52 protein-coding genes, 3 tRNA genes and 1 other annotated feature are annotated in these 52,829 nt (G+C 55.8%); of the genes, 50 read left to right on the forward strand and 5 right to left on the reverse strand.

What is annotated here, in order from left to right; all coding sequences use genetic code 11:
- Positions 1 to 129: DUF1659 domain-containing protein (locus ACTQY1_RS09485; RefSeq protein ID WP_441374129.1), on the reverse strand; the 129-nt coding region annotated here is incomplete at its 3' end.
- 511 nt (positions 130 to 640) lie between these two features.
- Positions 641 to 1,192: a peptidoglycan recognition protein family protein gene (locus ACTQY1_RS09490; protein ID WP_154487230.1), complete on the reverse strand. Its 552-nt coding sequence runs from the start codon at positions 1,190 to 1,192 to the stop codon at positions 641 to 643.
- A gap of 655 nt (positions 1,193 to 1,847) precedes the next feature.
- Here ACTQY1_RS09490 and ACTQY1_RS09495 point away from each other — a divergent pair.
- The 8 genes from ACTQY1_RS09495 to ACTQY1_RS09530 all read left to right on the forward strand — a co-directional run bounded on the left by ACTQY1_RS09495 (position 1,848) and on the right by ACTQY1_RS09530 (position 11,373).
- Entirely contained in the window at positions 1,848 to 2,084 is a 237-nt protein-coding gene (locus ACTQY1_RS09495; RefSeq protein ID WP_195839580.1) for a helix-turn-helix domain-containing protein, read from the forward strand.
- Between the two features lie 105 nt (positions 2,085 to 2,189).
- Positions 2,190 to 2,702 (forward strand): hypothetical protein, encoded by a 513-nt coding sequence (locus ACTQY1_RS09500; protein WP_154487226.1) that lies wholly within the window; start codon positions 2,190 to 2,192, stop codon positions 2,700 to 2,702.
- A gap of 166 nt (positions 2,703 to 2,868) precedes the next feature.
- Positions 2,869 to 3,822 (forward strand): ATP-binding protein, encoded by a 954-nt coding sequence (locus ACTQY1_RS09505; RefSeq protein WP_441368591.1) that lies wholly within the window; start codon positions 2,869 to 2,871, stop codon positions 3,820 to 3,822.
- 14 nt (positions 3,823 to 3,836) lie between these two features.
- Positions 3,837 to 4,370, forward strand: a complete 534-nt coding sequence (locus tag ACTQY1_RS09510; protein ID WP_441368592.1) for a sigma-70 family RNA polymerase sigma factor — start codon at positions 3,837 to 3,839, stop codon at positions 4,368 to 4,370.
- Positions 4,371 to 4,549: 179 nt separating this feature from the next.
- On the forward strand, positions 4,550 to 6,157 hold the full coding sequence (locus ACTQY1_RS09515; RefSeq protein WP_441374126.1) for a type I restriction-modification system subunit M: 1,608 nt from the start codon (positions 4,550 to 4,552) through the stop codon (positions 6,155 to 6,157).
- Positions 6,158 to 6,169: 12 nt separating this feature from the next.
- The gene (locus tag ACTQY1_RS09520; protein WP_441368614.1) at positions 6,170 to 7,390 is read left to right on the forward strand and encodes a restriction endonuclease subunit S; all 1,221 of its coding nucleotides are present in this window, start codon (positions 6,170 to 6,172) and stop codon (positions 7,388 to 7,390) included.
- Positions 7,391 to 7,402: 12 nt separating this feature from the next.
- On the forward strand, positions 7,403 to 10,474 hold the full coding sequence (locus ACTQY1_RS09525) for a type I restriction endonuclease subunit R (protein WP_441368615.1): 3,072 nt from the start codon (positions 7,403 to 7,405) through the stop codon (positions 10,472 to 10,474).
- 185 nt (positions 10,475 to 10,659) lie between these two features.
- Positions 10,660 to 11,373, forward strand: coding sequence for a hypothetical protein (locus ACTQY1_RS09530; RefSeq protein ID WP_441368616.1), 714 nt, complete (start codon positions 10,660 to 10,662; stop codon positions 11,371 to 11,373).
- A 485-nt stretch (positions 11,374 to 11,858) separates the two neighbouring features.
- Here the strand turns inward: ACTQY1_RS09530 and ACTQY1_RS09535 are convergent, their stop codons facing one another.
- Positions 11,859 to 12,263, reverse strand: coding sequence for a hypothetical protein (locus ACTQY1_RS09535; protein ID WP_441368617.1), 405 nt, complete (start codon positions 12,261 to 12,263; stop codon positions 11,859 to 11,861).
- Positions 12,264 to 12,887: 624 nt separating this feature from the next.
- Here ACTQY1_RS09535 and ACTQY1_RS09540 point away from each other — a divergent pair.
- The 4 genes from ACTQY1_RS09540 to ACTQY1_RS09555 all read left to right on the forward strand — a co-directional run bounded on the left by ACTQY1_RS09540 (position 12,888) and on the right by ACTQY1_RS09555 (position 17,935).
- Positions 12,888 to 13,331: a hypothetical protein gene (locus ACTQY1_RS09540; RefSeq protein ID WP_022488013.1), complete on the forward strand. Its 444-nt coding sequence runs from the start codon at positions 12,888 to 12,890 to the stop codon at positions 13,329 to 13,331.
- Positions 13,332 to 13,678: 347 nt separating this feature from the next.
- Positions 13,679 to 14,266: a hypothetical protein gene (locus ACTQY1_RS09545; protein WP_441368618.1), complete on the forward strand. Its 588-nt coding sequence runs from the start codon at positions 13,679 to 13,681 to the stop codon at positions 14,264 to 14,266.
- A 278-nt stretch (positions 14,267 to 14,544) separates the two neighbouring features.
- Positions 14,545 to 16,302, forward strand: coding sequence for an ABC transporter ATP-binding protein (locus ACTQY1_RS09550; protein ID WP_441368619.1), 1,758 nt, complete (start codon positions 14,545 to 14,547; stop codon positions 16,300 to 16,302).
- Positions 16,295 to 17,935, forward strand: coding sequence for an ABC transporter ATP-binding protein (locus ACTQY1_RS09555; protein WP_441368620.1), 1,641 nt, complete (start codon positions 16,295 to 16,297; stop codon positions 17,933 to 17,935). Before ACTQY1_RS09550 ends, ACTQY1_RS09555 begins: the two co-directional genes overlap by 8 nt.
- Positions 17,936 to 18,011: 76 nt before the next feature.
- On the opposite strand, the gene ACTQY1_RS09560 is transcribed toward ACTQY1_RS09555, so the two are convergent.
- On the reverse strand, positions 18,012 to 19,028 hold the full coding sequence (locus ACTQY1_RS09560; protein ID WP_022487560.1) for a hypothetical protein: 1,017 nt from the start codon (positions 19,026 to 19,028) through the stop codon (positions 18,012 to 18,014).
- Positions 19,029 to 19,120: 92 nt separating this feature from the next.
- Positions 19,121 to 19,315 (forward strand) — a binding site (T-box leader).
- 36 nt (positions 19,316 to 19,351) lie between these two features.
- Between ACTQY1_RS09560 and pheS the strand changes: the two genes are divergently transcribed.
- The 37 genes from pheS (at position 19,352) to ACTQY1_RS09745 (ending at position 50,662) form a co-directional block, all read left to right on the forward strand.
- Positions 19,352 to 20,374 (forward strand): phenylalanine--tRNA ligase subunit alpha, encoded by a 1,023-nt coding sequence (gene pheS / locus ACTQY1_RS09565; protein ID WP_303225959.1) that lies wholly within the window; start codon positions 19,352 to 19,354, stop codon positions 20,372 to 20,374.
- Between the two features lie 17 nt (positions 20,375 to 20,391).
- Positions 20,392 to 22,830: a phenylalanine--tRNA ligase subunit beta gene (gene pheT, locus ACTQY1_RS09570; protein WP_441368621.1), complete on the forward strand. Its 2,439-nt coding sequence runs from the start codon at positions 20,392 to 20,394 to the stop codon at positions 22,828 to 22,830.
- Positions 22,831 to 22,935: 105 nt separating this feature from the next.
- Positions 22,936 to 23,012 (forward strand) — tRNA-Asp (locus tag ACTQY1_RS09575).
- A gap of 2 nt (positions 23,013 to 23,014) precedes the next feature.
- A tRNA-Gly gene (locus ACTQY1_RS09580) sits at positions 23,015 to 23,089 on the forward strand.
- Position 23,090: 1 nt separating this feature from the next.
- A tRNA-Trp gene (locus ACTQY1_RS09585) sits at positions 23,091 to 23,164 on the forward strand.
- 112 nt (positions 23,165 to 23,276) lie between these two features.
- On the forward strand, positions 23,277 to 23,576 hold the full coding sequence (locus tag ACTQY1_RS09590; RefSeq protein ID WP_022487557.1) for an HIRAN domain-containing protein: 300 nt from the start codon (positions 23,277 to 23,279) through the stop codon (positions 23,574 to 23,576).
- 186 nt (positions 23,577 to 23,762) lie between these two features.
- Positions 23,763 to 23,999, forward strand: coding sequence for a hypothetical protein (locus tag ACTQY1_RS09595; RefSeq protein ID WP_288174585.1), 237 nt, complete (start codon positions 23,763 to 23,765; stop codon positions 23,997 to 23,999).
- Positions 24,000 to 24,349: 350 nt separating this feature from the next.
- Entirely contained in the window at positions 24,350 to 24,562 is a 213-nt protein-coding gene (locus tag ACTQY1_RS09600) for a DUF7675 family protein (protein WP_022487555.1), read from the forward strand.
- A gap of 278 nt (positions 24,563 to 24,840) precedes the next feature.
- Positions 24,841 to 25,071 carry a hypothetical protein gene (locus ACTQY1_RS09605; RefSeq protein WP_022487554.1) on the forward strand — a complete coding sequence of 77 codons (231 nt, stop codon included), beginning with the start codon at positions 24,841 to 24,843 and terminating at the stop codon, positions 25,069 to 25,071.
- A 66-nt stretch (positions 25,072 to 25,137) separates the two neighbouring features.
- Complete coding sequence (locus tag ACTQY1_RS09610; protein ID WP_279128334.1) at positions 25,138 to 25,380, forward strand: hypothetical protein; 243 nt, start codon at positions 25,138 to 25,140, stop codon at positions 25,378 to 25,380.
- A gap of 181 nt (positions 25,381 to 25,561) precedes the next feature.
- Positions 25,562 to 25,768 (forward strand): hypothetical protein, encoded by a 207-nt coding sequence (locus ACTQY1_RS09615; protein ID WP_441368622.1) that lies wholly within the window; start codon positions 25,562 to 25,564, stop codon positions 25,766 to 25,768.
- Positions 25,752 to 25,955: a CPCC family cysteine-rich protein gene (locus ACTQY1_RS09620; protein WP_279128333.1), complete on the forward strand. Its 204-nt coding sequence runs from the start codon at positions 25,752 to 25,754 to the stop codon at positions 25,953 to 25,955. The genes ACTQY1_RS09615 and ACTQY1_RS09620 overlap by 17 nt, the downstream gene beginning before the upstream one ends.
- 148 nt (positions 25,956 to 26,103) lie before the next feature.
- Positions 26,104 to 26,400 (forward strand): hypothetical protein, encoded by a 297-nt coding sequence (locus tag ACTQY1_RS09625; protein ID WP_441368623.1) that lies wholly within the window; start codon positions 26,104 to 26,106, stop codon positions 26,398 to 26,400.
- Entirely contained in the window at positions 26,397 to 26,744 is a 348-nt protein-coding gene (locus ACTQY1_RS09630; RefSeq protein WP_022487553.1) for a phage protein F, read from the forward strand. Before ACTQY1_RS09625 ends, ACTQY1_RS09630 begins: the two co-directional genes overlap by 4 nt.
- 2 nt (positions 26,745 to 26,746) lie before the next feature.
- On the forward strand, positions 26,747 to 27,136 hold the full coding sequence (locus ACTQY1_RS09635; RefSeq protein ID WP_288174582.1) for a hypothetical protein: 390 nt from the start codon (positions 26,747 to 26,749) through the stop codon (positions 27,134 to 27,136).
- Entirely contained in the window at positions 27,133 to 27,369 is a 237-nt protein-coding gene (locus tag ACTQY1_RS09640) for a hypothetical protein (RefSeq protein ID WP_288174581.1), read from the forward strand. The genes ACTQY1_RS09635 and ACTQY1_RS09640 overlap by 4 nt, the downstream gene beginning before the upstream one ends.
- Before the next feature lie 95 nt (positions 27,370 to 27,464).
- Positions 27,465 to 27,680: a hypothetical protein gene (locus ACTQY1_RS09645; protein WP_288174580.1), complete on the forward strand. Its 216-nt coding sequence runs from the start codon at positions 27,465 to 27,467 to the stop codon at positions 27,678 to 27,680.
- Positions 27,681 to 28,108: 428 nt separating this feature from the next.
- Positions 28,109 to 28,258: a hypothetical protein gene (locus tag ACTQY1_RS09650; protein ID WP_441368624.1), complete on the forward strand. Its 150-nt coding sequence runs from the start codon at positions 28,109 to 28,111 to the stop codon at positions 28,256 to 28,258.
- 259 nt (positions 28,259 to 28,517) lie between these two features.
- Positions 28,518 to 28,790 carry a DUF1294 domain-containing protein gene (locus ACTQY1_RS09655; protein WP_441368625.1) on the forward strand — a complete coding sequence of 91 codons (273 nt, stop codon included), beginning with the start codon at positions 28,518 to 28,520 and terminating at the stop codon, positions 28,788 to 28,790.
- 83 nt (positions 28,791 to 28,873) lie between these two features.
- The gene (locus tag ACTQY1_RS09660) at positions 28,874 to 29,308 is read left to right on the forward strand and encodes a CtsR family transcriptional regulator (RefSeq protein ID WP_022487610.1); all 435 of its coding nucleotides are present in this window, start codon (positions 28,874 to 28,876) and stop codon (positions 29,306 to 29,308) included.
- Positions 29,309 to 30,682 (forward strand): DNA repair protein RadA, encoded by a 1,374-nt coding sequence (radA, locus tag ACTQY1_RS09665; RefSeq protein ID WP_441368626.1) that lies wholly within the window; start codon positions 29,309 to 29,311, stop codon positions 30,680 to 30,682. It begins immediately after the preceding gene.
- A 140-nt stretch (positions 30,683 to 30,822) separates the two neighbouring features.
- Complete coding sequence (alaS, locus tag ACTQY1_RS09670; RefSeq protein ID WP_308664527.1) at positions 30,823 to 33,450, forward strand: alanine--tRNA ligase; 2,628 nt, start codon at positions 30,823 to 30,825, stop codon at positions 33,448 to 33,450.
- A 46-nt stretch (positions 33,451 to 33,496) separates the two neighbouring features.
- Positions 33,497 to 34,027 carry a TetR/AcrR family transcriptional regulator C-terminal domain-containing protein gene (locus ACTQY1_RS09675; RefSeq protein WP_441368627.1) on the forward strand — a complete coding sequence of 177 codons (531 nt, stop codon included), beginning with the start codon at positions 33,497 to 33,499 and terminating at the stop codon, positions 34,025 to 34,027.
- Positions 34,028 to 34,083: 56 nt separating this feature from the next.
- Complete coding sequence (locus ACTQY1_RS09680) at positions 34,084 to 34,344, forward strand: IreB family regulatory phosphoprotein (protein WP_022487614.1); 261 nt, start codon at positions 34,084 to 34,086, stop codon at positions 34,342 to 34,344.
- Positions 34,344 to 34,763, forward strand: coding sequence for a Holliday junction resolvase RuvX (gene ruvX / locus ACTQY1_RS09685; protein ID WP_022487615.1), 420 nt, complete (start codon positions 34,344 to 34,346; stop codon positions 34,761 to 34,763). The genes ACTQY1_RS09680 and ruvX overlap by 1 nt, the downstream gene beginning before the upstream one ends.
- 2 nt (positions 34,764 to 34,765) lie before the next feature.
- On the forward strand, positions 34,766 to 35,080 hold the full coding sequence (locus tag ACTQY1_RS09690; RefSeq protein WP_022487616.1) for a DUF1292 domain-containing protein: 315 nt from the start codon (positions 34,766 to 34,768) through the stop codon (positions 35,078 to 35,080).
- Positions 35,081 to 35,095: 15 nt separating this feature from the next.
- The gene (gene mltG / locus ACTQY1_RS09695) at positions 35,096 to 36,124 is read left to right on the forward strand and encodes an endolytic transglycosylase MltG (protein WP_288311034.1); all 1,029 of its coding nucleotides are present in this window, start codon (positions 35,096 to 35,098) and stop codon (positions 36,122 to 36,124) included.
- Complete coding sequence (locus ACTQY1_RS09700) at positions 36,121 to 37,341, forward strand: peptidase U32 family protein (RefSeq protein ID WP_441368628.1); 1,221 nt, start codon at positions 36,121 to 36,123, stop codon at positions 37,339 to 37,341. Before mltG ends, ACTQY1_RS09700 begins: the two co-directional genes overlap by 4 nt.
- Before the next feature lie 113 nt (positions 37,342 to 37,454).
- Positions 37,455 to 38,504 carry a M24 family metallopeptidase gene (locus ACTQY1_RS09705; RefSeq protein ID WP_441368629.1) on the forward strand — a complete coding sequence of 350 codons (1,050 nt, stop codon included), beginning with the start codon at positions 37,455 to 37,457 and terminating at the stop codon, positions 38,502 to 38,504.
- Positions 38,505 to 38,543: 39 nt separating this feature from the next.
- A complete protein-coding gene (efp, locus tag ACTQY1_RS09710; protein ID WP_022487620.1) occupies positions 38,544 to 39,101 on the forward strand; it encodes an elongation factor P in 558 nt (185 codons plus the stop codon).
- 93 nt (positions 39,102 to 39,194) lie between these two features.
- Entirely contained in the window at positions 39,195 to 39,803 is a 609-nt protein-coding gene (locus ACTQY1_RS09715) for a histidine phosphatase family protein (protein ID WP_288311032.1), read from the forward strand.
- Between the two features lie 106 nt (positions 39,804 to 39,909).
- Positions 39,910 to 40,758 carry a DUF2156 domain-containing protein gene (locus ACTQY1_RS09720; protein ID WP_441368730.1) on the forward strand — a complete coding sequence of 283 codons (849 nt, stop codon included), beginning with the start codon at positions 39,910 to 39,912 and terminating at the stop codon, positions 40,756 to 40,758.
- Positions 40,759 to 40,770: 12 nt separating this feature from the next.
- Positions 40,771 to 41,952 carry a GNAT family N-acetyltransferase gene (locus ACTQY1_RS09725; protein ID WP_279127636.1) on the forward strand — a complete coding sequence of 394 codons (1,182 nt, stop codon included), beginning with the start codon at positions 40,771 to 40,773 and terminating at the stop codon, positions 41,950 to 41,952.
- Positions 41,953 to 41,963: 11 nt separating this feature from the next.
- Positions 41,964 to 45,740 (forward strand): phosphoribosylformylglycinamidine synthase, encoded by a 3,777-nt coding sequence (locus ACTQY1_RS09730; RefSeq protein WP_441374127.1) that lies wholly within the window; start codon positions 41,964 to 41,966, stop codon positions 45,738 to 45,740.
- A gap of 86 nt (positions 45,741 to 45,826) precedes the next feature.
- Positions 45,827 to 48,754 carry an insulinase family protein gene (locus ACTQY1_RS09735; RefSeq protein WP_022487625.1) on the forward strand — a complete coding sequence of 976 codons (2,928 nt, stop codon included), beginning with the start codon at positions 45,827 to 45,829 and terminating at the stop codon, positions 48,752 to 48,754.
- Positions 48,755 to 49,188: 434 nt separating this feature from the next.
- On the forward strand, positions 49,189 to 50,229 hold the full coding sequence (locus ACTQY1_RS09740; RefSeq protein ID WP_022488106.1) for a 3-deoxy-7-phosphoheptulonate synthase: 1,041 nt from the start codon (positions 49,189 to 49,191) through the stop codon (positions 50,227 to 50,229).
- A 19-nt stretch (positions 50,230 to 50,248) separates the two neighbouring features.
- On the forward strand, positions 50,249 to 50,662 hold the full coding sequence (locus ACTQY1_RS09745; RefSeq protein ID WP_022488105.1) for an amino acid-binding ACT domain protein: 414 nt from the start codon (positions 50,249 to 50,251) through the stop codon (positions 50,660 to 50,662).
- Positions 50,663 to 51,080: 418 nt separating this feature from the next.
- Here the strand turns inward: ACTQY1_RS09745 and ACTQY1_RS09750 are convergent, their stop codons facing one another.
- Positions 51,081 to 51,491 (reverse strand): peptide deformylase, encoded by a 411-nt coding sequence (locus ACTQY1_RS09750; protein WP_441368631.1) that lies wholly within the window; start codon positions 51,489 to 51,491, stop codon positions 51,081 to 51,083.
- A gap of 516 nt (positions 51,492 to 52,007) precedes the next feature.
- Here ACTQY1_RS09750 and ACTQY1_RS09755 point away from each other — a divergent pair.
- Positions 52,008 to 52,412: a hypothetical protein gene (locus tag ACTQY1_RS09755; RefSeq protein WP_441374128.1), complete on the forward strand. Its 405-nt coding sequence runs from the start codon at positions 52,008 to 52,010 to the stop codon at positions 52,410 to 52,412.
- Positions 52,413 to 52,829 lie beyond the last annotated feature (417 nt).

The raw sequence follows: 52,829 nt of genomic DNA on the forward strand, positions 1-52,829 counted from the left end.
GGTGGCATCGGTGGACAGCTTTTCGTAGCTGATGTTCTTGAATTTGGGCTGGTCATTTTTGTCCACCCCGTTGCTGATTTCCAGCTGCAGGGTCACTGCGGTGAGGTTCTTTTGGATTGCCATTTTCATTCCTCCTTTGGATTGTCAGAATCGGGTTGCATCACAGGGTGTAAGGGGGCGGGAGTGAAAAAGGGGCAGGGCCGCTTTTCTGTCCCACGCAGAAGGAGACCATCTGCCGGGGGCAGATGCTTTTGAAGGGAAACGCAGCCCTTGGGGGCTGCTAACCCACCACCATTGCGCAAGCGCAACGGTCCCCCGCCCTTGTAAAGGGCGGATATACGCTTGGGGCTTTGCCCCATTGCTTGATATAGGTGTGCGGCCTGATGGTCCATTGCTTTACGTGGGTGCCAGGGCGTAAGCCCGCGTACCCACTATCCGCCCTTTACAAGGGCGGGGGACCAGCCGACAGGCTGGTGGTGGGTTAGCAGCGTTAGCTGCGTTTTCTTTCAAAGGAACCTGGGCACGGGTTCCTTCCATAACAATTCACGATGAACGACAAATGATGAACCTGCAGATGCGCCAGCATCTGGCCTCCTACTGAGACGTGACAACAGCCGCTGCCCGCGGACCGGAAAAAGACTCACGGCTTTTTCCGCTTCACCCACTGATAATACAGTCCTTTGCCCCTGAGCACCGCCCCGCCGCTGCGCCATACTCCGTCATAGTCTTTCAGCTTCCACAGATCCCACCGTTCAAAAGCGGGCGTCCCGGCCATGCTTGGCCCGTAACCGTCCAGGTCGGCAGCCTCTGCATGGGTCATGATCTGGGCAGGCTCCAGAGGGAGTTTCCAGACATCTGACAGGGTGGCCAGCAGGATGGAAGTGCTTTCCACCTGCAGGGGAGTGGGGGGATAATCCCCCAGGTCGAAGGTGCCGTCTGCGTAGAGCATGGCATCTTTGGCACAGCACAGGGCAATGCCCAGGGCACCGGTATTCCGGTTCCAGGTATGGGGGAGGATCCGGGTCCAGTCCCGGGTACTGGTTACCAGGCTCCCGTCCCCCCGGACCAGAAGGTGATAGTCCGGGAACAGCTGGTCATAGGTTCCAGCCGTCCAGTGCAGGTAAATTTTCCGGATGTGCCCACGGGCCCTGCGGGCCAGTTCCAGAACCTCCTGCCGTTTGATTGCTTCCATGTCACCGCCTCCTTACACTGGTTAAGAGACGGCAGGGAGGATTTTTTCGGAGGAAATTGGGAAAAGAGGCAGGGACGCTTTTCCGTCTCACGCAGAAGGAGACCATCTGCCGCGGGCAGATGCTTTTGAAGGGAAACGCAGCCCCTGGGGGCTGCTAACCCACCACCATTGCGCAAGCGCAACGGTCCCCCGCCCTTGAAAAGGGCGGATAGTGACACTAGGGCACAGCTCGCGTGTCACAAAAGCAATGGGGCGGAGCCCCGGGCGATGATTCCACCCCGACGAGGAGGATAGTGGGCACGCGGGTTTACGTCATGGCACCCACCGTAAAGCCATGGGGCGGAGCTCCGAGCGTATATCCGCCCTTTTCAAGGGCGGGGGACCGGCCGACAGGCTGGTGGTGGGTTAGCAGCGTCAGCTGCGTCCTTATTCAAAGGAACCCGGGTACGGGTTCCTTCCATAACGACTCACGATGAACGACAAACGATGAACCTGCAAACGCGTCCCATCTGGCCTCCATCGGCCCCCGGCCGGCGGAGCCGTGCCGCCCGGTTCTCCTTTACAGGACACTTGTGTCCTTTGTGTTTACAGAAAATATTTACATTGTATAATAGTATACATAAGTAAAAACTTATCAAAGAAGGAGATGATGCCCATGGCGCAATGCCGCTTACTGTTCACCTGGATGGAAAACAATGATCTGACCATGAAAGAATTTTCCCATATCAGCGGGATTTCCATCCGTACCCTGAGCCGGATGAAAAAAATCGGGAAGGAGCGGAACCCCAACTATGTGCCCTCCCTCAGGACCCTGGAGGTAATCAGCCAGGTGACCGATCTGCGGATCGAAGAGATCCTTACCTTCCAGCCAGAAGACCAGGAGACCGATTGAACAGGCAGGAACCAGTCCTGATGGCTGTCCTCCGCCAGGGGCCCTATGGGATGCCTGGCATTTCATATAGACAGAATTTTTCGAAAGAAAAGGAGATGGGAAAATATGGCTGAACGCCGTATGATCAAACGCCAGATTGTCATGAGTGACATATTCCTGGCCATGAACAACGCTATCCAGCTGCTGTATTATCAGCTGATGCTGGAAGCCGACGACGATGGATTCATTTCCAACCCACTGACCCTGGTGCGGATGGTGGATTCCCGGAAAGAATATCTGGAGGTGCTGGAAGAAAAAGGCTACCTGATCCGGTTCGCTTCCGGGGTGGTACTGGTGAAACACTGGTTCCAGCACAACTACATCCGCCCTGATCGGCACCACGAAAGCGTCCTTCCCGAAAAGAGGTTGGTTACACTGACAAAGGAGAAAATCTATATTCTCAACAGCGAGTGTAATCTTCCGGCTGCCCCTTGCCCTGCGGTTGGCAGGACGGAGGACGGACCGTTGCCCCGACGTCCGGCTGTCAGCAGCCTGTCAGAAGGCTGGCCCCTGGCAGACCGGGAAAGAGAGGAGGAATCCTTCGCCCGGCCCCATTGCAGCTGGGTGGAAGAGGTGTGAGAGGGTGAAAAAACAGCTGGCGGCCATTTGGTATACCAGCTGTCCACCGAATAAGACTAAGAAGAATAGAGTAAAATAACAAGAAAAAGTATGAAAAAGAAAAGTCAAAGCCGGACTTTGACCTTTCAATCCTCTGTCCGTGGACATGGAAGAAAGGAGCCTTATCATGGAAAAACACACAGACCCCGTCAAAGCCAAACCCGCCGAAGGAAAAATCATCTCCGTGCAGAATCTGGTAGGACCGGAAATCCGGCTGCCCGAATCCAAGTACCTCTATTCAGAAATCCACATCCAGCGTGCCCTGAAGGCCCAGGAACTGTGCCGGCAGTGCAGAGGAAAAAAATGTATTCAGCCCACTCCCGGCTACATGCCTTTGGTGGTCTATTACGCCGGTACCGTCCGGGAAGCCATGCATCCCTGTCCCTATGAAAACATCCAGAAGCGGGAATGGCGGAAACAGCATCTGCTGGATCAGGCCGGTCTGCCGGAAATGTTCCGTTCCAGCACCTTTGCAGAATATCAGGTGGACGAGGGGAACCGGAAAGCAGTTGAAACCATCCGGAAAATGGCCGCAGATCCCCAGGAAAACCGGGGCTTTTATCTCCATGGGCCTTCCGGGGTGGGGAAGACCATGCTGGCGGCCCTGTACGCCAAAGAAAAGATCCTCCAGGGAAAAGCTGTCCGGTTCATGACCACCGCCGGCCTTTTGAACCAGCTGCGGCGGAACATTACCGGGGACTGGAACCAGCGGATGGACCGGTACCAGGAAGTCCCCTGCCTGATCCTGGACGATCTGGGCACCGCCAAAGTCACCGAATGGGGGCTGGAGCAGCTGTTCCTCTTGATCGATGCCCGGTATACCGCCAGGCGGCAGACAATTTTTACCAGCAATTTCTCCCTGCCGGAACTCCAGGCCAAACTCCTGGACGCAAAAGGCCGGATTGGAAAAGAAGAAAGCCGGACCATCAACCGTCTCATCAGCCGGATCGCCGGCATGACCCTGGACCTGGAAGCCAAAGGCAGGGACCGGCGGTGGAACCTGGAACGGTGGATTCCCCAGGAAACGGAAAAACGGAAAAAAACGGAACAGTGGGATCTGGACACCAGCCTTTTTGCCTGAAGAAAGGAGCCCTCATGGAAAACGAAGAACTGGCAGCTCTGCTGCCCCAAGCCAAACAGGGGGATCCTAAAGCCCAAATGGCCATCGTTACAGCCTTTCGCCCTTTGGTAAAGAAACTGGCCGGCCAGGAAAAGAACCTGTCTCTGCGGCCGGATCTGGCAAGTACCCTGGTGCTGGGAATCCTGGAAGCCATCGTGAAATATCCGGGAGAAGACGCCAGAAGATTCCCTGGATTTGTGAAAACTCATCTTACCTTTCTGCTGTCCCATTACATCCGGAAAGAGGCGCGCTGGAACAAAATCCAGGAAAAAGTCCAGGTGATGGAAGGAGGCGAATCCAGCTACCAGGAAGATTTTCTTCGGGGAATCCGGAAGGAAGAAATCCTCCGAGCCTTCCGACAGCTCACCCCCAAGGAACGGCTCCTGGTCCGCCAAGCGGCCATCCAGCAAATACCCTGGAAAAAGCTCCAGGAAATCCATCAGTGCCCCCTGTCCACCCTTTACGGCTGGTACCGGAAGGCACTGGAGAAGATGAAGAGGGGAGAGTGAAGAGGGCTCTTGTAAGACGTCAGATGCGGCCCCAAGGGCCAGTCTGACGTTTTTTTGTCTGCCTTTTTGGACAGGGGGTGGGGTATAATAAATTTAACGAAAAAGAGGCTCTGATTCTGTGATACAATAAAAATATCACAAGCAAGCACGCCAAATTATCCTAAAGGAGATTCACAACGATGAGCACTGACGAAAAAAGCCTGGAACAGGTTCTGTGGGATTCTGCCAACGTGATGCGCCAGACCATGGGGGCAGCCTCTTACATGAACTATGCTCTGGGCCTTATTTTTTATAAACATTTGTCCGATAAGACTCTGGAAGCAGCAGCGAATGTGCTGGTGGATGCCGGTGAAGTGGACCCGGAACAGGTGGCCACGGAAGAACAGCGCCAGGCTGTTTATAAGCAATATTACGATGATGAAGACGCCCATGAGGATCTCTTGAGTTCCATGGATATGGACTATAAAATCAAGCCGGATTTCACCTTTGCCGCCCAGATGGACGCCATCCGGAAGCAGACCTTCCAGCTGGAAAACCTGAACCAGGCTTTCCGGGATATTGAACAGTCCAATCCGGACCTGTTGGGCCATCTGTTCGACGATGTGGACCTGTATTCCACCAAGCTGGGATCCACCCCCCAAAAGCGGAATGACATGATCGCCCAGGTGATGACGGCCCTGGCTCCCTTGAACCTGGACAGCCACAGCGGGGATGTGCTGGGGGATGCTTATGAATATCTGATCGGCACTTTTGCCTCCGATATGGGCCAGAAGGCGGGAGAATTCTATACCCCCCAATCGGTTTCCCAGCTGCTGACCCACATTGTGACCTGGGGCCAGGAAGCCAAAAAGGGCTTCAGCGCCTACGATCCGGCCATGGGGTCCGGGTCCCTGCTGCTGAATGTGCGGCACTATATCCAGGATGTGGATTCCATTGCCTATTACGGCCAGGAAATCAAAACCTCCACCTACAACTTGGCCCGGATGAACATGATCATCCACGGGATCGCTGCCACCAACCAGCATCTGCGGAATGCGGACACCCTGGACCGGGATTGGCCCAGTGATGAAGTGACGAATTTTGACGGGGTCATGATGAACCCGCCCTATTCCCAGCACTGGAGTGCGGACAAGGGGTTCGAAAGTGACCCCCGGTTTTCCGATTACGGGGTGCTGGCTCCCAAATCCAAGGCCGACTATGCCTTTTTGCTCCACGGCCTGTACCATCTGAAATCCACCGGCACCATGGGCATTGTCCTGCCTCACGGGGTGCTGTTCCGGGGAGCGGCCGAAGGGAAAATCCGGCAGAAACTGCTGGAAAAAGGGAATATCTATGCCGTAATCGGGCTCCCGGCCGGGATCTTCTATTCCACCGGCATCCCCACCATCATCATGGTGCTGAAAAAAGCCCGTCCCGGCCGGGATGTGCTGTTCATCGACGGCAGCCAGGAATTTGAAAAAGGCAAAGCCAAGAACACCCTGACCCAGGCCAACATCCAGAAGCTGTTCCAGGCTTATGTGGACCGGAAGGACGTGGACAAATTCGCCCATGTGGCCTCCTTTGAAGAAATCCAGGAAAACGACTTCAACCTGAACATCCCCCGGTATGTGGATACCTCCGAACCGGAACCGGAAATCAATCTGGGAGAAGTGAACCGGGAAATGGCGGATACCAACCACCAGATCCAGGCTGCAGAAAAAGAACTGGCGGATATGATGGAAGAGCTGACCACCGACGACCCGAAAAAGGCCAAAGACCTCCAGGACCTGCTTCACCTGTTTCAGTAAGGAGATGGGATGATGAAAAAAGAAATGAAGAAGGTTCCGGCGGTACGGTTCAAGGGGTTTACGGGCGATTGGGAACAGCGGAAGTTTAGCGAGTTTACAAAAAATGTTGCGGTAAAGAACAAATCTGATTTACCTTTAGAAGTCTATGCAGTTACAAATGACAAAGGTTTTATAGCCCAGAAAGAAGCGCATGGTGAGTTTGGATACATGAATAATGTTGACCGGACTGTTTATAATATTGTTCCTCCAAATTCATTTGCATATAACCCAGCCAGAATCAATGTTGGATCAATCGGATATTATTCTGGAACAAAAAATGTAATTGTCAGCTCTCTTTATGAAGTCTTTCAGACAGAGGATTCTATTGATGACCAATTTTTATGGCATTGGATTAAATCAGATTATTTTCCAAAATGGGTTGAAAAGTTGCAAGAGGGGAGTGTGCGACTTTACTTCTATTACGATAAACTTCAGCAAGTAAAAATGATGTTGCCTTCTCTGGAAGAGCAGAAAAAAATTGGATGTTGTTTAGAGAAGTTGGATAAATTTCTCACCCTCCACCAGCAGAAACTGGACCAGCTGAAAAAGTTGAAAGCCTATTTCCTCCAGAACCTGTTCCCTGCCAAAGGGGAGAAGGTCCCGAAAATCCGGTTCAAGGGGTTTACGGGGGAATGGGAGAGAAAAAAATTAAAAGACTGTTTCTCAGATTTTATTGTTCCGATGAGAGATAAACCAAAGACATTTAAAGGAAATATTCCATGGACAAGAATTGAAGATATAGAGGGAAAATATTTAAATGGTTCCTTATCTGGCAGAAATGTTTCAGAAGAAACTATAAAAGAAATGAACCTAAAAATAATTCCCAAAAATTCATTGATAGTTTCAACAAGTGCTACTTTTGGTGTTGTAGCAATAGTTACTCGAAATCTAGTTACAAATCAAACATTTATTGGGCTTGTCCCAAATGAAAAAGATGAAATTAAATACTGGTATAGTTTCTTCCATTCTGATATGGCCAGAAATTATATGAGACTTCAGTCTGCGGGATCAACAATTTTTTATATATCCCGGGACAGTTTTGAAAGAATGCCGATTTTAAAGCCGTCAAAGCAAGAAATGATTAAAATTGGTAATTTCTTTGATAATCTTGACAACCTTCTCACTTGTCACCAACAAAAAATCACCCAGCTCCAGGCAGTGAAAAAATTCCTGCTGCAAAATCTGTTTGTGTAAGGGGGAAACCGTATGACTTCCTATGAATCGGAAGAAAGCATGGAGCAGCACCTGCTCCGGCAGCTGACGGAACAGCAGTCCCAGTGGACCCTCCGGGAGGACCTCCACACCATCCAGGACCTGTGGGACAATTTCCGGCGGATCCTGGTGAACAACAACAAGGAGCTGTTTGACGCCCATCCCCTCACCGACGGAGAATTCCTCCAGGTGCAGAACCAGCTCCGTTTCCCCACCTTTTACGACGGGGCCAAATGGATGCTGGGCGAAAACGGAGTGGCCCGGGTGGACATCCAGCGGGAAGACGCCAGCCTGGGCACCATCCATCCGGTGGTGTTCAAACGGGTGGACGTGGCCGGGGGTTCTTCGGTGTACGAAGCGGTGCACCAGATTCAGTTCCCCCGGAGGGAGGCTCTGGATCGGAACCGCCGGGGAGATGTGACCCTCCTCATCAACGGGCTGCCCATGATCCACATCGAGCTGAAGAACCGGGCCCATCCCTATATGGAAGCCTTCAACCAGATCAAGAAATACCTGAAAGAAGGGGTGTTCCGGGATTTTTTTTCTACCCTCCAGATGTTCGTGGTATCCAACGGGACGGATACCCGGTACATTGCGGCCGCTGCGGAAAGCAGCCTGAATCCCCAGTTCCTGTCCCTGTGGCTGGATGACAAGAACCAGCCTCAGACCGACTACCTGTCCTTTGCCCGGGAGGTATTATCCATTCCCGCGGCCCATCGGATGGTGTCCCAGTATACGGTGCTGGACAGCGAACGGAAGGCCATCATCCTGCTCCGGCCCTACCAGATCCACGCCATCGAAGCGGTGAAAAATGCCGTGAATCCCTATACGGATGGGGGCACCCAGTCCGGTTTCATCTGGCACACCACCGGGAGCGGCAAGACCCTCACTTCCTACAAAACGGCCCATTACCTGACCCAGATCCCCAGTGTGGACAAGGTGATCTTCGTGGTGGACCGGAAGGACCTGGACAACCAGACCACCGGGGCTTTCCAGGCCTATGCCCAGTATGACACCATCGATGTGAACGAAACGGACAACACCGGGGACCTGGTCAGGAAGCTCCAGGCCAAAGGCGGGGACGTGATCGTTACCACCATCCAGAAGCTCCAGATTGTTATGAAGCGGTACCCGGAAGGGTGTGACAAATACGAAAAGCTCCACAAGCTCCGGCTGGTGTTCGTGGTAGATGAATGTCACCGGGCGGTATCCCCGGCAGCCCAGGCTCAGCTGGACCAGTATTTCACCCGGCCCCTGTGGTACGGGTTCACCGGCACCCCGATTTTTGAACAGGATGCCAAGAACAGCGCCGGGAACCTGCCCAAGACCACCCAGGAACAGTACGGCAAGTGCCTCCACCGGTACACCATCAAAGAAGCCCTCCACGACGGGGCTGTGCTGGGGTTCCAGGTGGAATACCACAACACCTTCGACATGGAAGAACTGGCCCGGGAGAACCATGTAACCGGCTGGGAAGAAGACCAGGACGGGTTCAGCTTGGAAAAGGCCCTGCTCCGGGAGAAAATCCTGGATGCCGCCTACGAGGACGAAGGGCACATGCGCCAGGTGGTGGATTTCATCATCAACCGTTCCAGCGGCAAGTTGGGACTGGACCGGGGGAAGGGGAACAGCTTCACCGCCATTCTCACCACCAGTTCCATCCAGCAGGCCCAGAGGTATTACCAGCTGTTCCAGAAGGTGAAGGCCGGAGAAGTGCCGGGGCTGGAGGTAAGCAGCTCCATCAAACGGAAACTGGCGGATTTCCCCAAAGTGGCCATCACCTATTCCGTCACGGAAAATGAGGACAACAGCACGGTGAATCAGGACCGGATGAAGGAATCCCTGCAGGATTACAACGAGATGTTCGGTACCCAGTTCGGCCTGGACCAGCTGAACGCCTACAACGCCAATGTCAACGATCGTCTGGCCCGGAAGAAGGCCCAGTACCAGGTGCGGGACGCCCAGCTGGACCTGGTGATCGTGGTGGACCGGCTGCTTACCGGGTTCGATGCTCCTTGTCTGTCCACCCTGTTCATCGACCGGAAGCCCATGCGGTCCTACGGGATCATCCAGGCCTTTTCCCGGACCAACCGGCTGTTTGACAGCCAGAAACGGTTCGGGCAGATCGTCACCTTCCAGGTGCCGGCCCATTTCAAACGGGCGGTGGATGAGGCCATGACCCTGTATTCCGCCGGGGGCGGCAGCTTTGTCCAGGCACCCACCTGGGAAGAAGCGGAAATGAAATTCCGGGAAGCTCTGGGGAAACTCCGCCAGGCAGCTGCCAGCCCGGAAGCGGTGGATGGGCTGACGAAAAAGCAGAAAATCGCCTTTTTGAAGGCCTTCCGGGATTTTGACGATGCCTATGGGGATATCCAGGTGTATTCTGAATTCCAGGACCGGGACCTGGAACGGGATTATCAGATCTGTGAAGAAATCATCGAAGGGTACAGCGGCAAGTTCAACAATGTAAAAGAAGAACTGAAGAAGGATCAGGATGATGATGGGGACGAAGAGACCAACATCGTTGTCAACTACCAACTGCGCTGCTGGCATCGGGACCAGATCGATGAAGACTACATCCTGAAACTGATGGAGGCCACCCGGCCTGATGAATCGGCCCTGATGATTGCGGACAGTGCCAAAAACCAGAAGATTTTCCAGGAAATCGCCGAAGAAATCGAACGGTTCCGGAAAACCAATCCGGCCAGAGCCCAGATCCTGGAAGAAATCTGGCAGGAATACCGGGACAATCCGGCAGCCTTTGTGAACCAAAGCTTCGTGGATGTAATGAATGATAGGGTGCGGGCCAAAGCAAAGGCCATCATCGACAGCTTCGCCCAGGAATGGTGCGTGGATCCGGAAGCCCTGGAATTCTTCATGGAAACCTACGATGCAGGAAAAGATCCCCACGACAAACAGGTGAACCAGGACGCCTTGAAGAAAAACAGCCATATAAAAGAATACCGGAAGACTCATCCGGATATCGGGTTGAAGTACTGGGGACATTTGTTGAACGCAATCAGGACGATGTACGTGGAGAAGCTGCAGAAGCTGATTGAGCAGTAAAGGCGGGATAAAAGTCCGGCTTTCATCGAAGCCCCGGTGAAACGGGTCGGCCGTATGGTCAGCGCCCTATTGCGTGGGGCGGGAGACGTTTGGCGTAAAGAAAACGGACCTTCTGGAGAGAGGGTCCGTTTTTTTAGAAGGAGAGTCGATATTTATGTTAGTAGTTTACTTTGGGAGGAATTGATATGGCATTTTTCAAAACTTTTGCTGCTGTTCTGCTTTCCTGTTCTTTTCTCCTGCCAGCGGCTCTTGCGGCAGCACCTTCTTACCTGTCTCAGCGTCAGGCCGCAGAAAGAGCCAGGGAAACTTTTTTGATGAAGGGGACGGATGGAGGTTCTTATCGAATTTATGTAGTAGGAGAAAATGAGGAGTTTTTAGGGGGAAAATATTTTTGGACTAAAAATGAGCAGGAACAAAATTATAAAGGGAATTATTCTTTGTATATGGCACGCCTGGGAAGCAAGGAGATGGCACTGCGGCAGCCTGTGGAATTGCATCATAACCGGCCGATCATCGTGAATCCAGTTGATCCCAGTCGGAATGGGTTTTATGTAGCAAAAGGAATCAGGAGACAGCCGGATATTTTGGTCCTGACTCAGAGAGAATCAGGAGGGGGAGGCTTTGGAGCAGAGACATATTTCATACGGAACGGACAGCTCCAGCAGCTTTGGTATCTGCGGCCCAATGGTCAAATAGGAAAAAAAGTGTTCATAGGTTTCAAGAAACTTCATTATCAGAATGATGGCACCTTTGCAGTGCCTACCTGGACCAACCGGAAACCGGGAGGCCATTTTATCATTGTATATCGGCTGAATGTTTCCAGGATGCTGTTGGAACAGATCAGGGTAGAGAAGGTTTTACCCACCAGAGGAAATACACATTTAAGAACAGATGTGTAAGAAGAGGGCTCAACTGACTTCACAGGGGAAAAGCGGCCCGCCGCTTTTCCGTCTCACGCCGATGGAGACCATCTGCCGGGGGCAGATGGTCATGAGCTGACAGTCACTAGTCTCTAGTCTCTAGCGGAAGGTGGGAACCCGCCGGGCGGGTTCCTGGGAACGTATAAAAACCGCAGGCCGGGAAGGGCGGGCCTGCGGCCCGCCCCTACGGCGTTGGGGTCGAATGTTGGATAGAACGGTCACAGGAACGGATTTTTTGACAACCCCGTTTCTCTGATTTTCTGTTGCATCTCTGACCTCAACGTGGTAGGGGCTGCCCGCAGGGGAGTCCGTCCCGGCCTGCGGGTTTCACGTTCAAAGGCAGATGCGTCAGCATCTGGTATCCGAAACGATGAACGATCAACGACCAACGATGAACCAAAAGGCCGCCGGAAAATCCGGCGGCCTTATCATTGGGAAGGAAAACGCCCAAGGCGTTTTCCAACCTACAGCAATCCATGCAACTTTCCCAGTTTCTGGATCTGATCCAGGGAGTAATGGGTGATCCGGGAAATGGTTTCCATGGGAATCTTTTCCTTCAGCATGGCAACAATGTTGGATTCCCGTTCTTCCTGACGGCCTTCCTGTTTTCCTTCCAGGCGCCCTTTCTCAAGACCTTTCACCAGGCCTTGTTCCATTCCCTTTTCCAGGTTTTTTCTAGCAATGGCGTGTCCGATACCGCACATGGTCTCCGCCTCCTTTTTCATTTCAACGGTCATGGGAATATTGTATTCCCGCTCCAGGATATCTTTCTTCACATCCGGGTCCATTTCTGTGGACAGAAGGACGCTGAGCAGGTGGATAATATCCTCCTGCCTGCTGTCCGGCTGTCCCAGGCAGATCATCATCATGGACACCATATCATAAATTCATTTTATCATATTTTGGGCGACAGGGAACCAGTGCAGAGGGAGGAGTGCAGAGTGCAGAGTGAAGGACGGCTGGGCCGGACGACCCATTGCGATGCCATAGCGGCCTCACAATCGGAGAACCCCGTTGTTCACGGCCGCTCATCAGCGACTGCGTAGGGGATCGCCGGAGGCAAGCCCATCCCGGCCGCCGGTTTTACACAATATGAAGGGGGCTGTCGCATGCGCAGCAGCCCCCTTTTTTTTATGTTGAAAAATCAGATAATTTTGTTATACTTAAAAAGGCTGGAGGAATCCGGAAAAGAGCGAAAAGCCCCCCAGGCCACGGAAGGGCGGGCCTGGGGCCCGCCCCTACGGCGTTGGGGTCGGGATGTTGTTTGTACGGTCAGTTGGACGGGGATATCGGAGAACCCCGTTGTTCACGGCCGTCCGACAGCGACGGCGTAGGGGCTTGCCAGAGGCGAGCCCGTCCCGGCCGCCGGTTTTAATGTTCAAAGGCAGATGCGTGAGCATCTGGCATCCGAAACGATGAACGACATTCTGTCCCCAAAATTTCCCACCTCTTTTGGTATACTGGAACCAGGAAAAGAAAAGGAGGTAGGGATCATGAGCTTTGTTCTTGCGGAGGATATGGATTTTGGTACGGTGGAGACGGCGGTTTATGGGTACGTGAATTTCTGCCAGGGACCGGATTTTTATGAGTTCCGGATGAGTCCGGAGGCGGCACGGCCTTTTATGGAAAAAATCGACAAGGCCCTGGCGGGGCTCGATGGGGTGCTGAAAAAGCTGGACCCTCAGGCGCAGCCGTTGGATCAGGTCATTTACCAGGAGGGGGACGAGGACAACCAGGGGACTATTGTGTTCACCGCCTGTCTCCTGGGGCCGGTGGCCATTGACGGGGAATGGAAGAGTGAAGGGGATGCTCTGAAGTTCATCGATGAAATGGATCCGGAAGGGAAGCGGCATGTGGCCTGCGACCTGGTGGCCGACCAGTGTGATTTCGGCAATATCGTTACTCTGCAGCTGAAGAGGTTGGATGGGAGGGAGTAGGATGAAAAGCGGCAAATCCGCTTTTCAGTCTCAGGCTCAGCGTCTTTCGTCTCACGCCAAAGGAGACCATCTGCCTCTGGCAGATGCTTCTGAAGGGAAACGCAGCCCTAAAGGGCTGCTAACCCACCACCAGCCTTGCGGCTGGTCCCCCGCCCTTGAAAAGGGCGGATATACACTCGGGCTGGCGCCCATTGTTATCGTCCGCCCGACAGCGACGGCGTAGGAGCTTGCCGGAGGCGAGCCCATCCCGGCCGCCGGTTTTTACGTTCAAAAGCAGATGCGTCAGCATCTGGTATCCACAACGATGAACGATAAACGATGAACCACATTTCAGGAGGTGTTTAACCATGGTGCTGAAAAAACGACGGATCACCCGGGGGCTTTTGGCCGGGTGTTTGCTGCTTTCTCTGGCGGTTGGGGGAACGGCCCTGGCCCGGGAACCGGAGATCATGTCCAATCTGGGAGCCATTACCATCAGCTGTTCCATCTACCCAAGCCAGGCCGGGGTGGCGGGGGTGCGTACCGGCATTTCCCAGAGCCAGGTGGAGGAGGTGCTGGGGGCGCCCCAGTCGGTGAAATACGGCCGGGGGACCATGGAATATTCCTATCCTTCCCGTACGCTGCTTTTGGTGCATTTCAGCCCGGAAATGCCCTATCTGCTCATGGACATCAAAACCACCAACCGGGAAGATGCCACAGTGGACGGGGTCCGGCCAGGGATGGCGGAAACGGTGCTGAACGATGTGTACGGCCAGGCGGACGCCGTCTGGACCAAAAAGTATGAATCTCCCAAGATTCCGGAAGAGGACAACCAGAAGAACCACGACCGGCTGGACGAAACCATCTATGAATACCATGCCAACAAAACCACCACCCTGGCCTTCAAGGTAAGGCAGGGCGTGATCCGGGAGATCCACGTGCATCAGGCGGAGTAGAAAGGGGTGCGAAAACAGCCCCCATTTACGTGCCCCTGGTGCCCCCGGATTACCACTTTGACCCGGAGGTACTGGAAGCAGCCCTGGAACGGCTCCAGGAGATCTATAAGAAGATGCCGGTGAGGAAGAGATAGTGCAGAGTGAAGAGTAAAGAGTAAAGAGTGAAGAGTTGAAAACGCCTGAGGGTTTTCCTTCCTTTTCAAAAAGTTTATCTTTCCCCGCCTTCCAGTGCTGTATACTATAAAGATACAACGACAGCACTGGGGGGCGGTTTTTTTATGTTTGAAGGCAGAATCCGGGAGGTGGAGCGGCCGGATCGGATCCTTTCCTATTTTGGACAGGAAAAGGCCGTCCTGCTGGTGGTGACGGTCACCGGCATCCTGTACAACCTGGGCATGGGGGCGGGGCCCTATTTTGAAGGCCAGCTGGCCCAGTGCCTCTACGACATTTTCCAGGGCAAAGCCACTGCCGGGGACATGATCCGTCTGGCAGCTTTGTATGTGGGGGTGATCTTCCTGGTCCAGTTGTCCCGGGCCGGGAAGCGTTACAGTGTGCGGCTGTTTTCCAACCGGGTGAGCCGGACCATGCGCCATACCCTGTACCACAGCCTGGTGCGCCTGGAAGCCCGGCAGCTCCAGCAGGAAAACCTGGGGAACCTGATGACCAAGGCCATGGGGGACGTGGATGCCTGTGCGGAAGGGATGCGGAAATTCACCACGGAAGTGTTCGACACCGGGGTGGTGATGGTGGTGTACCTGAGCCTGCTGCTTGCCTACGACTGGCGGCTGACCCTGCTGGCCTGCAGCTTTACCCCGGCGGCCTACTGGATCGCCAACCGGCTGAAAAAACAGGTGGCCCAGGCCAACGGTGTCTACAAGGCCACGGAAGCCCGGCTGAACACCCTGACCCTGGACCGGGTGAGCCATGCCCTGACCTACCGGATCTACGGTCAGGAACAGAACCGGGATGCCGCCTACGAAAACCAGCTGACCGCCTACGAAAAGGCCAGCGCCCGGGCCAACATCTTTGAAGGGGCCCTGGGGCCTTTGTACGATGCCATTGCCATGGCAGGCACCGGGATGATCTTCTGGTTCGGGGCGAAAAATGTCCAGGGCACCGGGTGGGAGCTGTGGAACATTGCCAGTTTCACCACCTTTTTGGCCTGCTTTACCAAACTGGCGGTAAAGACCAGCCATGCGGCCAAACTGTTCAATGCGGTCCAGAAGGCCCAGGTTTCCTGGCAGCGGATCAAGCCCCTGCTCCAGCAGGCGGCTCCGGAAGGGGAAGAACAGCCATTGGGACCGGTGGAACCGGCGGATCTGGAAGTCCGGGACCTGGCCTGCCATTATCCGGGCCAGGAGGAAGGCCTTTCCGGGATTTCTTTTGCCGCTCATCCCGGGGACATTATCGGCATTACGGGACCGGTGGCCTGCGGAAAGAGCCTTCTGGGGAAGGTGTTCCTGGATGAAGTGCCCTGGACCGGGACCCTGCTGTGCCATGGGGAAGATTTCCATACCCTAGACCGGGAACGGCGCCGGAGCCTTGTTTCCTATCTGGGCCACGATCCGGAGCTCCTCAGCACTTCCATTGGGGAGAACATTGCCCTGGGAGACCCGGTGGATGTGGAAAAATACCTGGCCATGACCAATCTGGCAGAAGAGGTGGCGGCCATGCCCCAGGGAGTGGATACTCCGGTGGGCAGCGAAGGCACCCGGCTTTCCGGCGGGCAGCAGGCCCGGATCGCCCTGGCCCGGACCCTGGCCCATGCCCGGTCGGTGCTGGTGCTGGACGATCCTTTTGCGGCAGTGGACCGGAAAGGGGAAACAAAGATCCTGGAGAACATCCGCCGGGCTTTCCCGGACCGGGTGATCCTTTTGATTTCCCATCGGCTCACCCATTTCCCGGAATTTACCGGGGTCCTGTTCCTGGAAGGGGGACGGGGGGTCTTCGGGACCCATGCAAAGCTCATGGAGCAGGAGCTCGGCTATGCCCGGCTGGTAAAGCTTCATCAGGAAGGGGTGGATCTGGATGAATAGGAAGAATCCTGTTTGGGAAAGTGTCAAGGGAACCCTCCGGGCCCATCCCCGGTCCGGAGCCCTGGTGGCGGTGCTGGTGGTCCTTTCTGTGTTCACCTCCCTTTTGCCGCCCCTGGTGCTGGAACGGGCGGTGAACAGCCTGACGGAAGGACGGGGGATTCCCTGGCAGCTGGGCCTTTTGTACATCGGTCTTACGGTGCTGTCGGACTGCTGCGAAACCGCCCAGAACGGGGCCATTACCCTGTTCGGACAGAAGGTGACCCACGGTCTCCGGTCCACCCTGTGCGCCAAACTGGACCGGCTGCCGGCCCGGTACTTCACCGGCCATCCCAGCGGCCAGACCACGTCCATTTTTGTCAACGACGGGGACACCATCGATGCCCTGTATTCTGACGGGATCGTGGGGATGCTGGCGGATGCCTGCAAGCTGCTGGGGATTCTGTGGATCCTGTGGAGCCGGAGCCAGGGGCTGTTCTGGATCCTATGCCTGCTGCTGCCTCTGCTGTTTGGGCTCACCCGGCACTTCCAGAAAGGGACCCTGGCCGCCCAGCGGGAAAACCGCCGGGCCATCGGACGGGTGAACAGCCATGTGCCGGAAACCATCCGGAACATCCGGACCATCCATTCCCTGGGGAAGGAACAGTATATGGAAGACCGGTACGATACCCTGATCACCGACAGCTTCCGGGCCATCAACCGGGCCAATGTGTTCGACGGGATCTATTCTCCCATTATCCTGGTGACCCAGGCGGCAGTGGTGGCGGTGATCATGGTGGGGGCGGCCCTGGGCCCTGGCTGGGCGGATCTCTTCGGCCTTTCCGTAGGGTCCGCCGTGGCGGTGATCGCTTATGTGGGGAAAATCTTCGGGCCCCTGGAGAGCATCGGCATGGAAATCCAGAGCATCCAGAGCGCCATGGCCGGGATCCAGCATATCGGGGAATTCCTGGATGAAGAGGAGCGGACTTCTGTGAGCCGGGACCCTTTGCCGGAAGGAATCCGGGACAAGGCAGTGGCTTTTTCCCATGTGACCTTCGGGTATGATCCGGCCCGACCCATTTTGAAGGACTTTTCCTGCAGCCTGGAGCCGGGGGAACAGGTGATCCTTATGGGGCCCAGCGGCTGCGGCAAAAGCACCCTGTTCAAGCTGCTCCTGGGGCTGTACGGCCCCCAGCAGGGGACGGTGGCCCTGATGGGATACCGGGCCGGGAGCCTGCCGGAAGAGGAGAAACGGAGCCTGTACGGCTGTGTGGAACAGGAATTTTCTCCGGTGCCCGGTACCGTAGGGGACCAGGTGACCCTGGGAGATGGATCGGTGACTGCGGACCAGACGGACCGGGCCCTGGAACTGGTGGGCCTGCAGGAGGCGGTGGACCGGCTGCCCCAGGGGAAGGACACCCCCATGGCGGACGGGCTGTTCTCCCAGGGAGAACTCCAGCTGCTGAACATTGCCCGGGCCGTTGCCAAAGAACCCCGGCTGCTGCTCTTGGACGAAATCACTGCCAACCTGGACAGCCAGACGGAAGAAAAGGTACTGAAAGCCCTGGAAAGGGCCGCCCAGGGCCGCAGCGTCCTCAGCATCTCCCACCGGTTCTCCCGGATGATGGAAGGGCAGAGGATCATCAGGATGGGGTAACGGGCTGTCAATGGTCACTGGTCTCTGGACGATCCAGTGACCATTGACAAAAAAAGGTGCCCGGAGGCACCTTTTTTTAATATCCCAACTTTTTCTTCAGCTCTTCCATATCCTTTTCCGTCAGGAAGGGCCGGATCAGGCCCAGGTAGTATTCCGCTTCTTTTTCCCGGCCGGCTTTGTGACAGGCCTGGGCTCCTCCGGCGGCCAGCCGGAGGACTTCCGGATTGGGGCCCAGGGGGATGGCTTCCTTCTGGGCGAAGGCGGCCAGTTCTTCCCGGGTGGCCGGTTTCCCGTCCAGCTTCTGGTTTTCCGCCAGGGTCTGGAGCTGTTTTTTGGCTTCTTCCGAATCCTGGAAGTTCAGGCTCATGAGATAGGCGTACCGGGCTCCCTGCCAGTCTTCCTTATGGAGCAGCAGGGCTCCCTGGTTCCGGTAGCACCGGGCCAGGTCAGCAGGACGGAAGGCCTCACGGAACGCTTCCCGGTTCACCCGGCCGAAGCTTTCCCAGTCGGCCTCATCCTTCAGCACCGCCAGATAGGCCGCCCGCACCGGGGCGCTGGCCGGATCCCACCGGAGCCCTTTTTCCAGGGCCTTCCGGGCGTTTTTCAGGTTCCCCTGGGCCAGTTCCAGTTCCCCCTGGACCAGATACAGCAGGTGGAAGGGGAAGGGGGCCTGCTGGACGTTCTTTTTCGGCTGGTAAAACTGCTGGAACAGCACCATTTCCATGGGCTCTGCAAAGGACCGGAATTCCACTTCCGAATCCGGCTGGAACAGGGCGGAATGTTCCGCTTCCTGGATATGGGGGGCCAGCAGCTCCCGGGCCTTGTCAAAATCCCGGGCAGCGGTCAGCTTCCGGGCTTCTTCCAGATGAGCCCGGAATTTGTCGAAAGCCTGGCTGAACATGTCTGCAAAATGCTGGCGGCTTTCCTCCGGCATCAGCTTGTACAGCAGCTGGCTGCAGAACCGGGCGATTTCCCGGTGGAGAGGGTGGTCCCGGTACAGTTCCATGCACCCCTGCAGGTATTTGATGTCTTTCTGGGAGTTCCCGGTCAGGTTCTCCCGGATGGATTTTACAATGGATTCCAGTTGTTCCATGATTTTTCCTCCGATTCGTGGCAATGTATCTACTATTATACAGCCCTTGCCCCCTTCCTTCAACTGTGCTATAATGGTTCCATTCAATTCCATACCTTGCCATGAACAGGAGAGTACGCATTTCCGGAGGTCACAGAGAGTGGGGAGCAGGTGGGAGCCCCGCACGGAAAGAAATGGGGAAGTTCACCTGGGAGCAACCGGACTGAACGGAGTAGGCCCGGCGCCGGCAGCGTTATCGGCCAGATGAGTGAAAAAATAGGGTGGTACCGCGAACCTTCGCCCCTTGTGGGGACGGAGGTTCTATTTTTTTAGGAGGCGTGAACATGAGTGACAAACTGCAGGAACTGCGGGAGAAGATCCAGAAGGATCTGAGCGAAGTCAAAAGTGTGGAAGATCTGAAGAACATCCGGGTCCAGTACCTGGGCAAGAAGGGGGCCCTGACCTCCATTCTCCGGAGCCTGGGAGACGTGGCAGCGGAAGAACGGCCGAAAATCGGCAAAATGGTCAACGAAGTCCGGGCCAAGGTGGAACAGCGGATCAACGAACAGATGAAGCTGCTGGAAGCCCATCAGATGGAAGAAAAACTGGCCAGTGAAACCCTGGACTTTACCCTGCCGGGACGGAAACCGGCCCTGGGTCATCTCCATCCGGTGACCCAGACCCTCCGGGACATCAAGAAAGTCTTCATGCGCATGGGATTCGAAGTGGTGGAAGGACCGGAAATCGAAACGGACTACTTCAACTTTGAAGCCCTGAACCTGCCCAAGGACCATCCGGCCCGGGACATGCAGGACACCTTCTACATCACTGACGATATCCTGCTCCGGACCCAGACTTCCGGGGTACAGGCCCGCACCATGCAGAGCCGGGAACCCAACAGCCCCATCCGGATGATCTGCCCGGGCACCGTGTACCGGAACGACTATGACGCCACTCATTCCCCCATGTTCCATCAGGTGGAAGGGCTGGTGGTGGACAAGGACATTTCCCTGGCGGACCTGAAAGGGACCCTGGAACTGTTCTGCAAGGAAATGTTCGGGGACAGCGTAAAGATCCGGCTGCGGCCCAGCTTCTTCCCCTTTACGGAACCCTCCTGCGAAGTGGATATCAGCTGCGTCATGTGCGGGGGCAAGGGCTGCCGGGTGTGCAAGAACTCCGGCTGGCTGGAAATCCTGGGGGCCGGGATGGTGCATCCCAACGTGCTGCGGATGAGCGGCTACGATCCGGACAAAATGAAGGGCTTTGCCTTCGGGATGGGCGTGGAACGGATTGCCATGCTGCGGTACGGCATCGACGATCTCCGTCTGTTCTTCGAAAATGACCTGCGGTTCATCCGTCAATTCTGAGTGGGAGGCAAAGGACAATGTTAGCTTCTATTAATTGGTTGAAACAATATGTGGATATTCCCGTAACGCCGGAAGTGCTGGCGGACAAACTGACCCGGGTGGGCCTGGAAGTGGAACAGGTGATCCATCTGGGCGAAGGCCTGGAAGGGGTCATCACCGGGAAGGTGGCCCAGATCGAACGGCATCCCAATTCTGACCATCTGTGGATCTGCCAGATGGACCTGGGGCAGGGGGAACTGGTCCAGATCCTCACCGGGGCCCAGAACGTGCATCAGGGGGATATGGTACCGGTGGCCGTGGTGGGCTCCCATCTGCCCGGCGGCATGACCCTGAAGGCCGCCAAGATGCGGGGCCTGGATTCCAACGGCATGCTGTGCAGCGCCGGGGAACTGGGCATCGATGCCAAACTGCTGCTGCCGGAACAGCGGGACGGGATCTTCATCCTGCCGGAAAACACTCCCATCGGGGTGGACGTGAAGGAACTGCTGGGGCTGGATGATGTGGTGCTGGATATCGACCTGACCGCCAACCGCAGCGACTGCTTCAACATGCTGGGCCTGGCCCGGGAAACTGCCGCGGTGCTGGGACAGAGCCTGCGTCTGCCCAAACTGGCCACCCGGGACGAAGCGGCCGGCAGCGCAGCCGACTGTGCCAAGGTGGAAATCCAGTGCAAAGACCTGTGCACCCGGTTCGCCATGCGGATGGTGAAGGACATCCAGGTGACGGAATCTCCTGAATGGATGCAGAAATTGCTCCGGGCTGTGAACATCCGTCCCATCAACAACGTGGTGGACGTGACCAACTATGTGATGATGGAACTGGGCCAGCCCATGCATGCCTACGACTATGACACGGTGGCGGACCATACCTGGATCGTCCGCCGGGCCCAGGAAGGGGAGACCCTGGTGACCCTGGACGGCCAGAAACGGGACCTGAATCCCAACATGATCGTCATCGCCGACCCGGAAAAAGCCATTGGTCTGGCCGGTGTCATGGGCGGCCTGGCTACGGAAGTCACCGGCAAGACCGTGAACGTGATGCTGGAATCCGCCACCTTCTACGGCCCCAGCATCCGGCACACCTCCAAGGACCTGGGCCTGCGCAGTGAAGCTTCCCAGCGGTTCGAACGGGGGGTGGATACCATCCGGGACCACGATGCCCTGAACCGGGCTGTGCACCTGCTGGAAGAAATGGGGGCCTGCAAGGCCGTAGCCGGTGTGGTGGAAGACTACCCGGTACCCCAGGAACCGGTGAAGATCAAGGCCCTGCCGGAAGCCCTGCGCCGGCGGATCGGCACGGAAGAAATTACCGATGCAGAGATGCGTTCCATCCTGGAAGGGCTCCGGTTCGATGTGGAACCCCAGGCCGACGGCAGCTGGCTGGTCACCGTGCCCACCTGGCGGAACGACTGCACTTGCGATGCGGACCTGTCCGAAGAAGTGGCCCGGATGTACGGCTACGACAAGATCCCGTCCACCCTGCCCCAGCTGGATATGGCCCGGGGCGGCCAGGCTCCCATCGAGGACGTGAAGGACAAGGTACGGAACTGCCTGGCGGATGCGGGTCTGGACGAAGTGATGACCTACACCTTCATCAACGCCGGGGACTTTGACAAACTGGGACTGGGCGCCGACGACAGCCGCCGGCAGGCCATCCAGATCATCAACCCCATCAGCGACGATTTCCGCACCATGCGCACCACTCTGGTGCCCAGCCTGCTGAATACCGCCGCCTACAACCTGGCCCGGCAGAACGACCGGGTGGCCCTGTTCGAAGTGGGCCGGGTGTTCCTGCCCAAGGCTCTGCCCCTGACAGAACAGCCTGCGGAAAAGACCCGTCTGTGTGTGGTGCTGGCCGGGAAACGGAATGAACTGAACTGGACCGAAAGCAAGGACGCGGTGGACTTCTTCGACCTGAAAGGGGACCTGGAACTGGTGCTGGAAGTGCTCCAGGCCAGCGGCGTGACTTACGCCAAGCCGGAAGAGAAGTTCCTCCATCCCGGCAAGAGCTGCACCGTGCTCCATGACGGGAAGGCCGTAGGCTTCATGGGGGCCCTCCATCCCCAGGTGCAGGACCGGTTCGGCCTCAGCGCGGAAACCTTCGTGCTGGAACTGGATCTGAGCAGCTTCGTGGAGGGGGCGGAACGGATTCCCCAGTTCACCCATATTCCCCAGTTCCCCAGCACCAGCCGGGATATTGCCGTGGTGGTGCCCCAGACCGTCAGCGCCGTTGACCTGATGGCGGAAATCCGCACCCAGGCCGGCCCGCTGCTGAAGGATGTGCGGCTGTTCGACGTGTACAGCGGCAAGCAGGTGAAGAACGGCTGCAAGAGCGTGGCCTTCAGCCTGACCTTCCAGGATCTTACCCGGACCCTCCAGGACAAGGAAATCAACGACATCATCAACCAGGTGGTGAAGAAAGTCCAGGAACGGTTTGAAGCAGAGCTGAGAGAGTAGGAGGCTGCTGCCTCTGCTGACAGGTTTTTCCAAAAACCTGTTGACAAAAATCCCTTTCTATCGTATACTAAACAAGTCAGCGGCGCTGGAAAGCAAAGCGACAACGGCCCAGTAGTTCAGTTGGTTAGAATGCCGCCCTGTCACGGCGGAGATCGTCGGTTCGAGTCCGTCCTGGGTCGCCAATGCGGAAGTAGCTCAGTGGTAGAGCATCACCTTGCCAAGGTGGGGGTCGCGAGTTCGAATCTCGTTTTCCGCTCCATAGGAGTATAGTTCAATGGTAGAGCAACGGTCTCCAAAACCGTCGATCTGGGTTCGAATCCTAGTACTCCTGCCAGAGAATTTGAGAGGACTTCCCGAAAGGGAAGTCCTTTTTCGTGTATTCTGTCCCCCATTTTACCCACATACTTTCTTATAATGGAAGTAAGAAAAGGAAAGGTGGGAGTTCTATGAAAAAGATTTTCATTACCATTACCGGCTGCAATCATTATCTGGGGTATGAGGTGTTCCATCGGAAAATGGAACTGGTGCTGCGGAAGGAACCGGACAACGAATACGATAAAGAAGCCATCCGGGCGGAGATCCCGGGGATCGGGAAAGTGGGATACGTGGCCAACAGTACCCACACTGTGCTGGGGGACACCTGCAGCGCCGGACGGATCTACGACAAAATCGGGAAAAAAGCCCATGCCAAGGTGGTTCTGGTCACCGAACGGGGCGTAGTGGCACGGGTGAAGAGGGAAAAGTGAAGAGTGGAGAGGGGAGCCCGTCCCGGCCTCCTTTGTATAAAATGAAAAAGAGGAATCCTGCATGAAACTGAAAACCACTGATATCCTTATGACAATTTGTGTACTGGGATCCACTCACAAGATTGACACGTTGAGTTATATCATCTGGGGCTTGTATGTTATTTATATGTTTTGCAGATTTTTGGATTGGAAAAAGAAAAAATGAGGAAAAGGAAAAATATCCCCTGGCTGGACAATGCTGTCGCTTACGCTGAAACAGGAGAAATCCGGCCCTGTCCACGATGTGGCAGCAGGGATATAGAAATAACTGTTTTGGATAAAGGCAGAAAATCCATTACCCTGGTTTGCAGGAAATGTGGCAGCTGGAGACATTTTGATGGAGGGAAAGAAAATGATGATGCAACCGTCAAAAGAAGAATATGAAATATGCGAGAAATTAAAAAAATGTACAGATGAAAAGGAAAGAAAAATCCTGGAAGAAAAATGGGCTGAGTGTATACGGAGAAATCCTATACCTGAATTGGACACACACCGGAAGCAATGAGTGCAGGGGACTATTGCCCTGAGGCATTCATTAGCTCTTCGAATGGGAAAAAACTGGATTTAAAAATCCGTGTGCTTGCTGTGGTCAACGATGGGAAAGGCGCTGGAAACAGTCCAGGATACGAGAAGGTGTACGATAATTATCCAAACGACGGAAGAATCTACTCTTAAAGAGATTCTGGCTCATATCAATACTGACAAGAATGAGCAGAAGAAAGGGGAACGGGGCTATGAAAAGTAAGTATAATTATCCCTGGTACAAGAACAACCCCCTGGATAAGGTCTGGTGGAAAGACGGCGATTCTCTTGGGGAAATGATCTTCAGCTTTGATCGGGTCCATGAATTTAATTTGTGGACGGACTACCCCCAAAAACTGACGCATGAGCAAAAGTCTTTATTTGATCGGGAGAACCCGGAATGGAAAAAGTTTTTCGAACCGTGAATAAAATATATTAAACTTAAACCGCTTCTAATGGAGAAATATCTTCCGTCTGCAAACTCGGGAAAAAAGCCCCTGCCAAAGTAGTGGCGGTCACCGACCGGGACGTGGTGGCACAGGTGAAAAAGGAAAAGTGAAGAGTGCAGCGTGAAGTGCGGGACGGTAGAACGGGCCGTATGGACGGTACTCTACAGAATCTCCGGCCTGGCGGGCAAGTCCCTGGTCTCATAGGGACGGTGAACTGGCGGAGGATATCGCTTTTATAGGGAGAAGAAATTGAAATGAACGGATATAAGCTGCCGAAGCCTACGGTCATCGAACAAAAAATGATAGAGTCCCTTGAACGCATATCCAAAGATGAAAAATTTCTGTTTGGAATCTGTGCAACCCTGGAAACAGATGAGCTGCGCCAGGAAATGCGTGATGCCATTGAAGACGGCGATGTCCAGACAGAAGAAGACGCCATCTATTATGCTCTTCAACTGGATAATGAAGGAGCTTCCCATGGATAAACAGCTGGATCATTAGCATGCCGGCTGCTGTCCAAACTGCCTGTGCTACAGGAGGGTTAAAATCAAATGACTGATTGGAACCAAAGGATGCCTCAGCCAAAGGGACTGGAAAAGAAGATGGTAGATAAGCTGCGTACAGTATGGAATAACGATGAATTCATATTTGGAAATAGACTGGTCATAAAAACAGACGATGAGCGTAGGGAAGTCATAGAAGCTATCGAATCTGGAAAGATTACCACTCCTTCTGATATGATTCTATATGCGAACCAAATTTGTGAAGACAGGGGAGATGATCCCCTTGGATAACGGAATGATCGAGAGTGTAAAATATTTTGTGTAAATGCATAAGCTTCTTGCTCAAAATCTATTTATACCTCATACTGAAAGGGACCAAAGGCAAAGGAGTGGAATACTATGGCAAAGCGTACTCTTACCCCCGATTGCAGAGTTTGGCAATATTACCAGAGAAGAGTATATTAAAAGAGGGATGGAGCTTGTCCAATCTGGGACTGGAAATGGCATTTTGGGGCATGTCGACAAAAACAATATTTTAACAAGGCACGATGTGGAGAAAAATGAGTTTGCCAAAGGACGTCCAGATCGTGGAATATATACGTATTTTAGACCGGTAAAGGAGCTAGAGTATTATAAAGAAATGAAGAAAGGGGATTTGGAACATGGAGGAAAAAAATAACTACCACAAGTGTCTTTGTTGTGGAAAAGGGATTGTGGAAGGCAACCAACTCTATGATATTTGCAGTATTTGTGGTTGGGAAGATGACCCAGTACAGGCAGGAAATCCTGAATTTTCTGGAGGCGCCAATAAAATGTCCCTGGATGAAGCCCGTAAGGCTTGGAAAGAAAGGAAGCAAATTTACTGATGGATAACATCCGAATCATTTACCGTATCCTATTGATGCAGATGGCCATGAGAATGGCCAAGGGTATCAAAGATTGCGTACCTGGAATTTAATATAACCGCCTTCGTGGAAACGTCGGCGGTTTTTTCATGTCTGAAAGTGAGCAACCATGAAAAAGAACCGTTCTCTCTGGGAGCCCAAACGCCGCATTGAGGCAGCGTTCCGGCGCCGGCTGCTGGCCATTGCCAGGACCATCGTGCGGAAAGTGAAAGAAACGAATGACCCGGACGAAATCCAGCGGATCCTGCTCCAGATCACCCGGACAAAAGAATATCAGAAGCTGTGCCAGTCCGCTGCCATGAAGATGGTGATGGGCCTCCGACATCGCGGAAGAGATCCAAAAAATGTTCCCAGAGAAAACGACGGCCAGGGCCGAACTGATCCGCCCGGACCCAGACCTCCATGACAAGCACCAGCCTGACCTGGCAGCGGTCCAATCGACTGGGGGCCCATTGGTATATCTGGCGGGCCGTCGGAGATGCCAGGACCCGGCACAGCCACGAAAAGATTGAAGGGGTCCTGGTGAACTGGAACCATCCACCAGCGCCGGAGGATCTATTCCCGATTCCCAACGCAGACGGGAAGCCCCGCCGGAACACCCTGGGCCATTACCATGCGGGCTGCTGCCCCAACTGCCGGTGCTACCCGGAGCCGGTTATCGACCTGGATCAGGTGACCTTCCCGGCCAGGATTTACATGGGGAACAGGATTCAGACCATACGGGAAAAAGAATTTGAGAGGATGATGTGACGATGGAGAATAAAGGCCGAATCCTGCTGAAACTAAAGACCATGATGCTGCGGGTAGCCACCATGGACAAATTTAATAAAGCAGCGCATCCACGTGGGGGAGACCCAGAAATTAGGGGAAGATTTTCTAAATCACCAGGTATTGAAAACAAGTTGATAGACAAGCAAAAAAATGATAACCTAAAAAGGGATAGACATGTAAAACGGCAACATACCACAATACGCCTATCTCCAAAAGAGTATGCTGAAGTAGTCAGTGTCCTTAACACAAACCTTACGAAAGAAGAACGAAAGAAAAAATGGTTGCAGAAAGCTGTGGAAAATTATTGCTATACTTTTAAAAATATAGGATTTAATCAGTATGAATTCATTAGAAAGGAAAAAATAAAATGAATGAGCATACATTACCAGAGCCAACGCCAACTGAAAGAAAGATGATGGATGTTCTTAGCAAGATATGGAACCATGATGATTTTATATTTGGAATCAGAGTGACGTTGAAAACGGATGAACTTCGTCAAGAAATGGCTGATGCCATTAAGGATGGAGATATTGTAACCAGTGATGATGCTATTCTATATGCGGTACAGCTTGCTGAGGAAGATATCCATTATCGTCGATTATGATAGGATTTGTTTCGTATCAGATAGAAATTTGAATAAAAGCACCAGCCGTCCCTAGCGGGGCGGCATTTTTATACCCGAAAACAGGAGGGAACAGGATGAAAACAAAAGATGCACTGGCGATCGGAATCAAGCTGGGCAGGCTGCAGCGGACCCTGGACGCATGGGAAGAAAGCAAGCACCCGAGAGCGAACAATGGGCAGTTTTCACATTCGGCCGGAGGTGGGCCGTCTTCCCTAAATACCATTGCTTACGCTGCAACAGGAGAAATCCGGCCCTGTCCACGATGTGGCAGCTGGAGACATTTTGATTGAGGAAACGGGAAATGAGACCTGTGGTGGAAACCCGCTGGGCGGGTTTCCATAAACGTATGAAACCGCAGGCCGGGACGGGCGGGCCTGCGGCACGCCCCTACCACGTTAGGGTCAGATGGTGATTGTTCAATCGGGTGGACGGGATCTGCGGTTGTCCGTGCAAGAGGTCCGGCCAGCGGCCGGTCTGCCTGGGACAACAACCGGAGAACACCGTTGTTGCATCGGTCCTTCGACAGCAACGGCGTAGGGGCTGCCCGCAGGGAAGCCCGTCCCGGCCTCCCGGCAGGGTTCGGTCTGTGGGGGCGTCCTGGGCATGGGACAGCATTTCTTCCACTATACTGCAGGTAATTTCATCGTAGGAAAAGAAGAGAAAGAGTCAATGTTTCCTTTGTATGCTACAATAGAAAGAAACAAGGAGGGCGGCCACGATGAAATGTCTGGGAAAAACCACGGCCCTGGCAGCCCTGTGCCTGCTGCTGGTCCTTCTGGCAGGGTGCAGGGTGGACCAGAGGCAGCGGGACGGAAAGACCGGGGCGTCGCCGGTAAGGATCAGGGAGCTTACAGTCACTAGTCTCTAGTCTCTAGCCGAATGAAATCATCTGCCAAGGGCAGATGATCCTGAATAGAAACGCAGCGGGGCTGCTAACCCACCACCATTGCGCAAGCGCAACGGTCCCCCGCCCTTGAAAAGGGCGGATATATAAAGGTGGATGCACTGCCGGAGAACACCGTTGTTCCCTGCCGTAGGGGCTACCCGCAGGGGAGCCCGTCCCGGCCTCCCGGCAGGGCCGGTCTGCTTTCTTTCTTAAACGATGAACCATAAAGGAGCTCAATATCATGTCTTTCCAACTTACCCCGCTTACAGCGGGACTTCTTTTGATCAATGTTATTACTTTTGCCGTGTACGGCTATGACAAATTCTGTGCCAAACGGGGGGCCTGGCGGGTGCCGGAAATCCGGCTGCTGGGGCTGGCGGCCCTGGGGGGCAGTGTGGGGGCTCTTTTGGCCATGTTCCTGTTCCGGCACAAGACGAAGCATCTGAAATTCACCATCGGGGTGCCGGTGATCCTGGGACTGCAGGTTTTAGTGGGGGCCAGGGTGTTGGGGTGAAACAATTCCCTCTTGCCAAACGTCAAATTGTCAAATATAATAGAGCATGGGAGAACCTGTCTGTCCCGTAGGAGGTAATCATCATGCGCAATATTGCAGATGCCATAGAGCAATTCATCATCAGCGAGCTGTTCGCCAACGAACAGGACCGGGTGGATGTGAAACGGAGCCAGCTGGCGGAAAAGCTGTCCTGTGCTCCCAGCCAGATCACCTACACCCTGACTACCCGCTTCACCCCGGAACGGGGGTATGAAGTGGAATCCAAACGGGGGAACGGGGGCTTTATCCGGATCATCCGGCTGCCCCGGGAACCCCATGTCCAGCCCCAGCTTCCTGCGGGGAAGGACGTGAAATCCTCCGGCCAGCTGGTCCAGCTGCTGGCGGCCCACAAACTGATCACCGGCCGGGAGGCCCGGCTGCTGGATTATTTCCTCCATGTGCTGGGGGACCATGTAAGCGAAGAAAACAAGGAACAGATCGTGCGGAATGCGTACCAGCTGCTCCAGGAGGAGGAGTAAGTGGCCAAGACACAAACCCATTACGTCTGCCAGAACTGCGGGTATTCCACTCCCAAATGGCTGGGCAAATGCCCGGAATGCGGCCAGTGGGATACCCTGGTGGAAGAAACGGCGGCTCCGGCTCCCAGCCGGCAGCGGCCGTCTTATCTTGCCATTACGGAAGCCCCCACCCCCAAGACCCTGAAACAGGTGGAAAAGGTGAAGGTCCAGCGGATGACCACCGGCATCCATGAGTTCGACCGGGTGCTGGGGGGCGGCATCGTCCCCGGGTCCCTGGTCCTTTTGGGCGGGGCCCCCGGCATCGGCAAAAGCACTATCACCCTGGACGTTTCCATGAAGGCGGCGGCCCGGGGTGCCCGGGTGCTCTATGTATCCGGGGAAGAGAGCGAAGCCCAGACGGCCATGCGGGCAGAGCGGCTGGGACAGGCAACGGATGCTCTGCAGATCATGACGGCCACGGAACTGGGCACCATCCTGGTCCAGGCCAGACAGGTGAAGCCCCGTCTCCTGGTCATCGACTCCATCCAGACCATGTACAACCAGGAACTGGAAAGCGCCGCCGGCAGTGTGGGCCAGGTGCGGGAATGCACCGCCAAGCTGCTGACCTTTGCCAAGGAAACAGGGATCGCGGTGATCATCATCGGCCACGTGACCAAGGAAGGGAACATTGCAGGCCCCCGGCTGCTGGAACACATGGTGGACGTGGTGCTCCAGTTCGAAGGGGACCGGTCCTACACCTACAGGGTGCTCCGGGCTCTGAAGAACCGGTTCGGCTCCACCAGTGAATGCGGGATCTTTTCCATGGAAGAGGAAGGGCTCCGGGAAGTGGCCAACCCTTCCGGACTGTTCCTGGAAGCCAAGGAAGAACCGGTATCCGGGTCGGTGATCACTGCCGCCATGGAAGGGAACCGGCCCATTTTGACGGAAATCCAGGCCCTGGTGTCCCACACCCCCTTCGGGCTGCCCCGGAGGACGGTGGTGGGGGTGGACTTCAACCGGGTGAACATGCTGCTGGCGGTGCTGGAAAAGCGCTGCGGCATGAACTTCGGGGATCAGGATGCCTATGTGTGCGCCGTAGGGGGCATGAAGGTGAAGGAACCAGCGGCGGACCTGGCCATTCTGGGAGCCCTGGTTTCCAGTTACCGGAACCGGCCGGTGCCCATGGGGGTGCTGGCGGTGGGCGAAGTGGGCCTTACCGGGGAACTGCGCCGGGTGGGCCTGGCGGACCGGCGGATCAAAGAAGCGGCCCAGCTGGGATTCCACCGGTTCATCGTCCCCAAAGGAAGTTTCCCACCAGGAAAAGAACCCAAAGAAGTCACCATCATCCAGGCCAGGACTGTGGAAGAGGCCATAGCAGGGATGTACAGGGAATAGGGGCTGCTGATCAGCAGCCCCTTATTTATTTGACAGCCTTCTTCTCTTTTTATATAATTTATGGGATACGAAAGAGAAATTAATTTTCTGGCTGATGGGATTTTTTCCTTTTTGCTGGAGGGAATTTGGGAGAGTTGGTAATGAAATATTTAACTGGTAATGAGATTCGGCAGAAGTATCTTGATTTCTTTAAGGAACGGGGCCATCTGGTACTGCCCAGTGCGTCCCTGATTCCTCATGATGACCCTACGCTGCTTCTGATTGGCGCAGGCATGGCTCCGTTCAAGCCGTATTTTACCGGCAAGGTGAAACCGCCTGCCACCCGGATCACCACCTGCCAGAAATGTGTCCGGACCGGGGATATTGAAAACGTGGGCCGTACGGCCCGGCACCATACTTATTTCGAAATGCTGGGGAACTTCTCCTTTGGGGACTACTTCAAGAAAGAAGTGATCCCCTGGGCCTGGGAATTCCTCACCAAGGTGCTGGAACTGCCGGCGGACAAACTGTGGATCACTGTGTACCCCAAGGACCAGGAAGCCTATGACCTGTGGCACGATGTGTGCGGGGTGCCGGCGGAACGGATCGTGAAGCTGGAAGACAACTGGTGGGAAATCGCCAGCGGCGGTCCCTGCGGCCCGGATTCCGAAATCCATATCGACCTGGGGGAAGAACGGGGCTGCGGCAGTCCTGACTGCGGGCCCGGCTGCGACTGCGGCCGGTTCCTGGAACTGTGGAACCTGGTGTTCACCCAGTACAACAAGGAAGCGGACGGCAGCTACACTCCTCTCCAGCACAAGAACATCGATACGGGCCTGGGCCTGGAACGGGTGGCTTCCGTGCTCCAGGAAAAACCCAGCAACTTTGAAACGGACCTGATTTTCCCCATTATCGAATACGCCTGCAAAGTGTCCGGCAAAACCTACAATGCGGACCCCAAGGATGATATTTCCCTGAAGGTCATCGCCGACCATGCCCGTTCCGTCACCTTCATGATCGGGGACGGGATCCTGCCCTCCAATGAAGGCCGGGGCTACATCCTGCGCCGGGTGCTCCGCCGGGCCATCCGTCACGGCCGTCTCCTGGGCATCCGGAAGGAATTCCTGGTGGGGGCTGCGGACCTGGTCATCGACATGTACGGGGACCATTACACGGACCTGCGGGAAAAGAAAAGCTACATTGAAAAAGTCATCGCCATGGAAGAAAACTCCTTCCTCCAGACCCTGGAACAGGGCACGGATCTCCTGAACCAGAAGATCGATGCCATGCGGAAAGCCGGCAGCACCGTGCTGAACGGGGAAGACGCCTTCCAACTGTATGACACCTTCGGTTTCCCCTGGGAACTGACCGAAGAAATCCTGGAAGAACAGGGCTTCACCATGGACAAGGAAGGCTTTGAAAAAGCCATGGAAGCCCAGCGGGAAAGAGCCCGTGCCGCCCGGAATGACAAAGAGGGCAAACCGGTGCTCTATGAAACCCGTCATCTGAAACTGGGGAACCTGACGGTGGACGAAGCCAGCAAAAACGGCAAAGTGGCCGCCATCTTCCCCGCTCACGATACCCAGCCCATCCAGAACGCCAAAAGCGGGGATGAACTGGCAGTGATCCTCACCAACACCGCCTTCCATGCAGAAGGGGGCGGCCAGCTGGGAGACACCGGCCGGCTGGTGTCCGACAAGGGCATTTTCAACGTTACTGACACCAAAAAGCTGCCCGATGGGTACACCATCCAGCTGGGCACCCTGGAACAGGGAACCCTGGCAGTAGGGGATGAAGTGGAATTCGAAGTGAACCTGAAACGCCGGGGGGACATTGCCCGGAACCATACGGCCACCCATCTGCTCCATGCAGCCCTGAAACAGGTGCTGGGCAGCCACGTGAACCAGGCCGGCAGCTATGTGGGGCCGGACCGTCTCCGGTTCGACTTCTCCCATTTCTCTCCGCTGACGGAAGAAGAACTGGCCCAGGTGGAAGACATTGTCAACGAAAAGATCCTGGATGCAGTGGATGTGGAAATCTCCCAGCAGGATCTGGAAAAAGCCAAGGAAATGGGCGCCATGGCCCTGTTTGGCGAAAAATACGGCAAGATTGTCCGGGTGGTGAATGTGCCCGGTTACAGCATGGAACTGTGCGGCGGTGTCCATGTGTCCAACACCAGCCACATCGGCCTGTTCAAGATCCTGTCTGAATCCAGCGTTGGCGCCGGGGTGCGGCGGATTGAAGCGGTGACCGGCCGGGGCGCCCTGGCTTACACCCGGGAACTGGAAGATCTGATCGGGGAAGCTTCCGCTGCGGTAAAGGGCCGTCCCAACAACCTGGTGACCCGGATCAATGCCCTCCAGGAAGACCTGCGGGCGGAAAAACACCGGGCTGATGAAATGGAAAAGAAACTGGTGGCTGCCCAGGCTGCCAGCGTAACGGCAGATGCCAAAGAGGTGAAGGGTGTGCCCTTCCTGGCTCAGGAAGTGAAGGTACAGGATGTGGATGCCCTGCGGAAAATGGGGGACACCCTCCGGGATAAGACCGGCGGGGTGGTTGTGCTGGCTGCACCTATGAGCGCCGACAAGGTGAACATCTTGGTGATGGCTTCCAAGGAAGCAGTCCAGAAAGGCATCCATGCCGGGAAGATCGCCAAGGGAGTTGCCCAGGCCATGGGCGGCAACGGCGGCGGCCGGCCGGATATGGCCCAGGCCGGGGGCAAGGATGCCTCCAAGGTCCAGGCAGGACTGGCCAAGGCGCTGGAACTGGTGGAAGGCCAGCTGAACTGAGAAAACCAACCAACAGGAAAGATTGGGTTGACAAGAAGGTGTGGAAATGGATCCAAAGGAAAAACTGGGAAAAGCCCTGTACCATCTGCTGGAGAAGAAACACCTCCACGACATCACAGTGGACGAAATCGTCCGGGATGCGGGGCTGACAAAGGAAGATTTTGAACGCTGCTGCAAGAACAAGAAGGATCTGGCCCACTGGGTGTATCTCCATATCCTGGCCCGTCACAGCCGGGATATCCTGAAAAGCCACTGCTGGTCCGAGGCTCTGTACAAAAAGTTCCTGCTGTACAAGGCCAACCTGAAGTTCCTGCAGAACCTGTACACCAGCTGTGATGTGGAAGACATCCGCCAGACCAACCGGCGGTTTGTCCGGGATGCCTATCACCTGATGCTGAAAAAAGCGGGAGCGGATCTGACGAACCCCCACATCCAGTTCGCCACGGAAATGGTGATCTACGGTGGGGAAGAAATGACCATGCGGTGGATCCTGGAAGGGATGGAAGTCCCCATCGAGGTGATGCTGGTCCTGTTCCAGGAATCCATTCCCCTGATCATCAGTCAGTATTTTTATTGAATAAAGCGGGGGGTGTTGCCGTGCAACAGCCCCTTCTTTACAAAGGAGGGAGAAACATGTCTCGTACTACACAGGAAACCACCATGTTCAAACCGGTTCCGGAAACCAAAAGTGTGGCGGAAACCATCCGGGAGGTGGCAGAGGCCCTGAAGGAAAAAGGGTACAACCCCATCGACCAGCTGGCCGGGTATCTCCTGAGCGGGGATCCGGCTTATGTGACCAGCTACAAGGATGCCCGGCTGAAGATCCGCCATTTTGAACGGTACGAACTGATCGAAGCCCTGCTCCAGGCCTACCTGGAGGAATCAGAACGCTGATGAGGATCATGGGCTTGGATCTGGGCACCCGGACCATCGGGGTGGCCGTCAGCGACGAAACCGGCTTCATCGCCCGGGGGGTGGAGACCATCCGCCGGAAGGGGCTGGAAAACGACCTGAACCGTCTCACGGAACTGGTGGAGGCGGAAGAAGTGGGGCAGTTCGTATTGGGCTACCCCAAGAACATGAACGGGTCCATTGGCGACAGAGCCAGGGCCAGTGAAGAATTCAAAACCATCCTGGAGGAACGCTTCCCGTCCATCCCGGTTGTCCTTTGGGATGAGCGGCTCTCTACGGTAGCAGCGGAAAAAGTCCTGATCGAGGCGGATCTCCAGAGGAAGAAACGGAAGAAAATCATCGACATGATGGCCGCTGTGGTCATCCTGCAGAATTACCTGGACAGCCCGAGGAGGAAATAACAATGGCCAAGAACGACGACGAAAAGCTGCTGGCAACGGAAGACCAGGAAGCGGTGGTGGTGATCACCGACGAAAAAGGCAACGAATCCTATTATCTGGAAGAAATGGTGATCCCCATGGATGGGAAGAACTTCGCCCTTCTGACCCAGATCCCGGAAGAGGACGACACGGACCCGGAGGAAGAGGACAATGTGATCATTGCCCGGGTGGATTTTGATGACAAGGGGGACCCGGTGTACCTGGATCCCACCGATGAAGAATTCGAAGCAGTCCGGAAAGCCTATGAGGAAATCATGGACGAAATGGATGCCCAGTAACCAGGAAGGCCCATTATGCGGAAAAAATTCTTGCCCATCGGGATCGCCCTGGTGCTGGCCCTTCTGTTCGGAGGCTACTGGTACCTGGACTACTTCAACACCAACACCAGCCTGGCCACCGGTCAGAAGGTCCGGTTCACAGTTACGGAAGGCATGACCACCTCTGACATTGCCACCCTGCTCCACGACAAAAAGCTGATCCAGACTCCGGAATCCTTCCGGCTGGCAGCCCGGGTGAAAGGTCTGGAAAACCATCTCCAGGCCGGCACCTACGAAATCACCGCCGGCATGAGCGACGGGGAGATCATCAACATCCTGTCCAAAGGGAAGGTCCATTCCAACAGCTTTGCGGTGCCGGAAGGGGCCACCATCAACGAAATCGCCCTGAAGCTGGAACGGGAACACCTGACCACCGCCCAGGCCTTCAAGGATGCCTGCCGGAACTATACTCCCTACACCTACATGGAAAGCCGCAATCCGGATGTGGTGTACAAGGCGGAAGGGTTCATCTGCCCGGCCACCTACAACATCCCGGAAAACGCCACCGCCAAGGATATGGTGGCCATGATGGTCCAGGAGTTCAACAAAAAGCTGACCCCGGACCTGCGCAGGGACATCCAGAAAAGCTACCTGCCCCTCCGGGACATTGTGACCCTGGCTTCCATGGTGGAACGGGAAGCCACCCACAAGGAGGAAATGCCTCTTATTGCCGGGGTGTTTGAAAAACGCCTCCAGATGGGGATGCCCATCCAGTCCGACACCACCATCCAGTACATCCTGGGAGCCCAGAAGAAGGAAGTCACCTACGACGACCTGGAGCTGGAATCTCCCTACAACACCTACCTGAACAAGGGCCTGCCTCCGGGACCGGTGGGGAACCCCAGCATGGACGCCATCCGTGCAGTGATCCATCCGGTGATGACCGATTATCTGTACTTTGTGGCGGATAAGGAAGGCTACCATCACTTTACCAAAACCTACGAAGAACATGTGGCCATGATCCAGAAACTGAACCCTGGAGAAGTCATAGGAGAAGCACAGTGAACAAACCTGAACTGCTGGCTCCCGCCGGGAGCCTGGAAAAAGGCCGGATGGCTCTGTTGTACGGAGCCGACGCCATTTATCTGGGAGGCCGGGCCTTCGGGCTCCGGGCCTTTGCCGCCAATTTCTCTCTGGAAGAGATCCGGGAGATCACGGCCTTTGCCCACAGCCTGGGGAAAAAGGTTTATGTGACCGTGAACATTTTCCCTCACAACAGCGACCTGCCGCCCCTGCCGGATTATCTCCGGGATCTGGAGGCCGCAGGGGTGGATGCCCTGCTGGTGTCCGACCTGGGAGTGTGGATGACGGCCCGGAAAGTGGTCCCCGGTCTGGGGCTCCATGTAAGCACCCAGGCCAACGTGACCAACTGGGCCACCGCCAAAGCCTGGGAAGACCTGGGAGCGGAACGGGTGGTGCTGGCCCGGGAACTGTCCTTCCAGGAAATCCGGGAGATCCGGGAAAAGATCACCGCGGACCTGGAAGTGTTCGTCCACGGGGCCATGTGCATTTCCTATTCCGGACGGTGCCTGCTGAGCAACTACTTCACCGGTCGGGACAGCAACCGGGGGGCCTGTGCCCAGGTGTGCCGGTGGGAATTCGGCCTGACGGAAAAGAACCGGCCCGGGGAAGTGTTCCCCATGGCAGAGGATGAACGGGGCACTTACATCATGAATTCCAAGGATCTGTGCCTCATTGACTATCTGCCCCAGCTGATGGAGGCAGGGGTCACCAGCCTGAAGATCGAAGGCCGGATGAAAAGCGTCCATTATGTGGCCACCGTGGTCAGCGCCTACCGGAAAGCCATCGATCTGTGCTGGGAGGATCCGGAACATTTCACCGTGCCGGAAAGTCTCCGACAGGAACTGGAAAAAGTCTCCCACCGGCCCTATACTACCGGGTTCGCCCTTGGGAAGACCGGCCCGGAAGACCAGGTGTACACCACCAGTTCCTATGAACAGAGCGCGGATTTCGTGGCCCTGGTGAAGGATTTCGATCCGGCCAGCGGACGGGTGACCCTGGAACAGCGGAACCATGTGAAGGCCGGGGAAGTGCTGGAAGTGCTGACTCCCGGGGGAGAAATCTTCTCCTGGACCCTGGAGGATATGCAGGACGGGGAGGGAAATCCCCTTACCGCCGCTCCCCATGCCCAGATGGTGTTCACCGCCAAAGGGGATGGACGGATGGCTCCCTTCTCCCTGGTCCGCCGTCTGAAGAAATAAAACAAAACAATTTGTAACAAAGTATATAGAAACCCTTGCTTTTTTTCGGGGTTTAAGAGTACAATAGATTAGTCGAACTGATTTTGTTGGACGAAGCACAAGGAGACGATAGGATGAAGGCACTGGAAAGACTCCGGAGTTTTCTGGAACAGGAAAAAGTGGATGGGATCTTCATCAAGGGAGATTCTTCCATCCGGTATTTCACCGGCTTCACCGGCGGGGACAGCCTGCTGTATGTGGATGCCCACCGGGCGGTGATCATCACCGATTCCCGGTATACCCTCCAGGTGCGCCAGCAGGCTCCGGACTGCGAACTGGTGGAACATCTCCACGGGTTCTGGCCGGAAGCGGCCAAACTGCCCCAGTCGGACAACCTGGCCCTGGACGGGGATTATTTCTCCTATACGGAACAGCGGGCACTGGCAGCGGCCCTGCCCCATGCCACCTGGAAGAATGTGAACCTGGTGGGCATGCGGGCGGTGAAGACCCCGGAAGAGATGGCCCTGATCCGGAAGGCAGTGGCCATTTCCGACGAAGCCTTCCTCCAGCTGCTGCCCCATATCCGGGCTGGCCGGACGGAAAGCAATCTGGCGGCGGAACTGGAATACAACATGCGGAAGCTGGGGTCCACCAAGCCTTCCTTCGAAACCATCTGTGCCTCCGGCAAACGGAGCGCCCTGCCTCACGGGGTGGCTTCTGACAAGGTGGTAGAAGCGGGCGATTTCATCACGTTCGACTTCGGGGCCACCTATGGGGGCTACTGCTCCGACATCACCCGGACGGTGGTGGTGGGGAAGGCTGCTCCCTGGCAGAAGGAAATCTATGATATCGTACTCCGGGCCAACCTGCTGGGAGAAAAGACCCTGAAGGCCGGGCTTACCGGCATCCAGGTGGACGGAGCCGTCCGGGACTTCATCACCGGCAAAGGCTACGGACCCAACTTCGGCCATGGCCTGGGCCACGGCGTGGGCCTGGACATCCACGAAAAACCGGTGTTGAACCGGGCCAATGACCAGCCTCTGCCGGCTGGTGCGGTGGTGACCATCGAACCGGGCGTCTATCTCCCTGATCAGGGCGGTGTCCGGATCGAGGATACGGTACTGGTCACGGAAACGGGCTGCGAACGGCTCACTTCCGTGCCCAAGGAACTGAAGGAACTCTGATTTACCCATATAAACTATATTTTTTTGGAGGTTGTTTTCATGATTTCTACGAACGATTTTAAAACTGGCGTAACGGTTGAAATTGACGGCGATGCTTGGCAGGTCGTTGAATTCCAGCATGTAAAACCGGGTAAAGGCGCTGCTTTCGTACGGGCCAAAATGCGCAACCTGTGCACCGGCGCTGTGGTGGAACGGACTTTCAACGCGGCTGAACGTCTGGAAAACGCCATTGTGGAAAGAAAAGGCATGCAGTACCTGTACGAAGCCGATGGCACCTATGTGTTCATGGACAATGAAACCTATGATCAGCTGGAACTGAACAAGGATCAGCTGGGCAAGGCCGTGAACTTCCTGAAGGAAAACATGGACGTTAAGGTCATCACCTTCAAGGACCGGATCCTGGGTGTGGAACTGCCCAACACGGTGGAACTGACCGTAGTGGAAACCGAACCGGGGATCAAAGGGGACACCGCTACCGGCGGCAGCAAGAACGCCAAAATGGATACCGGTTATGTGGTCAAAGTGCCTCTGTTCATCAACGAAGGGGACGTTCTGCAAATCGATACCCGTACCGGGGATTATATTGCCAGAGCATAACAGGGAGAAAATGGGGGCTGTCGCAGGACAGCCCCATTTTGTATTCCGGCGGTTTTTGAAACCCGGCCGGAGGGTGGAATAAAGGAAAGAAACATGAAGACAATCTATCTGGTGCGCCATGGGGAAACCCTGGCCAACCGGCAGGGGATCCTCCAGGGCTGGTCCAACAACCCCCTGGACGACACCGGCCGGAAACAGGCATCCGCCCTGGTGACCCGGGCTGCCCGGGTGCCTTTGGATGCCCTCTATACTTCGGACCTGATCCGGACCCGGGAAACGGCTGCCCCTCTGGCGGCGGCCCGGGGCATGGAAGCAAAGGCCCTTCCCGGGCTCCGGGAGATTTCCTTCGGGAAATGGGACGGCCATCATCTCCGGGAGATCCAGGAAAAGGATCCGGATACCCTCCGGGATATTTTCCTGAAGCCGGGACAGGTGGACCTGGAAGCGGAGGAAGACCTGGCCGCTTCCCAAAAAAGAGGATGGGAAACCTTCCGGGAACTGGTGGACCAAATGGAACCGGAAGGCACCATCCTGTGCGTCAGCCACGGGGGCCTGATCCGGCTCCTGGTGTGTCAGATCCTGGGGTTCCCCATAGACAACATGTGGCGGATGAGCCTGGCCAACACGGCCTTCGTCCAGGTGGTCCAGACCGCCGACTACGGATTCCGGGTGGACAAACTGAACGATATGGGGATGCTGTAAGCCTCTTGACTCATCTGTTATAATAATAGATACATATAAACATCTTACAAATGAGGGAGCGATTCTTATTTTAGAATTCAAGCATATCAGTATCGACGACAAGCCGATATTCGATGATTACTTTACCGAAGAGGACTACCATGCCTCGGAATGCTGTTTCGGGTCCATCTTTATCTGGCGGAAGCAGTATGACAGCTACTGGGCCATCAGCCACGGCTGTCTCATCATCAAGGTCACCGTCAACGGCACCACTTTCGTGCTGCCTCCTTTCGGCGGGGTCAACGATGACCTGCCAAAAGTGATCTGCGCCCTGAAGCAGTACTTTAAAGGGGAACCTTTCGAAATGCACGGGATCTACGAGCATACCATCGAACGGTTCCAGAAATACCTGCCCCAGGTGAACACCTTCACTCCGGACCGGGACAACTGGGACTATGTGTACCAGCGTGCCAGCCTGGCCAGTCTCAGCGGCCGGAAGCTCCACGGAAAGAAGAACCACTACAACCAGTTCCTGAAGGACAACCCGGAATTCGTCTACGAGCCCATTACCCCGGCCAACAAGGACGAATGCATTGCCTACGGGAAACAGTGGGTGGAACAGCGGGAACTCACCGATCCTTCCATTGTGGCGGAATTCGACGCCATCCAGGAAGGGCTGAACAACTTGGATACCCTCCAGCTCCGGGGCGGTCTGATCCGGCTGGACGGCCAGGTGAAGGCCTTCACCTTCGGGGAACGGGCCGGGAAGAACACGGCGGTGATCCATGTGGAAAAGGCGGATCCGGACATCCGGGGCCTGTACACCGCCATCAACAAGGAATACATCGCTCATGAATGGCCCGATGTGACCTACATCAACCGGGAAGAGGACATGGGCAAGGAAGGACTCCGGGAAGCCAAGGAATCCTACAAGCCTGTGTTCATGGTGAAAAAATACAATACCATCATCCGCTGAAGGAGGATTGCCATGGATTTTCGTTTGCTCCAGCAGGATACCCTGTCCCAGGCGGCGGACCTGTGGGATTACTGCTTTGAAAAGAAGGGGACGCCTTTTTATGAATGGTATTTCGGGGAATATGCCCTGAAGCAGAACCGGATCCTGGGTGGATTCCAGGACGGGAAGCTGCTGACCATGCTCCACCTGAACCCCTATGTGCTCCGGCTCCGGGGACGGGACTGGAAGGTGCCCTATATTGTGGGGGTGGCCACGGATCCGGTGGCCCGGGGACACCATGTGATGGGGGACCTGATGGAAACCGCCTTCACCACCCTCCGGGCCCTGAAGGTGCCTTTTGTGATCCTCATGCCCATTTACGCCGGGATCTACCAGCCCTACGGCTTTGCCTGGACCCATCTCCGGAAGCATTACACCCTGCCTCTGGCCGGACTGGATCTGGCGGGACACCCTCTGGACGGGTACGAACCGGAACGGGTGGACACCCGGAGCGGGGAAAAACTGGTGGCTCCCGTCTATGAAAAAGCCATGGCCGGGTACCACGGCTATGTGGTCCGGGACCACCGGGTGTGGGAGAACACCCTTCTGACTGCCGCCCAGGAAAATTTTGAGACGGTAATCATCCGGAATGACGGTGCACCAAAGGCTTACGCGTTGTATAATAGAGAGGGAGACAAAGTGACCGTCCAGGAAATGGCTGCTGCAGAACCCCCGGCCAAAATCCGTCTGCTCCAGTACTTCAAGGGGCTGGCGGGCACCTACAAGACCCTGGACTGGCTGGCGCCGGAAGACGACCTGACCTGGACCCAATTGCCGGACCAGGCCCTGGCGCCCCGGGAGGCCCCCTTCATGATGGGCCGGGTGATCAACGCCGCGGCCTGCCTGAAGGCTCTTTCCGTACCGGAGAGCCTGGTGGGGAAGACCCTGGTGCTGGCCCTGAAGGACGAACAGATCGCCCTCAACACCATGCTGGTGAAGCTGAACTTCACCCGGGAGGGGATCCAGCTGCTAAACACCCTGGACGACCCGGAGGTGCTGCTGGACGTGGGGACCTTCACCCAGCTGTTCTTCGGCCTCTACGGACCGGAACAGCTCCAGAAAGCCGGCATGATCTATGTGGACAGTGAAAATGCATGGGAAATCCTTGACAAATTGTTCCCGCGGGAGAATAATTTTATCAACGAGTATTTTTAAGGGAGGCTGTCATGAGCGACAAAATTAGACGTGTATTTGTGGAGAAGAAGAAAGAATATGCTGTGGAAGCAGCAGGTCTGTGTTCCGATCTCCAGCAGACCCTGGGGCTGAAGAACCTGAAAAGCGTCCGGATCGTGAACCGGTACGACCTGGAAGGGCTCACTGACGAAGAATACCAACAGGCCAGAAGCCTGGTGCTCAGCGAAGCCCCGGTGGATGTGGTCCGGGACGAAGAACTGGAGATCCCTGCCGGTTTCCGGAGCTTTGCCGTGGAACTGCTCCCCGGCCAGTATGACCAGAGAGAAGATTTTGCCGCTCAGTGCATCCAGGCCATCACCCAGGGCCAGCGGCCCATTGTGGCTGCTGCCAAGGTGTTCCTGCTGGAAGGGGACCTGTCCGACGCCGACTTTGAAAAGATCAAACACTACTGCATCAACCCGGTGGAAGCCCAGGAAGCGGCCATCGACAAGCCTGACACCCTGGACATGACCTGGGATGTGCCCAAACCGGTGGCTGTGCTGGACGGCTTCCGTGCCCTGGACAGAAAGGGCCTGGAAGACTTCCTGAACAAACAGGAACTGGCCATGAGCCTGGAAGATCTGGCTTTCATCCAGGAATATTTCAAGAAAGAAGACCGGGATCCTTCCATTACGGAAATCAAGGTGCTGGATACCTACTGGTCCGACCACTGCCGGCACACCACCTTTGAAACCAAACTGGAAAACGTTTCCATCACCGACGGTGTCTACACCCAGCCGGTGGCGGAAGCCTACGACCTGTACAAAAAAGACCGGGATTTCGTTTACGGGAAAGACACCCAGCGGCCCATTACCCTGATGGACATGGCCTGCCTGGCCACCAAGAAGCTGAAGAAGGAAGGGAAGATCCCTGATTTGGATGCTTCGGAAGAAATCAACGCCTGCAGCATCGTGGCTCCCATTGACGTGGACGGCAAAAAAGAAGACTGGCTGGTGATGTTCAAGAACGAAACCCACAACCATCCCACTGAAATCGAACCTTTCGGGGGCGCTGCCACCTGTCTGGGCGGGGCCATCCGGGATCCCCTCAGCGGCCGGAGCTATGTGTACCAGGCCATGCGGGTCACCGGGGCCGCAGATCCCCGGACTCCCTATGAACAGACCCTGAAGGGCAAACTGCCCCAGCGGAAGATCACCCTGGGTGCCGCTGCCGGGTACAGCTCCTACGGGAACCAGATCGGTCTGGCCACCGGTTCCGTGGAAGAATACTATCATCCCAAATTCGTGGCCAAGAGAATGGAAGTGGGGGCCGTCATCGGGGCTGCTCCCCGGGACGCTGTAGTCCGGGAACGTCCGGCTGCCGGCGATCTGATCGTTCTTTTGGGCGGCCGTACCGGCCGTGACGGCATGGGCGGCGCCACCGGTGCCTCCAAGGAACACACCACCAAATCCCTCAGCGAATGCGGTGCGGAAGTCCAGAAGGGGAACGCCCCCAACGAACGGAAAATCCAGCGGCTGTTCCGGGATCCGGAAGTGACCCGTCTCATCAAACGGTGCAACGACTTCGGGGCCGGCGGTGTTTCCGTGGCCATCGGGGAACTGGCTCCGGGCCTGGTGATCAACCTGGACAAGGTGCCCAAGAAGTACGAAGGCCTGGACGGCACGGAACTGGCCATCAGTGAATCCCAGGAACGGATGGCGGTGTGCATCGCTGCCAAAGATCTGGACAAATTCATGGCCGCTGCCGCCAAGGAAAACCTGGAAGCCACGGTGGTGGCGGAAGTGGCGGAAGATCCCCGTCTGGTGATGTACTGGAGAGGGGAAAAGATCGTGGACCTGTCCCGGGCTTTCCTGGACACCAACGGCATTCCCCAGAAATCCAACGTGGTAGTGGACGGAGTGGAAGAAACCTCTCCCTTCAACAGCACCCCTGCAGAAGTGGAAGGGAAGAAGGATATCAAAGAAGCCTGGCTGGCCAACCTGGACCGGCTGAACGTGTGCAGCGAAGAAGGGCTGGGTGAACGGTTCGACGGCTCCATCGGCCGGGGCAGCGTACTGATGCCCTACGGCGGCCGGAACCAGCTGACCCGCACCGAAGGCATGGCCGCCCGTCTGCCGGTACTCCACGGCAAGACCAACGCCACCTCCGTCATGGCCAGCGGCTATGATCCCAACGTGTGCTGCTGGAGCCCGTACCATGGGGCCATGTACGCGGTGGTGGAAGCCGTGTGCCGGGCTGCGGCCATGGGCGCCGATCCGAAGAAACTGCGTCTTTCCATGCAGGAATACTTCCCCAAACTCCATACGGAACATACCTGGGGCCGGCCTTTCGCCGCTCTCCTGGGTGCCTATAAAGCCTGCTGCGAACTGGAACTGCCGGCCATCGGCGGCAAAGACTCCATGAGCGGCACCTTCATGGACCTGGAAGTCCCGCCTTCCCTGATCTGCTTTGCAGTAGGGGTCATGGACGGCCGTGACACCATCTCCAACGAATTCAAACAGGCCGGCAACACCGTGGTGTTCATCCCCGTACCCTGCGATGAACACGAAGTGGTGGATTACCCTGCCCTCCGGACCCTCCTGGACAGCGTCCACAAGGCCATCCTGGGCAAACGGATCCTTACTGCCGGTGTGGTGAAAGAAGGGGGCGTGGCCGCAGCCATCTCCTCCATGTGCCTGGGCAACGGACTGGGCTTTGGCTTTGTGAAGCCATTCCTCCACGAAGAATGCCTGTTCACCCTCCAGCCCGGCGGATTCCTGGTGGAACTGGCTCCCGGTGCCGATGCGGAGAAAGTCTTCGCCGGCAGCGACTTCCTGGTGCTGGGCAAACTCACCGACGATGGGAAAGTCACCGTCAACGACACTGCCATCAGCCTGGACGAAATCAAGGCAGCCTATACCCGGACCCTGGAAGGGGTATTCCCCTCTGTGGTGAAGGATTCCGGCAAGGACATCTGCCGGATGCCCTACTACCGGAACGACCTGCCGCTCACCGCTCCCTACAACGTGGCCCAGCCCCGGGTGTTCATCCCTGTGTTCCCGGGCCTGAACTGCGAATTCGACACCGCTGCGGCCTTTGAAGCAGCCGGTGCCAAGGCGGATATTTTCGTGATCCGGAACCTGACTCCGGACGCCATCAAGGAAAGCGTGGAAGAAATGGCCAAACGGATCAAGGAAGCCCAGATCCTGGCCATCCCCGGCGGGTTCTCCGCCAGCGACGAACCGGAAGGCTCCGGCAAATTCATTGCCACCATGTTCCGGAATCCGTCCCTGAAGGAAGCGGTCATGGACCTGTTGTATAACCGGGACGGCCTGGCACTGGGGATCTGCAACGGCTTCCAGGCCCTGATCAAACTGGGTCTGGTGCCCTATGGAGACATCCGTCCTCTGACGGAAACCTCTCCCACTCTGACCTTCAACACCATTGGCCGGCACATTTCCCGGATGGTGGAAACGAAAGTGGTTTCCAACAAATCTCCGTGGCTGGCCCTCACTGAACCGGGAGACATCCACACCATCGCCGTTTCTCACGGGGAAGGCCGGTTCGTGGCCACCGAAGAAGAGATCAAGAAACTCTTTGCCAACGGCCAGGTGGCAACCCAGTATGTAAAACAGGCTGGGGATCCCACCATGGAAAGCCCCTACAACCCCAACGGCTCCCTGTATGCCATTGAAAGCATCACCAGCCCGGACGGGCGGGTCCTGGGCAAAATGGGCCACACCGAACGGTTCACCGATGGTCTCATGAAGAACATCCCGGGGAACAAACTGCAGCCTCTGTTCCTGGGCGGCGTGCAGTACTTCAAGTAAGATTCAACAGGGAAGGGGAGACTGCCAGGGGCAGCTCCCCTTTCTTTTGCCCTTAATAGAAAAGAAAACAAAGGAGAAGATTCTGCATGGAACTTTCTGTTGGAACGAAACTCCACGGCTTTGCCGTACAAAAAATCACCCCTCTGCCGGATATCGAAGCCACGGCTTACGAAATGATCCATGAGGCCAGCGGGGCCAAACTGTTCTACCTGTCCTCAAAAGACGACAACAAGGTGTTCACTATCGGCTTCCGGACTCCCAGCCAGGACGACACCGGGGTGGCCCACATCACCGAACATTCCGTCCTTTGCGGCAGCCGGAAATACCGTCTGAAGGAACCTTTCGTGGAACTGGTGAAAGGCTCCCTGAACACCTTCCTGAACGCCATGACCTACACGGACAAAACTGTGTACCCGGTGGCCAGCCGGAATGCCAAGGACTTCCGGAACCTGGTGGACGTGTACCTGGATGCGGTGTTCTATCCTCTCATCGGAGAGAACCCCTTTACCCTCCGCCAGGAAGGCTGGCATTACGAACTGGGGAAAGAAGGGGACAAACCTCTCCTTTACAACGGGGTGGTGTACAACGAAATGAAGGGGGTCTATTCCTCCCCGGATGCCATCGAGGAACATGAAGTGATGAAGGCCCTGTTCCCGGATTCCCCTTACCGGTTCGAATCCGGCGGCCTGCCTTCCGCCATTCCCCAGCTGACCCAGGAAGGGTTCGTGGCCTTCCACAAAAAATACTACAGCCCGGAAAACGCCTACATCTACCTGTACGGGGATGTGGACATCGCCGACTGGCTGGACTACATGGACCGGGAATATCTCAGCCGGTTCCCCAAGACCGGCACCCTGAAGGTGGAAATCCCCCTCCAGGCTCCCTTCGACCAGACCCGGGAAGTGAAAGCCTCCTACCCGGTGCCGGAAGGGGATGACACGGCCAAAAAGACCTACCTGTCCATGAACATCGTGGTGGGGTCCGCCCTGGACCAGAAGCGGATTATGGCCCTGAAGCTTTTGACCCATGTGCTCCTGGACGGGAACAACGCTCCCCTGCGGCTGGCCCTGCTCCGGGCAGGCATCGGCAGCGACGTGTCCGGCAGCCTGAACGGCTCCCAGCTCCAGCCGGTGTTTTCTGTGGAAGTCAGCGGTTCCGACCCGGACAAGGAAGACCAGTTCGTAAAGGTGCTGTACCGGACCCTCCAGGATCTGTCCCGGAACGGGATTCCCCGCCGGCTCCTGGAAGCGGAACTGAACTCCGAAGAATTCAAGATGCGGGAAGCGGATTTCAACATCTATCCCAAAGGCCTGATCTACGGGCTGAACGTAATGGAAACCTGGCTCTACGGAGGAGACCCCACCGCCTGTCTTCGGTTCACCGACTGCCTGGACTTTCTCCGGAGCGCCATCGACAAGGGATATTATGAACAGCTCATCGAAAGCGTACTTCTGGACAACACCCACAAATGCCTGGTGACCCTGACCCCGGAACCGGGGAAGGAAGCCCGGGACGCGGAACAGTTCGCCCAGGCCATGGCGGAAAAGAAGAGCCAGATGGATGCAGACCAGCTGAAGGAAGTGGAAGCCATCGCCGACGAGCTCCATGCCCGGCAGGCAGCCCCCGACACCCCGGAAGCCTTGGCCTCCATCCCGCTCCTCCAGCGGTCCGACATTACCCGGAAAAACGATTTCGAGCATCCCCAGGTAACGGAAGCGGGGGACCACACCCATCTGGTGCTCCATCAGTTCACCAACAAGATCGCCTATTTCGACTGGTGCTTCGATCTTACCGGTCTGCCGGAAGACAAGCTGTGCTATGCTTACCTTCTCACCGACGTGCTGGGGAAGGTGGACACCGACGATTATTCCTATGAGGAACTGACCACCCTGGCGGATCTGTACCTGGGAGGCCTGAACTTTGAAGTGAAGCCTTACAGCCGGTACAACGACACCAACACCTACCGGAACGTGTTCAAGGTGTCCGCCAAGGTACTGGAAAAGAACGAGGACAAGCTGTTCGATATCCTCAGCAGCATCGCCCTCCGGAGCCATGTGGAGGACAAAAAGCGGCTGAAGGAAATCATCAGCGAAGTGAAGACCGACTGGGACAACAACTTTTTTGCCCGGGGGATGACCGTGGCCACCCTGCGGCTTATGAGCTACTTCTCCAAATCCGCCCGGAGCATGGAACACGACCAGCTGACCTATTACCAGTTCCTCCAGGATCTGTGGGCCCATTTCGACGAAAAGGCCGATGAAGTGGCGGCCAACCTGAAGGCTCTGGTGCCCGCCTTCTTCCACCAGGATGCCCAGCTCCAGTCCCTGTCCTGCGACAAGGACATGGAACAGGAAGCCCTGGCCAGGATGGAAGCCTTTACCGCCCAGTTGCCCCATTCCCCCTATGCAGGGAAGGCCATGCCCGTTCTGACGGCTCCCGGGAAGAACGAAGGGATCACCACCTCCGGGAAGGTCCAGTATGTACTGGCCGGGGGCAATTTCCATGACCACGGCTACCACTATACGGGAGCCATGAAGGTGCTGGAAACCATCCTCCGGTACGGATACCTGTGGACCAAGATCCGGGTCCAGGGCGGGGCCTACGGGGCCGGTACCCGGTTTGACCCCAGCGGCACCTTCTACCTGTCCAGCTACCGGGATCCCAAACTGGCGGAAAGCCTCCAGGCCTACCGGGATCTGCCGGACTACCTGGAAAAATTCCAGGCCTCCGACCGGGAAATGACCAAGTACGTGATCGGCACCATCAGCCTGGTGGATACGCCCCTTACCCCGGCCATGCACCTGGAAAAGGCCATCACCGCCCAGATGAAGGGGACCCCGGAAGCCATCGCCCAGAAAAAGCGGGACCAGATTATCGACTGCACAGCCGAAGACATCCGGGCCCTGGCGCCCCTGGTACGGGACGTGCTCTCCGACGGCTACCTGTGCGTAGTCGGGGGAGAAGGGAAGATCCAGGAAAACAAGGGATTGTTTGAACAGGTGATCAAGGCGTAAAAGGCAGTCAGCAGGTGAAGGAGACCATCTGCCGGGGGCAGATGGTTTTGAAGGGAAACGCAGCCCAGGGGGCTGCTAACCCACCACCCATGCTGCGCATGGATACCCCCGCCCTTGTAAAGGGCGGATATACGCTCGGGCCTAACGGCCCATTGCATAAGACAGGGGCAAGGGCGTAAGCCCGCGTACCTGTTATCCGCCCTTTTCAAGGGCGGGGGACCAGCCGCAAGGCTGGTGGTGGGTTAGCAGCGATAGCTGCGTTTTTCTCAAGGGGACCCGTGCACCGGGTCCCTTCCTTCGCCCATTGACAATTGACCATTGACCATTGACAGCAACAAGGACGATTGTATCTTTTGTAATTTTTACAGATACAATCGTCCTTGTTGCAAATTTGTGGTATAATGAATACAATTTACACCAAACGGAGGGATACAATGGAACTGGAAATGGAATTCATCCGGAAAATGCCTTCTCCCCAGGAACTGAAGGTGGAACATCCTGTGGAGCCGGCCATTTATGAGACCAAACGGCGCCGGGATGGGGAGATCCGGGACATCCTCACCGGGAAGGACAACCGTTTTTTGCTGATCATCGGTCCCTGTTCTGCGGACAATGAGGACGCTGTGGTGGACTACTGCCACCGGTTGGCAGAAGTCCAGGAACAGGTGAAGGATACCCTGTACATCATTCCCCGGGTCTACACCAACAAGCCCCGGACCATTGGGGTGGGGTACAAAGGCATGGCCCACCAGCCCGACCCGGAAGGGAAGGAGGACATGCTGGCCGGGATCATCGCCTGCCGGAACATGCACATCCGGGTGATCCGGGAAACCGGCTTCACCTGTGCTGAAGAGATCCTTTACCCGGAAAACCACCGGTACCTGTCCGACCTGATTTCCTATGCGGCCATCGGGGCCCGGTCCGTGGAAGACCAGCTCCACCGGATGATGGCCAGCGGGGTGGGGATCCCGGTGGGGATGAAGAACCCCACTTCCGGGGACATTTCCGTTATGCTCAACTCCATTGCCGCCGCCCAGCATGAGCAGCAGTTCCTGTTCCGGGGCTGGGAAGTCCGGACCAAAGGGAACCCGCTGGCCCATGCCATCCTTCGGGGGTATGTGGACAAGTTCGGCAAGAGCCTGCCCAACTACCATTATGAAGACCTGGTCCGGCTCCACGAGGAATACGGGAAACGGGATCTGGTGAACCCGGCGGTGGTCATCGACGCCAACCACGCCAATTCCGGGAAAAAGTACCTGGAACAGATCCGGATCTCCAACGACGTGCTCTACAGCCGCCATATGAACCCGGACCTGAAAAAGATGGTGAAGGGCCTGATGATCGAAAGCTACATCGAAGACGGCAGCCAGAAAATCGGCGAAGGGGTCTACGGAAAATCCATCACCGATCCCTGCCTGGGCTGGGCCAAAACCAAAGATCTGATTTTGGAACTGGCCGGCCGGGTGGATTATTGAGAAACAGGGAGGAAGTACCATGCTGAAACAGATTTCGCTTTTTGCAGCCAACCATAAAGGGGCTCTGGGGAAGATCACCAACGACCTGGCCCGGGAGAACATCAACATCTACACCATGCTGGCCACCGACAGCGCCGAATTTGGCATCATCCGGCTGATCGTGGACAATCCGGACAAGGCCCTGGAGGTGCTCCAGAAAGCCGGCTACCAGTGCCGGATCGACTATGTGCTGGCTGTGGACATGGGCAGCGACCAACCCGGGACCCTGGACAAGATCCTGACCCATCTGAAAGACGCCAACGTGTTCGTCCGGTACCTGTACATCTCCTTCGACCGGAAAACCTCCAGCCCTATTGTGGTGCTGAAAACCGACGAACCCGAAACTGAAACCTTCCTCCAGGGGAAAGGGTATACCCTGCTGGACCGGTTCTGAGGGAAAAGGGCAGGGGTTGCTTTTCCGTTTTACGCAGAAGGAGACCATCTGCCGGAGGCAGATGCTTCTGAAGGGAAACGCAGCCCAGGGGCTGCTAACCCACCACCATTGCGCAGGCGCAACGGTCCCCCGCCCTTGAAAAGGGCGGATATACGCTCGGGGCTTTGCCCCATTGCTTTATGTGGGTGCCAGGGCGTAAGCCCGCGTACCCACTATCCGCCCTTTACAAGGGCGGGGGACCGGCCGATAGGCTGGTGGTGGGTTAGCAGCGTCAGCTGCGTCCTTATTCAGAGGAAACCGGTTACGGGTTCCATCCATCTTTCCTTCCATCCCGGCCCCCCAGGTCGCAAAAAAATCAGGCCCGCAGTCACATCGACTGCGGGCCTTTTTTTGTACAGACTATATTGTATCCGTTCTTTTATATCACAATTCCCTGCAAATGATCCACCTCGTGCTGGATGATTTCTGCCGTAAAATCTTTGAATGTCTGTTTTTGCTTTTTGAATTCCATATCCTGGAATTCTACCTGGATTTCCCTGTACCGGGTGGTTTTTCGGGTTCCGGATAGGGACAGGCAGCCTTCTTCGGTTTCGTAGGGATGTTTCTTTTTGAGAATCACCGGATTGAACATGATCAGATCCATCATCCCCAGATTCACTACGATAATGGCTTTGGGGACTCCGATCATATTGGCAGCCATGCCCACACATTCCTGCCGATGGGCGACCAGCGTGTCCAGCAGGTCCAGGGCCGTCTGCCGGTCTCCGGGAAAAGCAGGAAGGGCTTTTTGCTGGAGGAAAACAATATCGTGGACGATTTCTTTGATCATAACGGATACCTTCTTTCTTGCAGGAAAAGACTCTGATTTTTTGAAAGAACAATCATCCTTAAAGTTTGATGAATCAATGATAGACCATAGATAGGATAAATTCAACCTGTTGCAGTAACATCCAGGAAAACAAAAGGACAAAAATCCAGGGGATTTTTCCCGAATGGATACCCGTCGGGTGGCCGGGAAGGGCGGGCCCGGGGCTCGCCCCTACAGCGTCAGGGTCGGAGAAACGGGGAGGCAGGGAAATCCGATTTTCATCGTATCCCCGATGCCCATATTGTCGCCGTCCAACAGATCAAACGAGAGTGTCCGACCCCAACGGTGTAGGGGCTGCCCGCAGGGGAGCCCGTCCCCGGCCGCCCTGGGGGCAAAAAATCAGGCCCGCAGTCTTGAGAAGATTGCGGGCCTTTTTCTGTCGTGATTTTTGGATAGGTCATTTGCTATAATGAAAGAAGGCATTGGTGAATCTTCAGCAGCAGGGTAAGAATGGAATCTATGAAAAGGAGTGATTTTATGAGAAAAATGGTGATTGCTTTAAGGGTGCTGTTGCTTTGCGTCTTTGTATGGGCAGCAGGAATGCTGACTGCCAGTGCAACGGACGTTTGGGTAGCCCGTTGGGACAGTGAAGATATTGATGTTTACGTGATGGATGATACCATTTTCTATGGCATGCGGGGAGATACCCGGTGGTTCGATGTATCTACAAAGATGGTTAAAAATGGCCAGCTGCAGGAAGTCGTCCACTGGGAATTCAGCAAATACAAAACAGATATGTGGCGCTATGAAACGAATCGGATGAGGGGTACTCATACGACTGTGGTTATCCCACGCAGCAATATCTTTGAATATTGCATGGATCAGATAGGCTGGCCGTACACTATCCGCATAAGCCACAGGGTTACAAGCTATTATTATTGATGTCATCGAAAAAATCACCAGCTGGCATGTTGGAACCGGGCTGCAATTGCCGTCGCCAATGCACCACACTGGTGATTTCTTTGTTGAGCATTATATCAACGTACGTAATGACTGTCAAAAGAAGAATTTGCCCTCCGGGAGGCCGGAGAAGGGCGGGCCTGCGGCTCGCCCCTACAGCGCTGCAATCGAACGTTTGATCCAGCCGTCTTAAAAACGAATATTTCGACGATCCCGTTGCTCTGATTTTCCGTTGGTTCTTTGACCCCAACGGCGTAGGGGCTCCCCGCAGGGGAGCCCGTCCCGGCCGTATACTGTACCCATAAGTGTGGACACTTTTTAAGAGTAGCACCTGCCCACAAAATTGGACAGGCTACAATTTGAATCCTTTAAAATTGGCGTGCTCATTTTTGGACCCAA

The organism is Acidaminococcus sp. HCP3S3_G9_1 (genome assembly GCF_052122455.1).
Classification (GTDB): domain Bacteria; phylum Bacillota; class Negativicutes; order Acidaminococcales; family Acidaminococcaceae; genus Acidaminococcus.

What these genes read in the sequence shown, in the direction of transcription:
- ACTQY1_RS09745 (WP_022488105.1), top strand. Translation starts at nt 50,249, where the DNA reads ATGCTGAAACAGATTTCGCTTTTTGCAGCCAACCATAAAGGGGCTCTG.
- ACTQY1_RS09725 (WP_279127636.1), top strand. Translation starts at nt 40,771, where the DNA reads ATGGATTTTCGTTTGCTCCAGCAGGATACCCTGTCCCAGGCGGCGGAC.
- ACTQY1_RS09560 (WP_022487560.1), bottom strand. Translation starts at nt 19,028, where the DNA reads ATGGAACAACTGGAATCCATTGTAAAATCCATCCGGGAGAACCTGACC.
- ACTQY1_RS09645 (WP_288174580.1), top strand. Translation starts at nt 27,465, where the DNA reads ATGAAAACAAAAGATGCACTGGCGATCGGAATCAAGCTGGGCAGGCTG.
- ACTQY1_RS09680 (WP_022487614.1), top strand. Translation starts at nt 34,084, where the DNA reads ATGTCTCGTACTACACAGGAAACCACCATGTTCAAACCGGTTCCGGAA.
- ACTQY1_RS09505 (WP_441368591.1), top strand. Translation starts at nt 2,869, where the DNA reads ATGGAAAAACACACAGACCCCGTCAAAGCCAAACCCGCCGAAGGAAAA.
- ACTQY1_RS09540 (WP_022488013.1), top strand. Translation starts at nt 12,888, where the DNA reads ATGAGCTTTGTTCTTGCGGAGGATATGGATTTTGGTACGGTGGAGACG.
- ACTQY1_RS09515 (WP_441374126.1), top strand. Translation starts at nt 4,550, where the DNA reads ATGAGCACTGACGAAAAAAGCCTGGAACAGGTTCTGTGGGATTCTGCC.
- ACTQY1_RS09735 (WP_022487625.1), top strand. Translation starts at nt 45,827, where the DNA reads ATGGAACTTTCTGTTGGAACGAAACTCCACGGCTTTGCCGTACAAAAA.
- ACTQY1_RS09525 (WP_441368615.1), top strand. Translation starts at nt 7,403, where the DNA reads ATGACTTCCTATGAATCGGAAGAAAGCATGGAGCAGCACCTGCTCCGG.
- pheT (WP_441368621.1), top strand. Translation starts at nt 20,392, where the DNA reads ATGTTAGCTTCTATTAATTGGTTGAAACAATATGTGGATATTCCCGTA.
- ruvX (WP_022487615.1), top strand. Translation starts at nt 34,344, where the DNA reads ATGAGGATCATGGGCTTGGATCTGGGCACCCGGACCATCGGGGTGGCC.
- ACTQY1_RS09600 (WP_022487555.1), top strand. Translation starts at nt 24,350, where the DNA reads ATGAAAAGTAAGTATAATTATCCCTGGTACAAGAACAACCCCCTGGAT.
- alaS (WP_308664527.1), top strand. Translation starts at nt 30,823, where the DNA reads ATGAAATATTTAACTGGTAATGAGATTCGGCAGAAGTATCTTGATTTC.
- ACTQY1_RS09690 (WP_022487616.1), top strand. Translation starts at nt 34,766, where the DNA reads ATGGCCAAGAACGACGACGAAAAGCTGCTGGCAACGGAAGACCAGGAA.
- ACTQY1_RS09605 (WP_022487554.1), top strand. Translation starts at nt 24,841, where the DNA reads ATGAACGGATATAAGCTGCCGAAGCCTACGGTCATCGAACAAAAAATG.
- ACTQY1_RS09750 (WP_441368631.1), bottom strand. Translation starts at nt 51,491, where the DNA reads ATGATCAAAGAAATCGTCCACGATATTGTTTTCCTCCAGCAAAAAGCC.
- ACTQY1_RS09530 (WP_441368616.1), top strand. Translation starts at nt 10,660, where the DNA reads ATGGCATTTTTCAAAACTTTTGCTGCTGTTCTGCTTTCCTGTTCTTTT.
- ACTQY1_RS09590 (WP_022487557.1), top strand. Translation starts at nt 23,277, where the DNA reads ATGAAAAAGATTTTCATTACCATTACCGGCTGCAATCATTATCTGGGG.
- ACTQY1_RS09740 (WP_022488106.1), top strand. Translation starts at nt 49,189, where the DNA reads ATGGAACTGGAAATGGAATTCATCCGGAAAATGCCTTCTCCCCAGGAA.
- ACTQY1_RS09520 (WP_441368614.1), top strand. Translation starts at nt 6,170, where the DNA reads ATGAAAAAAGAAATGAAGAAGGTTCCGGCGGTACGGTTCAAGGGGTTT.
- ACTQY1_RS09635 (WP_288174582.1), top strand. Translation starts at nt 26,747, where the DNA reads ATGGAGAATAAAGGCCGAATCCTGCTGAAACTAAAGACCATGATGCTG.
- mltG (WP_288311034.1), top strand. Translation starts at nt 35,096, where the DNA reads ATGCGGAAAAAATTCTTGCCCATCGGGATCGCCCTGGTGCTGGCCCTT.
- ACTQY1_RS09640 (WP_288174581.1), top strand. Translation starts at nt 27,133, where the DNA reads ATGAATGAGCATACATTACCAGAGCCAACGCCAACTGAAAGAAAGATG.
- ACTQY1_RS09555 (WP_441368620.1), top strand. Translation starts at nt 16,295, where the DNA reads ATGAATAGGAAGAATCCTGTTTGGGAAAGTGTCAAGGGAACCCTCCGG.
- pheS (WP_303225959.1), top strand. Translation starts at nt 19,352, where the DNA reads ATGAGTGACAAACTGCAGGAACTGCGGGAGAAGATCCAGAAGGATCTG.
- ACTQY1_RS09510 (WP_441368592.1), top strand. Translation starts at nt 3,837, where the DNA reads ATGGAAAACGAAGAACTGGCAGCTCTGCTGCCCCAAGCCAAACAGGGG.
- ACTQY1_RS09535 (WP_441368617.1), bottom strand. Translation starts at nt 12,263, where the DNA reads ATGATGATGATCTGCCTGGGACAGCCGGACAGCAGGCAGGAGGATATT.
- ACTQY1_RS09715 (WP_288311032.1), top strand. Translation starts at nt 39,195, where the DNA reads ATGAAGACAATCTATCTGGTGCGCCATGGGGAAACCCTGGCCAACCGG.
- ACTQY1_RS09655 (WP_441368625.1), top strand. Translation starts at nt 28,518, where the DNA reads ATGTCTTTCCAACTTACCCCGCTTACAGCGGGACTTCTTTTGATCAAT.
- ACTQY1_RS09550 (WP_441368619.1), top strand. Translation starts at nt 14,545, where the DNA reads ATGTTTGAAGGCAGAATCCGGGAGGTGGAGCGGCCGGATCGGATCCTT.
- ACTQY1_RS09545 (WP_441368618.1), top strand. Translation starts at nt 13,679, where the DNA reads ATGGTGCTGAAAAAACGACGGATCACCCGGGGGCTTTTGGCCGGGTGT.
- efp (WP_022487620.1), top strand. Translation starts at nt 38,544, where the DNA reads ATGATTTCTACGAACGATTTTAAAACTGGCGTAACGGTTGAAATTGAC.
- ACTQY1_RS09675 (WP_441368627.1), top strand. Translation starts at nt 33,497, where the DNA reads ATGGATCCAAAGGAAAAACTGGGAAAAGCCCTGTACCATCTGCTGGAG.
- ACTQY1_RS09620 (WP_279128333.1), top strand. Translation starts at nt 25,752, where the DNA reads ATGGAGGAAAAAAATAACTACCACAAGTGTCTTTGTTGTGGAAAAGGG.
- ACTQY1_RS09630 (WP_022487553.1), top strand. Translation starts at nt 26,397, where the DNA reads ATGACAAGCACCAGCCTGACCTGGCAGCGGTCCAATCGACTGGGGGCC.
- ACTQY1_RS09755 (WP_441374128.1), top strand. Translation starts at nt 52,008, where the DNA reads ATGAGAAAAATGGTGATTGCTTTAAGGGTGCTGTTGCTTTGCGTCTTT.
- ACTQY1_RS09650 (WP_441368624.1), top strand. Translation starts at nt 28,109, where the DNA reads ATGAAATGTCTGGGAAAAACCACGGCCCTGGCAGCCCTGTGCCTGCTG.
- ACTQY1_RS09610 (WP_279128334.1), top strand. Translation starts at nt 25,138, where the DNA reads ATGACTGATTGGAACCAAAGGATGCCTCAGCCAAAGGGACTGGAAAAG.
- ACTQY1_RS09500 (WP_154487226.1), top strand. Translation starts at nt 2,190, where the DNA reads ATGGCTGAACGCCGTATGATCAAACGCCAGATTGTCATGAGTGACATA.
- ACTQY1_RS09495 (WP_195839580.1), top strand. Translation starts at nt 1,848, where the DNA reads ATGGCGCAATGCCGCTTACTGTTCACCTGGATGGAAAACAATGATCTG.
- ACTQY1_RS09615 (WP_441368622.1), top strand. Translation starts at nt 25,562, where the DNA reads ATGGAGCTTGTCCAATCTGGGACTGGAAATGGCATTTTGGGGCATGTC.
- ACTQY1_RS09730 (WP_441374127.1), top strand. Translation starts at nt 41,964, where the DNA reads ATGAGCGACAAAATTAGACGTGTATTTGTGGAGAAGAAGAAAGAATAT.
- ACTQY1_RS09660 (WP_022487610.1), top strand. Translation starts at nt 28,874, where the DNA reads ATGCGCAATATTGCAGATGCCATAGAGCAATTCATCATCAGCGAGCTG.
- ACTQY1_RS09705 (WP_441368629.1), top strand. Translation starts at nt 37,455, where the DNA reads ATGAAGGCACTGGAAAGACTCCGGAGTTTTCTGGAACAGGAAAAAGTG.
- ACTQY1_RS09490 (WP_154487230.1), bottom strand. Translation starts at nt 1,192, where the DNA reads ATGGAAGCAATCAAACGGCAGGAGGTTCTGGAACTGGCCCGCAGGGCC.
- ACTQY1_RS09625 (WP_441368623.1), top strand. Translation starts at nt 26,104, where the DNA reads ATGAAAAAGAACCGTTCTCTCTGGGAGCCCAAACGCCGCATTGAGGCA.